The sequence below is a fragment of the Myxococcus sp. AB056 genome (genome assembly GCF_006547365.1).
Taxonomy (GTDB): domain Bacteria; phylum Myxococcota; class Myxococcia; order Myxococcales; family Myxococcaceae; genus Myxococcus; species Myxococcus virescens.
Map to the genome: position 1 here is coordinate 1 of NZ_VHLB01000005.1, position 57671 is coordinate 57671.

Sequence of the window (57671 nt, forward strand, 5' to 3'; positions counted from 1 at the left end):
ACCATCCGCTTCACCATCTGCAACTTGAATGCAGCCGTATACGACACCGCGTCCTGCCTGCTCTCGCCCCCAAGGCGTCATCGGCTCGGCATCTCGGCCGAGGCGACAACTTCCCTGACACAGGGGGCTCATAGCCCTCCCACTTCAGGGGGCCCTTGACTGCGTCGCCGTCCTGAATTTCCTTCAGCCGCCGTTTCCGGTAGGCGACGTACTCCTGCCACAGCGGAGCCCCCCTCTCGACTCCCCTGGGTGGCTCCTCCAGCTTCGGCGCCATCTCCTTCAGCAGCTTCACGTCCTTCGGGAGCCGGGGCCCCAAGGACTCCAGCTCCGCCAGGAACAGCTTCGCCTTCGCGGCCTCCGCAGCGCCCACCTTGGCGTCCTGCGCGAAGAGGTCCAGGTTGACGTACCGCTTCCCGCTTGCCCCCCGTGAAGCCGCGGGCTGCGCGGACTCGCGACTCGCGCCCCCTCGCGTCGCCGCAGCCCCGGAGGACTCGCGGCTGACCGCCCGCGCCTCCGCAGCGGACATCTCGGCGTTCTGCTCGAAGAGGTCCAGGTTGACGGGCCGCTTCCCTGCAGAGCCCCTGCTGGCCACGGACTGGGCGGACTCGCGGCTGGCCGTCTCCATCAGCACTGCCTGCGCCTTCGCGGGGTTTCCACGGGCCTCGTACAGCGCCAGCAGTCCCGCCTCCCCCCACTCGGCGGCCAGCAGGGCACCCTCGCGGCTCGCCTGGAGGTAGCGCAGCAAGTCGCGCGCGGCGGTGATGCCGAGCTGCTCCTCCAGGCGCACCATCAGCGCCTTCATGGCGCCCACGTCGAGCGCAGGCATCTGGAGTCGCCGCAGCCCTCCGCGCGGCTCCACCAGGGCCCGAGCACCCTTGCCCCCGGCGTACACCGCCACCGCCAGCGCGGCCGGCGCCAGCTCGCGCGTGGCCTGCTCGTACTTGCCCTGCGCCAGCGAGTACGCCCCGTGCCCCGTCCCCACCGCCAGGTGATAGAAGCCCACCGGGACACCGAAGGTGAGGGAGTCAAAGGCTCCCGCCGAGACACTTCCCGGCGAGTAGTGCCTCTCCATCAGGGCCTTCTCCACCTCGTCGATGGCGGCCTGGTAGGGCGGCGGCAGTTGCCCACGCATGGCCATGAGCTCCGTGTACCGGGCCTCGCCACTCACCAAGCTGCTGGAGAGCATGTCCCGGCCCGCGCGCCCCAACCCGCGCAGCACGTCGCCGGCCTTCTCTCCCCGCTCCGGGATGCCTTCCAGTTCCAGGCCCCGCCGCTTCAGCTCCTCGCGAACAGCGGCCATGGCGCCCAGCGTCTCCCCCAACTGCTTGTCACGGGCGAGCCGTTGCACCACCTCGCGTAGCTCGTCGTCGAAGGCCGAGTGGAGGACGAAGAGGGCGAACACCTCGGCATACGGCACGCCGAACTTCTCAGTGGCCGTGACGATGAATTCCGCGCGCTGGCGACTGAGGGCTTCCGAGGCGTCTTCGTCCATCGGCCCCAGGGCGCCCAGGCGGACAGCGTCCCAGGGATAGAGGGACTGCACCAGCACGCCCATGTCCCCCACCCCGCGCTGCATGGCCACGAACTCCGCGGGAGAGGCACACGCAAGGAAGGGCTCCACCTTGTCCCGGCTTTGGGTCAGGCGGGGCCAGCCCGAGGGCACGGCCTTGCCGCCACAGGCGAACGCGCCGCCCTCCCCGTCCGAGCCTCGCGTTCCCTTCTCGTTGACGGCATTGCCGATAGGCCCTCGCCGATAGCCCATCGGCGCCGGCTCTGACGTCCCATCCGCGGCACCTGACTCCGCTCCCCGATACACACCCGCCGCCGCACTCCTCGCCGCATGGGAGGGCGCGGAGAAGGGACTGAAGGCCAGGGCCGCCCCACGGCCCACCTGGCCCGGCCTCGCCGGCAACGAGGCGCACCCGGAGGCCAGAAGGGCCACTACCAACGCGAGGCCAAGCCCGCCGCGCCAAGGCCGCTCAGCGCGCATTGTCCACCCCCAGTCCCACCGAAGCGAAGGCGCCTGGCCGCAGCGTCCCTTCCGCCGTCGGGAAGAGCAGCGTGCCCCCCTGCCCCACCGCGTACAGCTTCCCACCCAGGAAGCGCCATCGCGCCTCGGCTGAGGCGAGGTAGCGCGCTCCCGGTTGACCTGCGCCCACCGCCACGCCGCCCACCCCCACCGAGAGGTTGCGGTGGAAGAGCTGCGTTTCCAGCCGGCCGTCCACGTCCACCCGGCCCCAGTTGAAAACCTCGGTGCCCATTGTCAGCCGGAAGTGGCGCTGCCCCAGCACGCTCAGGCTCTCGGCGTCCCAGCTCAGAATCACCTCGCCGTAGGCCGAGTACCCCTCCGGGAAGGGCGCGTCCGCCTGCGGCAGGGCGTCCGGGCCCGCCACCTGAAAGCGCGCCAGCTCGTAGTCCGGGCCGAAGGCGCCCTGCCGGAAGCCTCCGCGTTGGAGGCGGCCCTCCAGGCGCGCTCGCAGGTCCATCCTCGAGGTCAGGTACTCCGCGCCCAGCCCCGCCACTGCGCCCCACGCGCCACCCTCGCCGGGACGTCCGCCCCAGCCCGCATTCGCCTGCAGTTCGAAGCCCCCCTCGGGGTTGCGGCGCCGCACGAGCATGGCCGTCCCATCCACGTGGGCCAGCGTCATCGACTCGGATGTCCCTCCGGCCCTGCCCCAGTCATGCACCGCGGACAGCGCCAGCGTGTACTGCATGGGGTATGGAGGGCGTCCAAAGAGGACGTGCTGCATGTCCAGGACGACTTCTGCCCCCATCAGACGCGCGCCCAACACGTCCGAGGCGAAGGCCTCGACGTACAAGGGCCTCAGCATCCCAGTCACCACCGCGCCGGCCGGGTGGTAGTCCGGGTTGCCCCTGTTGTTGTAGCGGCGCACCAGGTGCCCGGACAGCAGCGTGTAGGACTCCAACGCGCCCACCCACACGAAGTTCGGCGCGTCGCCTCCCACCATCAGGTTCTGCACCACCTGCCCCCAGTCGGAGAGCTCGTCCCAGTCCTCCTTCCGCACCAGACTGGCGCCCTCTTCCGCGCCCCACATGCGCAGGCGCACCGGAGCGCCCAGTTCGAGCTGGAGCAGGCCTGGTTTGACGACCTCCAGCCGCGGATGCACCTGCAGGAAGCCTTCGTCCCTTCCAGCTCCTCTGCGCGGCAGCAGCGCCCACGTCGTGGTCTCCAAGCTCAGCCGGTTCGCCCAGCCAGAGCCCGAGCCGGGCGTGGCCGGCTCCTCCTCGACCAGGGCATCCCCCTCGTCAACGGATGGCTCGAGCAGCGCATCCCCGTCCGCCTCAACGGGGTCAACTTCCTCCTCGGCCACGTAGTCTTCAGGATAGGCAATCTCCTCCGCCAACCCCGCTCCGGGTAACACCAACAGCAACACGACGGCCCAGCGAGTGAACATCGACGTCTCCTGTGAAGGCCCCAACGAAGGGGCAATGGACAGAGGCTTCCCGTTCAGTCCGGCGGGGCGCCGGTCCGTGGGGTAAATGCATTGCATTGCGGGAGTCGCCGACAGGCCGACTGCGCCAAGCAATAGGCAGACGTGTCACACCACGGCGCCAGGAATCCTGGCCCCGCCTGGAGCGGCAGGCAGACGTGTCACGTCGCGGCGCCCGGACAGTCCGGCACCGCTCACGACTCCAAACGTGCGAGTGGGGGGATTGAGGAAGGGCTCCTCAGCGCCCGCCAGGCATGCGGCCCAACGAAGCGCAGACGGCTTCTCGGCGCACGATGACCGTCCGCACGTGCCTCACATGGCAGTGCGGGAGGTCCTCTGCGCAGCGCGAGAGCCCAACGCCTACTTCGATGCGGAGCTAGGAAGGTGGATCAAGCGCGTCGCCCTCCGGGCGCTCTCCGCAGCCACCAAGGAAGCGCGCAGTCACGCGCATGCACTCCAGCACAGTGGGGAACACATCGCCCTCCAGGGCACGCCAGAATGAACTAGACCAATAGGTATAGTCCATTGGACCCCAGATTGGTATTCGGCACAAGCCCCCAATGCCGGAAACCCACGAACGGGTTTGGAGGTAGTGCTCGCAGGGCTAAGGAAAGGTGACGTTGCCCAGGGTGACAGTGCGGCGCCCGTCCACATCCCAGAGCTTCAGCGTGAAGGATCCTTGAGGAGACTCGGATGCTGCCTCAGCCTCTACCACTACGCGCTGGGTATCCGCTCCCGGTGCGATGGGGCCCGACTGCCATACTTGAAGCACCTTCAGCTCCTCGTTGGCCTTGCCCCTGAGCATCGCCCCCACTGCTGTCCATGGTTGAGCATCCCCCCCATATTTGAGGGTGACCTCAACAGCTACCCTGCGAGCTGTGCGGTATGCGTAGACAACGCTTTTGCCTGCCGCCCCTCCTGGAGCGAGGGTTACCCCTTTGGACACGTCGCGGAATTCAATCCCGCGGCCGTTCAGGACTGATGTCGCGATGAGTCCCGTCACTCCATCGGGCGCACTTCGCTCCTCGCGCAGACGCTCATTCTCCTCTTTGCACAGCTCAGCCGCGAGGCGAGCCTGGCGGACTTCTTCCTGGTATGTCTCGACGCTCCTCTTGCGCCGATAGACTTCGACATGCGCTTCCGACCGTGCCGGGTGCGCGACCAGGACAAACGTTGCACTTGCCGGGGCCGCCCCATCCTGGAAACGCACCGTCAACTTGAGCCGCTCTCCCGCGGAGATCTTCTCGGACGGGACCAGGCGCAAGGTGGTGAGACCAGCGTCCACCACCGCGAAGCGCTCGCGTGCCTCAACCGTCAGCCCGTCTCGACCCACCTCCGAGTCGAAGATGAACACCGTCGAGAGCCCCGGGCTCACCGCCACTTCAACTGCTGGCTGAGCATCATCAGAGACCAGCTCGATTCGGCGAATACTCAGCCCCACGGAGGAGGATGAAGGCGACTGAGCCAGAGCCGGCCCCCCGCCTGAGAGCAGGAGGAAAAGAAGACCGGCCGACACTGAATGATGCACGCGACGTTTCTCCTGGACCAAGCCAGCGGAGACACCGCTGGCGACTCACGGGCGGCTGCCAAACAGCGACTTGTCATTCAAACTCGCTCACGGCCTTGACCCAAACGCCAGAGTACACGCGCGCCTTACCGGTATCCCCTCCGCCGCCCTCTATCTCCAGTCCGCGGTTGCGAGAGGTATCCAGCACCTCCAGGCACACGGGGAAGCTCTCTCCGCGAAATCGCGCTCGAGTCAGCCGGACATAGACGCGGTCGGCAATAATGAGCCGGCCAGACAAGGTGGCCTTGTCCGAGCCCAGGATGAGCTGCGCAGTGCCTTCCCTCACCGTTATGTACTTATCGTCCCCCCGGATGAAGCTCGCCCCCGCATCGTCCCCAATCTCCATGCCGAGCTTCTTCATGCCCTTGGTGGCGCCTGCCGGGCACGACTCAGGATCCGGAGCAGGTCGCACCTGAGGGCCCGAGCAGGCCAGCGCGCCGCACAAGGCTGTCGTCGCCAGGGCGGTGCGGACGCTCCTCGCGGCCTTCTTCGCAGGCGCTGGCGGGGAGGAAGCGGTGTCATTCTGGGGGGTCGTCACGGTTGCAGTCACCTCGGGAAGCGTCGCAGGGGGCGCGACGGCCGCAGGTGTTGCCTCCGGCCCGATGGGAGCTGCGGCCGGGGCAGCTTGAGGTTTCTTGGCATATGCCGCTACTTCTTGGCTGGGGACGGCCTGCGGCTGCGGTGAGGCCGTCCGCAGTGAGAAGTACGCCCCAGACGTGAGGGCCATAGCCAGCAGCCCCGCCCCCAGCACACGCCCCAACCTCAGTCGCGAGAGGAACGAGCGCCGCCCCACCTCGACGAAGGGGGCCACAGGCAGCGCAAGCGGCGCGGCGTCCGCCTCCATTGCGGCTTCCGCCCCCATCCCTGCCTCATGCGCCAAGCCTGGCAGCTCCGCCTCCAGGGGCCGCGTAGCAGCAGCTACCGGAGCGGCTTGGGACGGCAATGCCGCGGGCGGGCCCGCTCCCGGCAGCTCTGGCCCAGGCGCCTTGCCACGACGCATCTGGCGCAGGGGCCTCTTCGCCCACCGCTCCAACTTGTTCACCTTGCCCTCGTTCTCGGTGGTGGCCGAGTTCGGGCCATAGGCGTCAAACAGGGGCGTGTCCCACGCCTCCCCTTCCGCCCCGGACAGGAGCTCCTCCAGGGCCGCACAGACAGTGCTCGCGCCGGGACGCGCAGCAGGGTCCTTCTCCAGCAGCCGCATGCACAACATGCCCAGCCGCTCCGGGACGAAGCGATTGACGTAGTGAGGGGGTACGGGCGACTTGCCAATGACACTCTGGACGTACTCCGCGTCCGTCCCCGCGTCGAAGGGCAACCTCGCCGTGAGGAGGCGGTAGAGGACAGTGCCCAAGGCCCACATGTCGTCCGAGGGAACGGACACGTAGCGGGCGCCCGACTGTTGGTCCATGTGCTGCTTCCAGAAGAGCCAGGCCTCGGGTGGCCGGTACTCCATCGTCCCCGGCGGCAGCATCGACTGGGTGACGCCGGGCGCGCCCCTGTAGTCCCCAATCCCGTAGTCCACCAGCACCGCCAAGCCGTCCGCGTCGCGCACCATGACGTTGGCGTCCTTCACGTCCCGGTGCACCACTCCCGCCTCGTGCGAGGCCTCCAGCGCCCGCGCCATGTCGAGCGTCACCTTCGCAATTCGCCGGGCACAGGGGTTCTCATCCTTCACCCACGCGCTCAGCTTCCGGCCCTCCACGTACTCCATTGCGATGAGGGCGAAGTCGCGCTCCTCGGCATGCCAGTAGGTGAAGCCGCGAATGCCCACCACGTTCGGGTGCGTCAAGCGCAAGAGGATGGAGACTTCCTTCTCCACCCGCCCCTCCACGCGCTGCCGCTCCACGAGCTTCAGCGCGCAGGGCTGCCCGCCGTTCGTCGCGAGGTACACAGTGCCGAAGCCACCTCGGTCCAGCTGCCTCACCACCGTGTAGCCCATCACCGAGTCCCCAGGGGACAGTACGGCTGGGGGGCCGTTGTCCCTCATGGCGACTTCCTCGAGACTCTGTAGGACAGCAGGACTGCGGCCACGCGCATGCGACTCCCTCCCCGGCGCCGGTCCACGCTACCAGAAGCCCGGGGAAATCGCGCGAAGTCTTACCCTACCTCCAGCCACCAGCCGCAGAGGGTTTCAAGCCCATATCAAGGTTAATCCAACTAGACTATCAGGTACAGTTGATTGGGAATGTACATCCCCCCTGACGCCCGTGGCTTCGCCCTTCCGAAGGAGCCCTCCCGTCCCTTGCCCAGCATCGTCGGCGGCACCCTGCGCGCAGCCCGCCTTCGCGCTGGCCTGAAGCAGACAGAGGTTGCCCAACTCATCGACATCTCCCCTATCGTCTACAGCCGAATTGAGCGCGGCCGAATGCTTCCCAGCGTCCAGACACTGTACCGTCTGTGCTCCGCGCTCCGCACCACCCCCAACGAGTTACTGGACTACCCCGCCTCACTGCCACCGGACGTCGTCACCGCCGCCAAGGAGGCCCTGCTCCGCCGTGTGCGGCCAGTTGGACGCACACCAGGCGCTCGCCCTCATCCAACTCCTGCCGGACGTGCGCTGATGGATGGTACTCCCTTGACAACTAGCAATTCAGGTATACTCCCTTGCACCTATGAACGAACAGCTTGCAGCGCACCTGGGTGCCATTGCCCGTCTCGCTCGGGAGCAGATGAGTTTGACGCAGGTCCAAGTCGCGGAGCGCGTGGGGATGGCCTCAGCCGTCTACAGCCGCATCGAACGCGGGCACATGATTCCCAGCGTTGAGACGCTGAAGAAGTTGTGCATCGAGTTGATGGTCTCCCCGGAGGACATGATGGGCCTCACCGAGGCCTCCGACAGAGGGGCACGGACTCGGCCGGAGGATGACGTCACCTTGCGCCGCCTTCTCTTCCTCGCGCGGAAGCTCGACGCGTCGAAGCTGGACGCCCTCGTCCGCATCACCACGGAGTTGGCCCGCTGAAGCAGCGCCGCGAGGGCACCCACCCCTCCAGCGCCAGCCTGCTTGCGGCCGGCGCTCCTGTGTCTCCGAGCAGGGAGTCCGTTGGCAGGGACCATTGGCCCCCTCGTCGAGCAAGGTGAAGAGCGTCTGTTCCATCAGGAGTCGATGGACGGCAGGTGAGTCGACCCGTCCGACGAATATGCCCGCTCTTCGCCGGACGAGCGCCACATCCTCTAGAGGCTCTTGGTGCTTGCCAGAGGGCGGCATTCATCTCTCGTGGCACGACTCGCCGCGCTCCGGCTCGGAGCGCGGCACGTACGGCTCCTGGGCGTCCCCGGGAGGGGCCGCTCAAGCGATTGCGTCCGGCACTTCGCTGTGGTTCCTTCGGCCCCGGAAGGCAGGGAGGTCGCCACGTGCTGCAACTCCGTCCGGGCTGTGAGTGTTGTAATCGTAATCTGCCGCCCGACTCACCCGACGCGCTCATCTGTACCTTCGAGTGCACCTTCTGCGTGAGCTGCGCGACGGAGCGGTTGAAGGGGCTGTGCCCCAACTGTGGCGGTGACCTCACGCCGCGTCCGCGCCGGCCCGCCAGCAAGCTGGCTGCGTATCCGCCGTCCACGGAGCGGGTGTTCAAGCCGGGAGGCTGCGCTCCGCGCGCCGAGGGCTGAGCCGCGACTGGAGCGCATGGGCTTCCTGAGGGTCATCGCTGTCCGGCACACATGTGTGGGACGAGGTTCTGGAAATGTCCGAAGACGAGTCGGTCCACGCCCACTTCGGTGAGTACGTCCAGGACGTGGTGGCCAGTGGCTACTGGGACGAGCCGCTCGTCCTCGCGTTCCTGGGAGAGACCATCGAGTACGAGCTGGGGCCGGAGGGGGAGGCGGAGTTCCTCGCGCAGGCCCGGCGCCTGCTGCGGGAGCGCTTCGCGGAGGAGGCTCGCTGGACGACACCGACCGCCAACGACGCCCTGGACCAGGCCTTCGCGGTGTTGAAGTCGAGGGGCATCGTCGCGCTGCAGAACGCGGGGCTGAACGTGGAGCAGGGGTGGGCGCGGATCGAGGAGGAGGCGGGCCTGCTGGGCCCTTCCGTCCGGGGTGTTGCCTTCTTCTCCGAGGAGGACGTCCACCACGCCGTGCGCGGCGAGGCGCTCCGGATGACTGCGAGAGCGCCCGGGGCCCGGGCGGATTCGCCGGAGAGCTCGCGGGTGCGACAGGAGGTCCGTGCCTGCCTCGTGGACCACGGGCTGGCGTCACGTGACGAGGGCGCACCGGATTCCATCCAGCTCGCGCCGTTCGCGTGGCGCAAGCGTCGATGGACCCATGTGGAGCGCGTCGGCGCGGGAGGCGTCCTCGTGCGCCCGAACGACGCACCCTGGCGCTTCGCGCCGGTCCTGCGGGCCGCGAGCCAGGAGCTCGGCTTTCCTGCCGAGGCGGTAGTCGGCGCGCTCGAGGACTACATCGCCGCGCGTGTACGACAGCAGTATGGGGCGTGGCTCGAGCTCGACCTGGCGTATGAGCCGGCGCGCGACCGCGTAAAGGTGTGCCAGGTACTGAGCGTCGTCGAGCGGCTCGACCCTCCGCCCGCATCGAGCAACCAGCGCACGCTCGCGGAGCTCCAGGCGCAGGGCTTCGACGTCTCGGTCGAGGACGAGCTGCTCGTCGAACTCTTCTACCAGCTCGCGGACGCCGAGGCCGCCCGACGGCAAGACAAGAAGTGGGGCGTGTTGCAACGGCTGCTCACCTTCGGCTTTAGCATTCCCGCCCCGTCGGATGAGCTGCTCCGCGCGGAGCTCCTCGCGCGCCTTCGCTCGTGAGGACCGCCACGGCCCCGGTTTTGGGTTCCTGCGCCAACGTGACGTCGGTTTCCATCGCTCGACCATCAGGTCAATGAGGCGCCGCACCTTGGCTGGCAGGTGGTTCTTGCTCGGGTAGAGCGCGGTGATTCGCACGACGCCCGTCTCGCACGACGGCAGCAGCACCTGGAAGCGTCCACGCGCCAGGTCTTCGTCGACGAGGAAGCCGGGGAGCAGCGAGATGCCCAGCCCGGCGACCGCCGCGTCACGCAGTGCCTCGCCGCTGTCAAACCGGAGGCGGCTTCGCTTCGCCCCTTCACCATGCCCCAGGGGCCGCCCCGCTCTCGCAGGCGCCAGCGCGGTCTGCGCGAGCGGCTGCTGGAGAGCAGGCAGTCATGGGTCGCGAGTTCCTCCAGCGCCTCGGGCTCGCCGCGTGCCTCGAGATACGCGGGCGCTGCGCAGAGGATGGCCGGATATTCCGCCACGAGCCTGGAGACCAGTCGAGTATCCGTGTTGGAGCCTGGATGCGCACGGCGAGGCCGTAGCCCTCCTCCATGACATCCGCGACGCGGTCGCTGAAGCTCACCTCCGCCTGCACCTCGGGCCGGTGAGGCTCAGCTGTCGCGTCGTGCGATGGAGCAGGCGCCCCCCAGACGCGACTCCAGCCGGGCCAGGGCCTTGCCCGCAGCCGAGCGAGTCAGACCGATGGCCCGACCTCCCGCCACGAAGCTGCCCGCGTCCACGGCGGACATGAAGGCGAGGATTTCATCGAGGTTGGCGCGCTTCATGGGGACTCGCGATTGTAGCGGCCGCATCGCTGGAGTGGGAAACGCGGTTCGTCAATCGCGCCGGTATAGGGGTACGGACGTCGCCACTCTCGTGCGTGGCGACACATTCATCCCACCCCTTCATGAGCGGGCCCAGGCGATGACGGAGCGCCTCGCCACCCGAAGGAGGAGGCACCCCGCTACGCCGCGCCGCGCTCCCGCAGCTCCGCATCCACCTCAGCGAGCAGCTTCTCCAGGCGCGTCTTCTGCAACTGAAGGCGGGAAACGTCGTCCAGCCCCGCCTCTGGGTCGCTGCGGCGCTCCTTCGGTGGGTCGGCTTCCAAATCCTCACGCACCTCCACGATGAGGACATCGCCCGCGCGGATGTTCGCGTCACACCACGTCAGGTGCTCGCGATACTCCCTACCTTCAGAGCCGCCCACGTGGAGTGTGAATTCAGGGATGGCGCTGGTCTCGTCGTCAGGGCGGCGCACCCACGACAGGATGGTGTGGAGGACTCCGAAGTCCGGCAGCCCCGCGGTGGTGAGGTGCTCGCCATTGCGAAGGACGCGAAAGCAGAGCATCGGCGGCCTACTCCTTCTTCGGGAGACCCAACTCGTGCTTCTCCAGCCCATCCGGGTAGATGCCGGCCTCGCCGAACTCCACCTGGTCACGCAGCACCCCGCCCTCGGACACGACATGGGCGGCCTCCTTGGCGGCTTCCGCTCGCCCATAGGGCTCGCGGAGCTCGGCGTGGGCGACACCACGCAGCGCATCCCTCATGTCCGCCGCCGTCGCGAAGCGCTCCTCGGGGTTGCGGCGCAGCGCGGTGTGCAACACCGCCTTGATGTCCTGGCTGAGGTGGCCCACCGCCTTCTCGACGACGTCCGGGCCAAACGCCTCCATGAGGGCCTGCATCTGCTGCAGCGGCAACGAGGGCTGCGACTCCGCGACAAACCGGCTCTCTTTCGCCACCACTGGGACGTCGCGCACCTCGAAGAGGTGTTTGCTCGTCAAGACTTCCACGAGCAACACCCCCAGGCTGAAGACGTCGGAGCGCGGCGTCAGCCCTTCCTTGCGCAGGTACTCCGGAGAGGCGTAGGCCACGTCCCCTCGCAGCAGATTCTCGGGCGACTCCTCCCGCCCCACCAGCAGCGAGAATGCCGAGCCGAAGTCCAGCACCTTCACCTCTCCATGGAGTCCCAAGGCGATGTGCCGGGGACTCACGTCACGGTGGACGATGCCCAGGGGCACACCCTTCTCTGACGTCAGCGTGTGCGCGTAGTGCAGCGCGTCCGCCACCTCCGCCCCCACATACAAGCCAAAGCCCTCCGAGAGGGGCTGCCCTCGCACCAACGCCGCGCACACCAGCGTCTCCAACGAGGGCCCACCCACGTACTCCATGATGGCGTAGGGGGCGTCCTCCTCCTCATCCACCTGCATATGGAAGACTTGAGCGATGTTGGGATGGTTGAGGCGAAAGGCCAGCTGCACCTCTTCAATCATCCGCTTGCGCATCATGTACGTGGATGGGCTGGCAATTCGGCGAACCAGGGAGAGGCCAGCCAAGACTCCATCCGCCACTCGCCGCTCCACCTTCAGGAGCTTCTCGCCATTCGGCCGCACCTCGACCTCCCGCACCGCCTCGTAACGCACGCCCTCCACTTCGAAGAGGAAGTGCGGCGCGCTGGGGCTAGGCGGGGTGGAGAGTCTGGACGGAAACTCCTCCGTCGACACTTCATCTTCCGAACGCTTCGTCATGGCTGTGAATCCTCCTGAAAGAGGGGGGCGCGGCCCCACAAACACCGAGATTCGCCATCGCGGCAACTCTCCCGGAGCTTTCTAGGTCTAGTTGACTAGACCGTCGAATTAACATGACCCTTGGAATCTGTGAAGCCCTCTACCACTCGTAGCGGACAGGCCGCCCCAAGAGCGCCTATCCCTATCCAGGGTGAAAGACACCCCAGCCTTGGCCTCAAACGCTGGGCTGGGCAGCCCACAAAGGAAACATGCATCGTGAGTGAAGCCGTTGACTGGGGTCCGCTTCGCACACTGGAACGCCGCGTCTTCGCCAAAGGAGAGCGCCTGACCCTCACGACTGAGGTGAAGGCCCTGCTGAAGCGCACGGCCTCCGAGGTGGGCATCGGCGACGACGAAGCCCAGAGTACGCTCACCACGGAGGAGGCCGCGCTGGGCCTCTTGCGTGAGGAGTCTCGGCGCATCCGCGAGGGCTCCGACAGACTCATGGACGCGCTACACCGAATGTACCAGTACAAACGGGCGGGGGACTTCGTCAGCGCCCGCCAGGAGGTGCGGAACGTGCTCGCCGTGGAAGTCGTGCCCCACCACCGCGCCATCGCCCAGGGGCAACTCGAGTGTCTGCTGGAGATGAATGGCTTCTGCGCCGGCCCGGAGTGCGGCTCATGAGCTACCCGTCAGCGTCCCTCACCTCCCGCTCTGCCCCCGCCCGCTACGCCCAATAGGGCTCATGCTCCTCCCGCCCGCTACGCCCAATAGGGCTCCTGTCCTTCCTATGCTCTTCCAAGTCGAAGGCGGTGTGAGTCCCCGACGGTACACCGAGCTCGGCGACATCTCCTCGTTCGCGGAGGTCACGCGAGGCTGGCGGGAGGATTCCGCCCTCGACCTCGTGCTAGGCGAGTGGACGGGGTGGCCTTCTCGATGAAGGAGCGCGGCAGGGCCTGGTTCGGTACTTCGAGCCAATTCCTCCCGAGGAGCTCGAGGGCCAGGATTGACGCGTCACGGCCGTGACGCTGACGCGTCAGCGAGGGCGCCTGACCGACGGCGGTGTCGATGCCTCCTCGCGGGCCCCCCCCCTCTCCCGTGTTCGAGAGGGTGGCATACGAAGTGCAAAGGTTCCGGCCGTCCAACGACTCCACCGAGGATGGCCATCATGAGCGACACTTCAGACGGGCTGCGGTCGCAGCTCTGAGTCAAGGAGCACTCCAACACCCTGACCTTCCGTGGGATGATTGTTGTCCGGAAGATAGGTATTACATACTGTGCAGTGCCACGACTTCCCTCAGCCTCCTGGCTTTTTGATCAGATGGGTTGCGGAGAAAAAAGTCTCAGCGGGAGCCGCAGCAGGTCAATATGGCACCGTGACCCGGTGAAGCCTGATTACAGTGCACACCGTTGTTGAGCGTGTAGCGGTGTCTCCATTGCAGAGTGAATTTGCGGAAAAGCCGGTGTAGTTGTCACCTGATAACGGGGGTTTCGATTGGCAGATGCCAGCCAGACTATCCAGGCATTTTGATTTGACAAAACAAAGCCCGTGCTAACAGTGAAGACTTCATAAAGGAATACTCTTTTTCCATCGACGCTTTGCCGGTTTTGACCGGCGTATATCAGGAGGCAAAATGAAATCACCCTTCAAGAAGAACGTCCTCAAAGTGGCGGTCATTGCTTTGACCACCATGGGCGCGAGCGCAACAGCCGTTGCTGAAGTGAGTGTGCCACCGTTTTATGCAGCCGTGATGCGCATGAAAGCGCAGGGCAAGCTCGGCCAGGTCATCAGCAAGGAGGAAATCTCTACGCCGATCAAAGGCGCTCGGGCATGGCGAATTGCCTATATTTCCTCGGACCTCAATGAGCTTAAAACGATTTCTACCGGCCTTCTGATCGCACCCACCGGTAAAGTGCCGAAGGAAGGTCGGCCGGTGGTTTCCTGGGCTCATGGCACGACGGGTACGGCGCAGAATTGCGGCCCGTCGCAAGTGAGCAATCCGGCGGTCCCGTTGAACCAGTATTTCGTCGTGGGGGGTAACTCATCGACGGATTATGGCATTCCTGCGGTTGAGGAGTTCATTAATGCGGGCTACGTCGTTGTTGCAACGGATTATCAGGGCCTGGGTGGCGGTGGTAAGCACCAATATGCTGTTTCAGCAACCAACGCCCGGGACGCCATCAACGCTATTCGTGCTGCTGGTTACATGAAGGAAGTTGGCGCTGGAAAGAAAGCCATTATATACGGCTGGTCGCAAGGGGGCGGAACGACCATTGCTGCGGCCAACTCTGGCGATTACATCAATAAAACAGGTACGGCTTTCGACGGCATTGAGTTGGTCGGATTTGTCGCTATGGCACCCCAGGATATGGCGGCACTGGCTCCTGAAGGCGAGACAACGGAGGCACAAAGCGAAGTCCTACTGAAGAACCTGGAGAGAACCTTCTCCGACAATGTGTTCAATTTCACGCACATGGCAGAAAACCTCTGGGCTACACAGGCGGCGTTTCCTGAAAAGCTTCAGCTCACAGATATCTTTACGTATGACGGTGCCCGGGTTGTCGATGACATCATGTCGAATAAATGTGTGCATGCGGCTTCAGATACGTTGAACTACACGTACGAAGATAAGTTTGGCTCTCTGATGAAAGCCAGGCCGACTAATGCCAAGGCATGGGTAGATGCCATAAAGGCGGGTAGCGTTCCGAATACCAGGCCGGTTGCCCCCGTTATCATTTACTGGGGCACGAAGGACACGGTCGTCCCCCCGGTCATGGGCGAGCTCTACCGGGAGCAGATGTGCAAAAAGGGTGGTAACGTCGCGCGTGTGCAACTGGTGGGCAAGCAGGACCACTTCAGTACACCTGCCGCTTCACAGCCGCTGTATGTACCCTGGATTGCCAGTCGGTTTGCAGGTAAACCTGCTGCTAATGGCTGTGCCGCTGACGCATCCCGCTGACGCATCCCCTCATTTTGGGGATGCAAGTCCTTGATTGTGCTGGACTCCCGAGGGCAGGGGCCAGCACTTGAGGCCCTGCCTGGAGCGAGAAGGCCGCCGGCGCCCATGGCATGGGCTCTAAGTCGCTGAAATTACCTTGGTTTTCGGCTCAGGAATGAGGGGATGCGTCAGGGCCGGAGGGGCAGGCGCCCTTGAGCTGATTGCCGCAGGAGCGCCCTCCGGAGAGGCCGCTTCGCGGCGCAGACTCAGACGGGCGTCACCTTGTCGAAGGGGCGCACCACCTCTTTGCCATCGGAGACGCGTGTCACCACCACCGTCTTCGCCTTCGCGTCGACGGCCTTCACCTTCGCCGAGAAAGTGCCCCGCCCCTGCTTGTAGCGTACCTCCTGTCCCACCTCGTACGAGGTGGACATCTCGGAGCTCGGACTGGACCTGAGGGCTGCGTCCGTCGCGGTGCGCCCTGCTGCGCGCGGGCGCCCGCGGCTCTTCTTGGGCGCGGGCCCAGCCCGCGTCGGCTTCGCCTCGGCCTGCGGCCTCATCCACTTCCGCACAGGCACCGTGGGCGTGCGCTTCGGCGCGGGCGCAGGTGTGCGCTTCGGCGCGGACGCCGCCGGAGCCGGGCCAAGCTCAATACCCAGGAACCGAGCAATCCTCTCCAGCAGCTCCAACTGCCGGCCCATCACCTTCCCCACCTCCTCCGCCACCGCAGCCTGAATGGTGCTCTTCATGTCGTTCTGCATGTGCTCTCGCTCGCTTTCCTCGCGGGCTGGCTGGCCCGCGCAGTGTCCAACACGACAACCGTCAACGCTTCGCACTCACGCTACAACTAGGAATCCGAGTATTCCGACTACCTTCTCAGAATGACGCCTTCATCTCACTCCAGCGCTCGCGCTGCACCTCCCACGTCCCCGCTTGTGCAACCGCCCGAAGGTTTCGCTCGCTGAGGGGTTCCTTCCCGTCGACGGATTCGGGAAACAGCACCTCCTCCTGGATGTCAGGAGCCAGCAGTTGCAAGTCCAACAGGTGCGTCACGCGCGCCCAGGTGAAGCCCAGTTGGCGTGCGACGTCCGCTGCGCTCGCCACCAGCCCCCGCTCAATGGCGGCTTCCACATGGTTCGCCAGGGCCAGCATCCGCGCGACGTGCGCTGGCCGGCGCGACACCTCCCGCGGCGGGGGTGTCGCCCCCTCTCGGAAGCGCACCTCCGCCCGACGACGCACGCGGTGGAAGTGCGCACTAACGAGACTTGCCTCCGCTGCCTGGGACTCGGGGCTCGCGCTCACGCGGCCACCTCCTCGCGCCCGGGAGCCGCGACCTCACCGGCATGGGCAAGGTGCACGTCGACGCGGCCCGTCGCATCGTTCATCACCACCTGGCTGACGAGGGCCCGCAGCAGATAATTGATAGAGATGGTCGAGTCATTCAGGTACTTGGCTCAGATGCACGGCTAGATAGCGCTATCGCCCAGCTTCGCGCCTCAGAGTGGGGCGCGTCGCTATGGGGGGGATCTTGAGAGGTCCCACGTCGTCTATCTGGTGTATCCAGACAAGCTCGGAATGAAGCGCGGCGAACCGCTACAGGGGCTATGTGGTGGCCCTGGATATGAGCAATGTTTCTCCGGAGCTTGTGCCATTCACATCCGTGTTGACTGGGACAATCAGGACTGGGCGACGCGAATTGCGGAGAGGCGTGGCGAGAAGCCGGATAGTGACCTATTCTTGATAGCAGATGAATTACCCCACGGACTTGACTGGGTAACTGGCAAAGTCGAATATGGAGGTTTGGCCTTTGCTGACCATGTCGCAACACTGGTTGAGAGCTATCGGTAACACTCCTCGCCAACGTGCCGCAGTTCTCGCACTCACCTGCATATACGGATGCACGGCGCCCTCTGAGAGAGCCCCTGCCCCCATCGACATTCAGAACGAGGAGGACAGCATCGAATGCCAGAGGGCTCGCACCATCTTCAAAACCGATGCCGAGCGACATAACAACTGCGTAGAAGACGACGACTGCTACATAGAAGACCTCCGCGTGGTCCCCCAAGGATGTTGCTTTTCAACGTCATGGACTTGGCGCCAACGCAGGGAAACCCGTGCTCTTCTCAATACGACCTACATCCAATGCGGCGGTGTGGCGGACTATTACTGCCCCAGGTCATGTACTGCCGCATGCATCGAAGGGAGATGCGTTGGCAGGATTAAACCTCCAGGCGAAGCACCACCCGCCCCGTAGAGACTGCTCGCAGCTCGTTTGTTCATGAGATGCGCCCACGAAAATTGACCATGTAATTTCTGGGCGCGCCTCCCGACACAGCCACTTCCACCCAGTTCGGAAACCACCGGGCTCTATTGAGCACCTCTTTCACCGGCTGAAAAGTCCGGTTGTCCGCTACACCCACCCAAACCTGGTCGCCGCGTCACGCGCGTGGCAAGGCCAGCCCGCCAGTGCGTCAAGACGAGTGAGCGAGGCACACACTCACCCTCTTTCGCCCGGTCAAACCCAGTATTCTTCGGACCCATCCGTAGGCCTGTGCATGCAATGACGCGTTCGCCGACGCACGCTTCTCGCCGGCCTCGAATATCCGGTAGTCACAGCCAGGTCCTTCTTCCACAGCAGGCTGGAGAGGTGCTCGTTATATATTGAAATCAATCTGCAGGATGGGTGTGTCCGCTTCGATGTCGCGCCGGAACCGCCCCCACCGGTCGAGCGTGCTCTCGTCGAGCACGGCCGGGTCGCGATACTGGTGGAACAGCGCGTAATTCATCGAGCGCTGGAGCGCGAGCAGGTCCGGCACGGCCGCGAGCCACTCGCGCTCCATCCGTCGGAGCTCCCGATACCCTTCGAGAAACGGCCCCAGGAACGAAGCGGCCGCTTCGTCGCGCGCCTCTCGAGCCTCGCCTCGCGCGATGTAGAAGAGGAGTACCGCGATGTCCTTGACGAACCACGAGTACTCGCAGTTGTCGAAGTCGAACGCGGTGATCTTCCCTTCGGCGAAACAGAAATTGTGCATGTGGAGATCGGCGTGGATCAGCCCGTAACTCTCCGGTGTTCGCGGTAGCCGATTCAATCGCGCGATGATCGCCGCGGTGCGCTCGCGAACGAGCTTCTCCTCGGGAGGCGCGAACCGGTCGATGTCGACCACGTCGTACTCATGCCATTCCTGGCGCTTGAGCCTGGGGCTCGAAGGCGCGTAGGTCTCGGCGCGGTTGTGGAGCCGCGCGAACAGCCGGCCCAGCTCGCGGAACAGGGGGGGCTTCCAGTAGCGCTCCTTGAGCGGAGGCGCGTCGTCGAAGACGATGCCCGGCGCGCGCTCGAACGCGGTGGCGACGAAGTAGCTGCCGGGCTCGCGGTCTTCGATCCGCTCCACGAACTGCCCCGCCTCGGAGAGGAGCGGCGAGGCGATTGGAATGCGCGCGGCGGCCAGATAGCGAACGAACTCGACCTCACCCAGCGTGTAGTCGATCGTTCGCCGCGTACTGTGCGAGATGCGCAAGATAAGGCCTTCGCCGTCGTCGTTCTCCGCCTCGTAGACAAAGTTCTCGAAGGCCGTGAGCTCGGTGAGCTGCTCGGGCGACAGGCCATACCGGCGCGCAGCCTCATCGCGAATCGGCTCGTGGAAGCGGCGGACAAGCTCTGGATGCATCGAACCCTCTATTCCTTCAACGTGAGGCTGCTCTCACCGTAGCCCAGCACGGTCGAGGCAGAGTCGCTGGTGACCGAGACGCCCAGGCCGCGCGCGAGGGTCTCCGCCAACGGGGGGCCATTGCGCGGCCGCGTGAACACAGCCAGGTCTGTGCCGGTCAGGGGGTGATCCGGGCGCCGGAGCCGCTGGTTCAGCATCGCTTGCTCGCGCTCGACGACGCGCAGGCACCGGCGCTCGAGGGCGAACGCGCTGGCAGCGACTCCAGCGAGCTCACCGCAGATGGGCTCCGCCACGACCTTGTCTCCCGGCAGCCCATGCGCGAAGAGCTCGGCTAGTCGCCGCTGGCTCGTGGCCTGCTCGGCGGGATCCAGCTTCGCCAGCTCATCCAGCGAGGTGCCCTGTGGCGTGCCGGGGAACGCCTCGCCGATGCGCGCGAACAACCAGCGGCTGAGCTTGATCTCGCGCTGGTATGTCTCGGCGAGTGGGAAATCGTCCCGGAGCAACGGGTAATGCGCGACATCGATGGGCGCCTCCACGCACTCTTGCAGCGCGGTGCGCGGGAGGTGTCCGGCGAACGCCGCCCGGAGCCGTTCGTGGAGCAGCCCCTGGGTCGCACCGAGGAAGCGGACCACCGATTCGACGCGCTGCCCGAGCAGGCCGTAATCGAGCGCGGCGTCGAGATCGCCGAGGCGCGCTGCGATGTCGGGCTGGGCCTCGATGGGTGCCGGGGCCGCGCCGGTCAACACCTGCAGATATTCGTTGATCAGCGCCGGCGGCCCGGCGCACACGCCGTGCGGACCATGGAAGACCGCGTGACGCTCGGCATAGTCCACGATCGATTGCGCGGTGACGGGCTGCTCGGGGGCATCGCGCACCAGGTCGTTGGTGACCAGGCGAACTCCGTCGATCAGCCGGAACATGGCCGCGAGCCCGCTGTCGAGCTCTCCGTTCGGCACCGGATGGTTGCCCCGCACCAGCACGTACCCGACCGACGCGAGCGTGCAGACGACCATCATGTGGAGCTCGCCCGCGGTGAGCACGCCCGGAGTCCGGGGCGGCATGCGCGCGAGGAAGGCCTTGCGGAGCTGCTCGGTCAGCGAGAGCAGGTCCGGCCACTGACGCGCCATGCCCTTCATCGCGGTCACGTTCATCGGGCGTTCGCTCTGGTACCGGCTCCCCGCGTAGTGGCACTGCTTACGCACGGTAGGGAGGTCGAGGAACAAGGTGCGCGGTGCGACGTTGTTCTCGCCCACTTGCCGGCCGTCACCGTCGAGCGCCGGATGCGCCACGCGGTAGACCGGCACGACCACCTCGAGGTTCGAGAGCTCGAACGCCCGTCCGAACGCCTGTTCGGTCAGCACGGGGCAACGATTGTCGCGGGCGCTGAACGTGAGCGGCTCACGCCCGGCGGGCACCTCACCCAACCGCTCAGGGAAGGACACCGCGGTGCGGCCCGTGGGCGCATCCGAGACCCGCCTCAACACCCGCTGTTCGATCAATGCTTCGAGCAGGTCCCGGATCTTGTCCCAGGAATGGGGCGCGCCGTCCGACCACGCCATGGCGTCGGAGGCTTGAAATTGCTCGACCTGGAGCAGCTTCTCGCCCAGGGGCGCGATGTCCGGCTCGTCGAAGATGAGCTCCACCTCGCCATAGAAGAGGTGCAGGACCTGCTGGCCATTTCCCGCGTCGAGCCGGTCGTGCGTGAGGCGCCTTCGATTGGGAATGTAGAGCATCTCATCCGCTTGCAGCTGTGCCATGGCTTCTCACTCCCGCTTCAGTGTGACGTCGCGCGACCAGGTGCCGCCGAGCGAGCGATAGACCTCGACGCGATGGTTGAGCAGCAGCCGTTGCGCTTGCAGACTTGCGCGCTCGAGCCCGACCAGATTCGTCAGGGCGGTGAGCACCGTCAGATAGTCCGAATGCCCCTGCTCGAAGCGCCGCCTCGCCTCGTCCAGGAGCTGCTGCCCGAGCTGGACCTGCGCACGCAGGCTGCGCAGGCTCGTCGCCTCGTTCTCCTCCCGAACCACGGCATCCTGCACCCGTCCGATCGCGGTGTGCAGCGCGAGCTGGTATTGGATTTCGCGACGCTGGAGCTGGATCGGCAGTCGCCTGTACTCGGTGACTCGCCTTCCATCGAACAGGGCCCAGGTCAGGTTCACCCCGACGACGGACTCGGCCAGGGCCGGCTCCGAGAGGCCGACCTTCAAAGCGCCCACGTTGCCCACCAGTTGGATCGTCGGAAGCCAGCTCGCCAGGTTCGCGTTGATGCGGTGCTCGACCTCGGCGACGCGCAGCTCCGCGAGCCGCATCTCGGGCGTGTTCACGTTCAGGTCGCCCGGCGTTCCGAGTTTCGGTGGGGGTGGGAGATCGGGAAGCTGTCGATCGAGTGGAATGACGTCGTCGGCGGGGGTGGGTACCCGGCCCAGCAGCGCCTTCAGCTCCGAATTCAAGAGCGCGTTCCGGGTGGCGATCAGCGGCACCTGCGATTCGAGGTTCACCAGCAACTGCTCCTGCTGCAGCACCACGAGCCGGGGCGTGAGGTGCTGCTCGAACCGCGCACGAAGCAGCCGGAGCAGTTCCTTGTTGTAGTCGATCTGCCGCAGCGTGAGGTCCCGGAGCGCGCGGGCCTCGAGGATGTCGAACCAGACCTGGGTGATCCGCACCGCGAGGTCCTGGATGCGGCCCTCGGTGAGCTGCCGCTGCTGCTCGGCGAAGTTCAATCCCGCGCGCCGCTGCGCACCGAGGGCTCCAAACAGGTCGACCTGGTAGGTCACGCCGAAACCGACGGTGGCGACGTTGTACTCGGCCCGGGTTGGCGGCGCAGGCGGAAGGTTGGCGTTGGCAACGACATGACTCAGCCCCGCCGGGTTCAGGATGCCGACCTGGAGCGGGTACCACCAACCTTGCGGCACGTTGGGGTCGAGCTGGTTCTCGTAGATCAGCTCCCGCACTTCGCGCAGGACCAGGTTGTCGCCGAAGCACTCCTGGATGGCCGTGTCGAGAGCCGGATCGGCGAACGCCGTCCACCAGACTGCGTCCTGGGTGATGCGCTCGGCTGGCTGCGCGGGCACCCCCTCCTTCGACGGCCGCGGGCTTGGAAGCCCGCCCTCGGGTGCGCTGGACGGTGGGGTCGGCTCGGTGCGCAGTTCGCTGGCGGTCGAGTAGCTGCTCGGCGTCGGAGGCGGTTTGACGACGACGGGACGGATCAGCTCGCAACCGGAGCAGGTCATCGCGAGGAGGGCGAGCGTCAATCGAAGTCTCATGGGTGGCTGACGACCACGAGGGCTTTCGCGTGGTTGAGGACGCAGCGCTGCGCGACCCGCATGGTCTCGGGATCGAGGGAGGCGAAGCTCTCGTCGAGGATGACCAGCTCGACTCCCTGCAGCAGCGTGCGCGCGATGTAGAGCCGGCTCTTCTCGCCGTGAGAGAGTTGCCAGCCGGTCTCGCCGATCATCTCCTCGAGGCCAGCGGGCATCTTGGCGACCAGCTCGTCCAGCCCGAGTTCCTTGCACAGCGCGGCGGCCTTGGTCCGCAGTTCGGGCGAGGTCGGCCACTCGCGCCCGAGCAGGAGATTGTACGCGAAGCTGCCGGACAGGACGTGGTTCTCGTGGAATTGCGGCGCGGCGGTGATGCGCTTGCGCCAGCCCGAGGAGCCGAACGTCGCGCGGTCCAACGCGTGCAGCAGCATCACACCGCCCTGCGGCGTCCTCAGGCCCGTCAACAGCGACACCAGCGTCGACTTGCCACCGCCCGATGGGCCCTCCAGCAGGATGCGGTCGCCCTGCGCGATCTGGAACGAGCAGTTCTCGAGCACCGGCCGGGTGCGCGCGTCGTGCCGGAAGGTCACGCCCCGCGCCTCGATGAGGGTTCCGTCGGCGGCGTCGGTGGGCTTGCCTCCCTCCATTTCGAGAGGGACTTTCGATTCGAGCTCGGGGCGGCCCACCGCGAGCAACAAGTCGCGGATCTGCTCGAACGACACCGCCGCCTGGGAGACCTGCTGGAAGTAGACGGCGACCTCGTCGAAGGCTCGCAGCGCGAGCAAGATTCCGCCCACGGACACCGCCAGCGCGCTGGCATTGGCCGTACCGCTGCTGAACGCCGGCAGCAAGGTCAGCAGGGCGAGCACCAACCAGCCGTCGCGCAGGAGCGCGGTCAGCTGCATGGTCCGGCGATCCATGACCTTCGAAATTTCGGAGTAGGAGCTCAAGCGGACGTCTTCGCCATCATGCCAGCGCTCGAGAGGAAGCTGCGCCAGCCGCGTTCGATGGCCGAGCATGCGCTCAAGCAGGTCGTGGGTGATCTCGACGCGCGCGCTCGACCACGCCCGCTGGACGCCGTAGTGGCGGCGCGCGAGGACGAACGCGACCACGACCCACAGGACGAGCACCATCGTTTGGGGCCACCCTCCCGCACCGAGCACGAGGATGACACCCGCCAGGATCAAGTCGACGAGCGACAACACCGCGAGCAGGGCGCCGCCGACCGCAAGCTGCTCGACGACCTCGGCCTCGGCGACGCGGCCGAAATGGCGGCCGATGCCGTCGAGCCGCACCTCGTCGGGGGTCAGCTTGAGGGTTCCCGCAAGGAGCTGCTGCTTCAGCAGCGTTCCGAGCCGGATCGAGAACACGCCCTGCCACCACACCTCGAGCATGCGGAGCGGAATCGCGCACGCGATCACGGCGATCCACCCCAGGAACCAGCCGGTCTCGAGGTGGGCCTGGAGCGCGGCGCGACCGAGCAACCAGAACGAGCCAGCCAGCACCAGCGAGAGGAGCGTGTGGCTCACGAGGATGCCGGCGACGAGCGAAGGGATGTCGCCGAGCAGCGTCCGCCGGCTCGCGGTGCGCCTGGGGCGCATGATCCAGCCGGTGCGCAGCTGCGCCTGGCCGAGCCGCTGCAGCAGCATCTGTGAGCGGGCGTGCTCGCGCGCACGGGGCGACATCTCCACGCCGCCGAGCAGCTGGTCCACCTCGGCGACGGTGGCTTCCTGCTCTTCGCGCAGGAGCGCGATCGCGCTCTTCGTCGGGACCGAAACCGCCGTGGCGTCGCGCGCGAGCAGGCGCAGCTTCCCACGCCGCGTACCCAGCAGCACCAGATAGGACGGGACGCCGTCTCGCCGGACCTGGAGGATGCAGGGCGCGGCGCGTGCAAGGACGTCGGGCAGCTCGTGGTAGAGCGGCGTGATCGGCTCGAGCTCCACGCCGAGTCGATCTCCGAGCGCGAACATCCAGACCCGGCTCGGCTCGACGGCCGCCGCGGGCGGAGCGATTTCGCCCGCGGCCCTGCCATAGCCTTGCCTCTGCGCCAGCTGCTCCAGCGCGTCGGGCAGTCGCTCGACCGGCCACAACAGGTCGGAGTGCGAGCGCGTCATCCCACCAGCTCCAAACCGCCTGCGGCGGTCTCCGCGACCGGCGTCTCCACCGGCTTCGGCGCCGGCCTCTCCACCAGCTGGCCGTCCGAAAGCCACCAATGGCGCCAGCGCCCACCGCCCCAGAGCAGCGTGCGATTCTCCTGGTCGGCGCGAAGGAGCACGGCGTACCGAGACTCTTTGTTCGCGAGCAGCTCCTTCGGCGGCCCGTTCTCGAGGATCCGACCGTTCTCGATCACGAGCACGCGATCGAACTCCTGGGTGTGCTCGACGTCGTGGGTGACACAGAGGAGCGTGATGTCTGCCCAGAGCCGCCGGGACTCGGCGAGGAGCCGCGCGCGCCGGTCGCGATCGAGACCGCGAAAGGGCTCGTCGAGGATGGCCAGACGCACGCCGGAGCGAAGCATCGCGCGCGCCAGGCGCACGCGCTGACCTTGGCCGCCCGAGACCAGCCCTCCGCCTTCGCCCAACGACGTCTGTAGCCCGTCTGGAAGCGCCTCGAGGATGTCGAGCATCTCGGCGCCCTTGAGCGCCCCCGACAGTGACCAGCCGTGCGCGCCGTCGTTGCCATACCGGAGGTTGTCGATGAGGCTCTGGTTCCAGAGACTGATCGCCGGGTCCACCCAGGCCGTGGTGCGCCGCAGCCGCTCGACAGCGGCCTGATCGAGCACCTGCCCGTCGACCTTGATCTCGCCGCGCGCCGGCCGGAGCCAGCCGAGCAAAAGGCCGACCAGCGTCGACTTGCCTGCTCCGGAGACACCGACCACGGCCACGTGCTCGCCGGGGGCGATGTTCAAGGAAACCTTGTCGAGGATGGTGTGACCGCCGCCTTTCACGCGGACCTTCTCCATCACGATCGAAACGCCGCTCGCGGTGGCCGCGGGCGTGACAGGCGCCTGCACTGGCGCCTCGGGCCGGGCCGGCGGCTCCTTGATGTCGCCGATGACGTCGAGGAGCCGGCGAACCCGGTTCATCGCATTCGGGAACGCGCGGCTCAGCATCATCAGCCGCTGGCCGAGGATGGGGAACCGCAGCGCCCAATAGACGACCAACAACACCAGCGAAGCCCGATCCGTGCCCGCGAGGTACGAATAGACGAGCAGCATGACGAGGCCGTAGCTCCCCAGCATCAGCCCGCCTTCGAACCCGACCGACAGCGTCTGGAGCCAATAGCGCGCCTTGCTCCAGCTGACGAGCAAGGTCTCCTGCGCGCGGCGCAGCGACCGCTCGGCACCGTGGATCCGGATCGGCGTGAGCCCGACGAGCGCGTTCAGGGTGAATCCGCTGAGCGCGCCTGCGTGCATCTGCACGCGCAGGTCAGGCTCGAAGAGCAGCTTCTGCGCGACCAGGGGCACGAGCAGCGTGACCGCCGCGAGCGCGAGCACGATGCGCCATGCGTGCGGTGCGGCCCAGATGAGCGCGGCAGTGATGCTCGCGACTTCGAGCGACAGGACCAGGGCCTGCGCGAGCAGGGGCGGCAACGACCGCATCGCCTGGATGTTGTGCGTGCGAGACGCCATGTCGGAGGCGAGCCGGCTCTGGAAATAGCGGTCCTCCATCTCGGGGAGCTTCTCGAAATACGCCTTCCGCAGCCGCACCTCGAGCCGGCGGCCGATGCCGAGCAATCCCAATGAAATGGGGATTTGGATGAGCATGAAGCAGAGCGCGACGCCCGCGAGAACGGCCATGCCCGTCGCACGCTGCGCGAACGTGCCGAGGTCGCGCCCCAGGTCGAGCACGCCACGGAGCATCAGCGCTTGCAGGATCCGCCCGAAGGTGGCGAACACCAGTCCCACCGCAATCAGGCCCGGAACGACCCACGAATCTTCGCCTCGCAGGCGGAGCAGCGTTCGCGCCGGGCTCACCTGCTTGGCGACGAGCTCCGTCGCCAGGTCGCTCGCGAGCACGGCTCTCGGCGCGTCTTCGCCTTCGCGCGGAGCCTCGCGCCAACCGCGAACCCGCATCAGCACCGCGCCGGACATCGACAGCTCGCCCTCCACCTCGGGGTTGGGGCGAACGGACCAATAGGCAGCGGGAATGGGCACTTCGCCGGAATCGTCCTTCGCCATCATGGATTGCAGCAGACCCGCCGCCGTCCGGCCTCGCCGGACGGCGCCCGCGCGGATCATCGCTTCGGACGCCCGGCACGCGGCGTCGAGCCTGGCGATCGACAGATACCCGGGGTCCTCGAGCGCCCGGGCAACCAGCGCCCGCGCCTGCGTCGCCCCCAGGTTCAGCAGGCGGCGCTCGAACGTCGCGACCGCCTCTTCGGACCCGGCCCATTCGCGCCAGCCCTCCGCCGGAACGGACGTGGTGTGCTGGTACAGGTGGCTCAGCAGCGTCGAAATCCGGGTCCAGTGACGGCCCGCCGCCGGGTCCATGACCTGGATGAACGGGCCGACGCGATTCCACAGCACCACGAAGTGCGGCCGTCCTCCCGCGCTGAGTGTGACGATGATGGCGGGAAGCGCCTTGGCTTCAGGGACCACCACGTGATCGAGCGGAAGCATCACCTGCTCGGCGTCGAGCCCGAGCTGGTTCGCGACTTCATCCAAGGTGACGATCGAGGTGCCATCGACGTCCGTCTGACACACTTCGCGAAGGACGCGATAGTTGAGCTCGGCGCCCATCCCCGCGAACAGGCTCTTGAGTGAAGCGGGGCCGCAATCCGTCGCCGAGATCTGGATCACCTCGGGAATGATTGAGCGCCGGCGCCTGGGAGGAGTCATGGTCAGCGGGCCTCGGCTTCGGGCCGGAACACGGTCACGGGCCGTTCTTCAGGCTGCGGATTCCATTCACCGACCGCCCGCATCAACAGCGCGACAGGCGACGCCCGCGCGACCTCGACCTCCACCGACAGGGTCATGCCGTGGCGCAGCTGGATGCGCGGATCGTCCGGCGGTGCGAACTTGAGCTCGACGCGCACCGTACCGGGGATGGCCTCGGGCGTGGCGGTCTGGCCGGGCTCGGTCCCGACGGCCGTCACCCGGGCGGGGACCGTCCCGTAGATGGTCATCGGGTAGCCGTCGAGCTTGAGGCGCGCCGTTTGACCGGGATGTATCAATCCGACGACCTCCTTCGGGAAACGGGCGCGCACCCGCACCTCGGCATTGCTCGCGACGATGGTGCCGACCCGCTGCCCGTCGGCGATGAACGCTCCCGAGCCGAGCTCCGCCACGTCGACCAGGTGGCCCGTGGCCGGCGCCCGATACAGCTTCCGCTCGATCTGGTACTCGAGGCGGTCGATGGTCCCCTGGAGCTCCCGGATTCGCCCCTCCGCGCCCAGCGCCTCGCGCTCGAGTTCCAGCAGTTGCGCGGCGAGGGCTTGACGGCGCACGTTCTGCTCGCGCCGCAGCCGGATGAGCGCCAGGCCCTGCGCCGTCTGCGCGAAGCGGAGCGCGTCGACATCGGTCGTGCGCTCCAGCTTCTCCATCTCCGAGACCGCGCCCGCCGGGCTCTTGAAGGCCAGCTCCGCGCGTTCCACCGCGAGCCGGTGCCTGGGCGCGAGCTCCAGTTCCCTCCCCAGCGCCTCCTTGACTGCGACCTCGTCCACCCGTGCCGTCAAAGCCGCCTCTTCGTGCTTGTTGGTGATCTGCTGGCGGATGATGGCGAGTTCCTTCTCGGTCGCGGCGAGCGTCGCCTTGCTCCGCTCGAGCTCGAGGCGCTCGGCCCGTGCGTCGAACTCGATGAGAAGGTCGCCTTCCTTGACCTCCTGGTCGAGTTTGAGCAGCGAGAGCACGACCCTGCCCGCGCTGGGCGGCTCGATGCGATGGACGGCGTTATGTGGCTCGATCCGGGCCTGTGAGCTGGCCTTGACGAGCGGGACCTTGGCGAACAGCGACCATGCGATGAGCCCGCCGGCACACAACACCATCAGAGCGACGAACACGAGGCGCGTGTCCGACTCGTAGTTCAGGGAACGAAGGGTCCGCTCGAAGGGATATGCCATGGTCCGCCAACCAAAGTCGCCTTAATGGTCTTGCCCTGTCAACACCTCGGCCACTGCTTTGTGATTCACGCTCCCATTGAATGAATACAAGCACCTCGATGCGACGCGGGACTTCGTCCGCATCGCCGCAATGCGCCACACATTGTTTTTTGGTTCGATTTGACATCCAACTTCGATTTCACTTAGCGTTTAACTCGAAAGGAGGCACGACATGAAGATCAAGATCCACGTTCGCGGCGGCCCGAAGGCGCGTTAGTAGTCAGGCGTTTTGACGCCAGCTGTTAAGGCTGGTCGTTCCTCGTTTTCGATCACCAGAGGGGGGTTGATGAGGATTCTCCATCAGCCCCTCCTCTTATTTCTGGTTCTGGCAACGTCTTGATCTTGCAGGTGCTCGTTCCTGCCAGGTTGCTCCAGAACCTCTCATGCGCTTGAACCGAATATGCGCTGCATGCGGGCGCCTCCCCTCCTGCGAAGGTAGGCAGGATGGCGCGGCAGCGACAGGTCTCTGAGGCCGTTGCTGGAGGGGCCGAGATTCTATGCCGCTCGGCGCTCGTACCGGCGGTGGAGCCCGAAGACTTCCCGCAGCTCTATCACCTTGGCTCCGCGCTCCGGGCCCTGCACCTCACGCCTCTCGGGCGTATCCTTGCCGAGCGACAGGTGCGTCCGGCTCGCGTTGTAGTAGCGCTGGTACTCACGAAGCAGGCGCCGAGCGTGGGCTTCGTTCAGGACGACGACATGGTCCAGCGACTTCACTCGATTGGGTGACGGACATCACGTACGTGCCCACACGCGAGGGCTGATTGTACCTGGCTGCCGTGCTGGACCTCTTCAGTCGGCGCGTCATCGGCTGGGCCACGCCCCCTGCATCGACCGACACCTGGTGTTCTCGGCCCTCGACATGGCGCTGAAAGGTCACGATCCCCCTGTTGTCCCTACCCGAACTTCGGCCTCTGCGTCATGGGTGCGTCGAGGCACGTTTGGAAGCGCGTCAATGCGAGTGAGCGAGGCGCGCGGCTGTCGAACTCCTGTAACGGTAGGTTGTCGCATCGACTGACGTGCCGAGCAGCTACTCCAACTTGACCTCGACACCACCCCCGAGGCGCAATGCGAGGTTCGCGAGGATTCCACTGACGATGCCAACAGCAAACCCGGCGAGGCCGTACAAGATGCAGACTCCCGCCACCAGCAGGAGCATACCTCCCATGTCAAACTCACCGAGGTGCATGCTCTTGCCGAGAATGGAATTGGCGCCACGCGGTCCGAGCAGAAGCATCACCGTGCTCGTCAGCGCCCCCAGCACGACGCCGACCAACGCATAGAAGGTCCCCAAGCACTTGCCGAGCGAGATGACGCCGACGCCGCGAATTACCGTCATTCCCAATCCTCCCCTCCGCCACAAGCGGGCGGGCCTTTCACCGATTCATCCCTCTAAGCAGCGGACTGAGCGGGCGAAAATCGGAGGCTGCGCCTACTACCCATCATTCAGTCACTGCGTCATGAGGGCATCAAGGTCACCACCGACATTGCGTCAATGCGAGTGAGCGAGGCGCGCACGGCAGAGGCAACATTTTTCCTGACGCAGGGGGCTACACCAGGGGCCTTGCTATTCTTGGAGAACCTCACGACTTCTGGTCTCGACTCACCCTCTTCGCACCGGGGGCTGCTCGGCGGCGATGGGCCTCGGTGGACATGTCCACGAGTGGCCCCGTTTCGCGTGTGAGCGCGAGCAGTAGCTCTCGTTCTTCGTCGAGCTCGCGCTGACCGAGTTGTCGCTGGAAGAGCGAGGCCATCGTCGCGCCGTCGCAAGCTCGAGAGATAAGCACGACACGTTGAGCGTCGAGGCCATCGTGCGCAAGGCGCTGGCTCCAGCGCTCGCCCGCTTCGCGGATTCGGCGCACCACCTCCGGGACTGTGCCGAGAATACCCACGAGGGTGGCGCGCTCGTGCGCGAGCGTACCGTCGGAGAGGTCCTCGAAAGTCGAGCGGATCCACGCGCGCGCAAAACTGCCGGGAGCCGTGTCCGCCGGGTCCAGCGCCCGGTCAACCGCAGCGTCGACTTCCTCCACCAGGTGCTCGACGAGGCCGAGCAGGAGCGCCTCACGCGTGGAGAAGTGGTGCAGCAGTCCGCCCTTGGAGACACCTGCCTCGCGCGCAACGAGGTCCAAGCTCACACCTGCGCCGCGCTCGGAGATGACACGCGCTGCGGTGCTCAGGAGCATGCGCCGGGTACGGGCCGCATCACGTTGTGGTCCAGGCATGCGACTTTCTACCCTCTGAGAGCAACCTACCGTCCAGCCGGTTGATAGCCCACCGTAAGAGACGTTGCTAACGAACCGTCTAGACGGTACGTTATATCATGGAGATTCGCGGTGCCCATGAAGTACCGCCCAAGGAGTGGGATGGGCCACGCCCCTTCCTGCCTGACACGGAGCGGCGAACGCCCTCCGAACCGAGGAGCGCGACAATGGGTTGGTTCTATCTCGTCCTTGCGGGACTGCTTGAGATTGGCTGGCCGTTCGGCCTGAAGGTGGCGCAGCATGCCGAAACCCGTTGGAGCGGGGTTGCCATCGCCGTCGCGTTCATGGGCTTCAGCGGTTTCATGCTCTGGCTCGCCCAGCGCCACATTCCCATCGGGACGGCGTACGCCGTTTGGACTGGCATCGGTGCCGCCGGAACGTTCCTGATCGGGGTGCTGTATTTTGGGGACCCTACGTCCTTCGCCCGATATCTCGGCATCGCGCTGATCGTCGCAGGGGTCGCGACGCTCAAGCTGGCGCACTAAGATCGGCCCCCGATTGAAGGGGGCCCCAGCCCTCTCCTCCGCTGAGCCACCTGAGGACCTCTCGGGCACGACGCAGGTCCGACTCGTGCTCCAGTGGAGTGAGCGCCCCGGCGCGAGCCTCACCTGTTGGAGCAACCTCCAGCGGTGCTCGCGACGCGACCACGCCCCACGGGGGGCTGACGCGGGGCCTGGGGGAGGCAGTGAGCGCCAGGAGGGCTGCGCTCGGGCATCGCCAGGCGAAGCTCCCGTTCCGCGACTCCGCGCTGGCGAAGGGATTCACGGCGGCGATGGAGTTCGTCGTCCCGGTGCCCCATCTGGCACCGCCACACGCACGACAGTGCCGTGGCCGGGCTCGTCGCGAAATGGGTTGATGAGGCGCTCGCGCGCAATCCGGACCTGGAGGCGCGACTGCTGCCGCTGGCGGCCGTGCGCGCATCCAGGGCAACGCCGTCATCATGACGTCCACGACTTCGGCGCCGACCGAGCCGTCGTTCATGCGGGGAGAATGCGTCTGGAGGCCCGCACCTCGTGGCCCTGGAGCCGCGTTTTCGCCGCCGTGGGGCCGTGAGAAAGGGCCCCCAATGGGGACAGCCACGGCATGCCGTCTGCAATCTCGCAAGGCATGAAGCTGAACCGAATGAATGCCCCACGCCGCGCGCCCCTTTCGCCGGGCCCACGAACGCTCCCGATGTCCAGACGTCGCGGCGTACTCGCCCTGGCGCTCTGTCTGGGACTCGGGAGCACCGCGGCCCTGGCGGCCTCTGACGAGCCCCCCGTCGCGAAGGGCACGGTCCTCGTCGAGGGCCCCATCGACACCGTGAACTGGTCGAGTACGGCGAAGCGAATCAACTGCCAAGGCCCCTTCTGTGTGTGGCTCGTGGTCGACGAGCTCGGGCCGTGTTTCTACGGGATCTGCACGAACAAGTTCATGGTGCTGTCGGACCTCAAGGGGAAGTTCCTGGGGGCGTCGCGTTCGCTCGATTCCTGGTCAGCGAGCACCCCGCGACTCATCGACGCGGAGCATGTCGAGATCGTCACCCGGAGCAACCACGAGCCCTTCACTGTCGTCGACAATGGCCTGGATTCGACCCACGTGTCTCGGACTCTCCTGAAGGTCTCTCGGGATGGCACGCGTTTCAGCGAGGTTCCCAGCCAGACGCCGCAGTGGACGAAGACTGGTGTTCAGCACGTGGCCCCGTCCTCCGCCCCGAAGCCCCCCGAGCCACAAGTCGTGAGTGACGAGCTCCTCGCTCGGGCCCGTGCCCTGTGTCCCACGGGCGTGGACTTCAAGCCGGTGGACTACGCCTGTGGGGACGGAACGTGCATTCTCCTGCTCACGGGGTCCGAGTCTGAGCCCGACGCCGGGCACGAGGAGTCCACCGCGAAGCCGGCGTCCGAAATCGAGGGGCCGTTCTGTGGCGTCATGGTGAAGGGAGAGGATGTCCAGTTGGCCTCTCTGGCCGGAGACGCGACCTCGGTCAGGTTGACGCCCAGGAGTTATGTGTTCTCTGGGCCCGTGGGCATGCGCGGCTCGACGGAAGAAATGGAATGGCTCTCCCGGACTCGGCCGGGATACATGTCCTTCACCGACACCGTGGGCGTGGTCGTCAATGGGAGCAATCCCTATCCCGTGAGGTTCGCGGAGTCCGCCGACGCCGCGCTCGCCCTGGCTCCCACGGTCCAGGCTTTCACCCTCGCTCACGTCACCTGGGGACTTGCTGACTGGAAGGGCTCAACCGACCTGGCGTTCGCGTGGCGACTGGCCCGGGCGGGAGAGGCGTTCGCCCTCTTCGCCGAGGTACACGATGACAAGGTGGTTCCCCTCGGGAAAGGCACAGGCCTGCATTCGGACCACCTGGAGCTCACCGTGCCGCGGTATGCCGGCGCTACCTTCAAGGTGAGCGTCCTGCTCGCGGCGGGAGGAAAAATCGAGGCGCGTGACTGGACGGGAGAGGCGAACACGGTGATTCCTTCCATCCAGGGCACCTGGCGCAAGCGTCCGCGTGGCTACGAGGTGACGCTCACCATTCCTGTGGCGGACCTCGGCATCAAGGAATCATTCGTGCCCTCCAACTTCTCGCTCGCGATCTCGGACTCGGATGCACGAGGCAAGCAGGAGACGTTGATGGGGCACGCCGGGACGCTGCGCTTCTGGGCCGAGTACCCGCCGAGCATCGCCGAGTACCGCAGCGCCCCCTGGAACTGACGCGAGTTTCCTTCTTCGAGGGTGGGCTGGGACGCGTCCCGACAGTGGGTTCCGCGATCCCTGGCGTCGCGCGAAGCCCTGGCGCCAAGCGAGGATGACGCCAGGTGTGCCTACCCAAAATCATGGCCGATACCGCTCCGCATCCTTGAAGAACTGCGTGAGCGAGGAGTCCAGCAGCGACTGGCGGGACTGCATGTACCGGCGGGCACGGAGGAAGGGCAGCCAGACGCGTTTGCCAACACGCACCTGGGACTCTTCCATCTTCTCCCGCAGCACCGCCAGAAATAGTAGTCCAGGTCCGTGAGGGACTCGGCCGTCTCCTCCATGATGGATGGCACCTGGGTGTGCAGTGCTGCCACGAGTCCTTCGATCTACCCCCGACTGCATTGGAGTCTCAGCACGCTTGGGGCCCATTCGAAGTACCGTGCATGAAATGACGCGTTCGCTGATACGCGCGTGGCACGGCCCCCAATTTCCGGTAGCCACAGCTCTCACGAGAAGCTTGTTCCTGTCACGACGGGGCACGGCTAAGACTTACCCGGAACACGCACACGTCTGGATTGGCGTGGAAGCGGAAGCATCTGGCGCCCGCGAGGAAGCCCCACGCCGGGTGGAAGTGTAGACACGCTGCGACTGTCCTGGACCGCTGGCCCGTGTCTGCTCACGGCGCCAGGGATACTCCGTTCCACTCGAGGTTCTCCATGCGTTCATTGCGCCGTCTCACTGCCCTGCTGCTCCTGCCGCTCGCCTTTGGCTGTGGTCAGGAAGGTCTCCCCGAAAACGAAGCCGAGTCGCTCTCCGCGCGAGCTGACCCGTTCACCACCAGCCGGGGGACGATCCAGAATGTGTGCGGCAACGCGGACACCACTCCGCAGATCTTCAGCAATACGCTGATGAGCCCCGCGGCCCTCAATGTCGGCGGCGGCGCACCCGCGAATTGGAATCCCGAGAGTGGCCGCATGAGCCGCGGTGGCATCGAATACGTCTCCGCCAATGGCCTCCGCTTCGAGCTCGTTACCGACAAGTGCACGTACATCAGAGAGGTCAAAGTCGGCTCGCGCGTCGTGACGCCGACGTATACCGATGGCTATTGGTATTCCGCCCAGGACGCCTCGTACCAACCCGCGGACCCCAGCCGTTATGGCTACAACTTGTGGATATTCTTCCCCTATCTGGGAGATGGCTCCACGAACCAGGTCACCATCACCGTGGGGCGCACCTTCGGCAGCGGCACCGCGACGTACAGCTTCCCGATGGTGCAAGTCGATAGCGTCGAGGCGAGCTTCGTCCCCGCCCCCATCGGTTTCTCTCGTGCCGATCTATGGAACATGTTCGGCAAGGCGCTCTACACGAAGTTCAATGGCGCTACGAATTCGACCGTCATCAGGTCGTCGGACGGCTCCATGCGCCGCATTTACGGCTACGACCCGAATAGCCTCCAGCTCTCCGTCACCTCGAATGGCGTGGGCTTCTCGTTCAAATTCAAGACGGACCTCAACAATTGGTGCGACCCGACGATTCGCGCCTATGGCACCTTCAAGCTGAATGCGAACTCCTCCGGCATTTCGGTGCAATGGGTGAATGCGCCCCAGGCGAGCCTCGAATGGCCGCTCCGGTGTGTGGCGGTTCAGGTCGTTCCCATTCTCGGCCTCGTTCCTACCCTCATCTACGACATCATCGAGAGCGAGGCGGCGAACAGCATTACTTCCACCATCGAAAGTTCCATCATCGATTCGCTGCCGGAGACGACAAACGTGCAGCTGTTCCTCGATGGCTCGACGACGCGCAGCAACGAGCTGCTCGTCAATCTCAAGCTGCCGGCGCCCTCTATCAAGATCAACGTCCCGTACGACGCGTTCGACATGAACCGGAGCGCGACGCTCTTCCCCTCGGGCGAAAACCTGACGCTGCTCGCGAGCGGCTTGGGCGTGAATGACTACGTCGCCGGTGTGTCGCCCCAGACGACGCTCTACTCGGGCCCCAATGGCGTTCCGCGCTACGGCTCCACCACGTGGCCGAATGCACAGACGTTGAGCCGTGCGACCAACCCCGTTTGGAATGGCCTTCCCATCGCCCGCTTGCTGGCGCGCATGTCGCCGACGGTCCTCTCCACGTCGACGTACCAGTACACGCCGGGCTGCACGTTCAAGGCGAACAACATGTTCGGCCGAGCGTCCGTGCGCTTCGGTGTGAATGACACGGTCACGGATGCGCAGCGCCTTCGCGGCATCTTCGGCGCCGCCCCAGGCTACTCGCTGCGGGTCGTCTTCCTGAACGACCTCAGCACCTCGATCGCGGATAACGCTTCCCGCTGCGGTGTCACGACGTACGGCCCCATCAATGGCTCGGCTTTGCCCGTCCTGGCGAATCCGTAGTTTCCCTGTTGGATGGGAATGCCTGCTCGCGTGACGGCAGGTATTACCGTGCACCTTTGTTGATGGTCGTGTGAGACGCATGAGAGGGAGGGGTGCCCTGTTGAGGCTGAGGGCTCCCTTCATCTAAACCACCGCTCGTGATTCTCGATCGCGGTTGGTGAGCGGGCGGGCGCGTGGGGCGCGAGGAAGAGGCAGGGGCACATCCCGTTCGGCTCTGTGTGCGCAGAAGACCAGGAAGCGGAAAGGCCCCGCCCAGGGACAAAGGTACGCCCCGTCTGTCGCGGCTGCAGCGCCGCTCTCTCATCCTCTGGGGTGAAAGGAGCGGCTGCCCGCTCACCCTGCGGCGGTGCATGGCAGTGGTGGGAGTGTCGCGCGGCCACTCGTGCAGCGAGGTCGCACGTGCGCTGGCGTGCGCCACCTCCACAGTCGTCTCCGCAGTCAATCGCTACCGGACGGGACGGCGTAAAGCCCTGTTGGACCGCAGGGCAGCCAATGGCGAGGCGAAGGTGGATGAGCGCTTCCTCGCCATTCTCTCGCGTGTGCTGGCGGGTACTCCCGAAGAGGTGGGCTGGTGCCGCCCGACGTGGACGCGGGAGTTGCTCGCGCTGGAGATGGAGCGCCGGGGCCTGGCGCGGGTGTCGGTGGCCACCATGGGCCGTGCGCTTGCCACCCTCGGTGCGAGCCTGAAGGCGGCCAAACCCGTCGTGGGCTGTCCTTGGCCGGGCTGGAAGCGGCGCCGGCGTCTATTCGAGCTGCGGTGCCTGGAAGCATATGCCCGGTCCGAGGAGCCGGTCCTCTACGTGGACGAGGTGGACATCCATCTCAACCCGAAGGTGGGGCGCGACTGGTGCCTGCCCGGCCAGCGCCGAGTGGTACTCACGCCAGGCAACAACAAGAAGCGATACCTGGCTGGCGCCCTGGACTCGAAGACGGGCCGCCTCACCTGGGTGGAAGGCAAGTCGAAGGCCAGCTCACTCTTCATCCAACTCCTTTGGCGCATCTGCGGTGAGTACCGTGGCGCCCCACGAATCCACCTCATCTTGGACAACGCCTCCATCCACAGCAGCAAGAAGACGAAGAAGGCGCTCGAGCAACTCGACGGCCGGATTGTCCTCCACTTCCTGCCGCCTTACTGCCCGGACGCCAATCGCATTGAGCGCGTCTGGCTGGACCTCCACGCCAACGTCACCCGCAACCATCGCTGCCGCACCCTCCAGAAGCTGATGCGGCGCGTCCATGCCTACCTGCACGCTCGCAACGCCCAGCGTCGTGCCAGTCCTATCCTCCGCAAGGTTCATCTGCGGCGCGCCGCCTGAGTGCGTGCGAGATTCGTGATCGGGCGTTTAGGGGCTGTCCCTGGTTTCGTGTTCGCAAATCGACCTGGCGGGCCGGTTATCCGGCCCGTCGGGGATGGGTCCCCATCGGAGTTGCTGGCTGGCGCCAGGTATGAGCAACGCGGGCTGTGCGCCGATATGAACTGAGCGATGCCGAGTGGAGCCGCATCGAGCCCCTGCAGTGCTCCAGGAGCGGCCCCCGCTCGAAGCGAGGGGACCGTGACTTCATCAACGGCGACCAGCGACCTCGCCGTCCTGTACGTCACATCCATGCTTCTTTCGCTGCCGTCATCAGGGACAGCCCCTAGTCCTTCTCCTCCTGCAGCTCGTTGAGGAACGCGACGATGGCGTCCACCTGCGCATCGCCGAGCATCTCATCGGTGAAGGCAGGCATGGCGCCCACCCCATGGCGTATCTGCGTACGCATGGCCACCGACGGCAGGGGCTTGTTGTTGATGGCCGGCCCCAGCCCGGCCGCGCCGCCGGGGTGACACTGGTTGCAGTGGCGCATGAAGAGGACTCGGCCCTCCTGCTCCTGCTCGGTGAACTGCCGGGGCGCGCCGAAGGGCGGGGCCCGGCGCGCGGGGCCACAGGCCAGGGTGGTGAAGGCGAGCACGGCGAGCATGGTTGTCCTCATGGCTTCGCCTCCGGGGTTGCGCGAGTCACGCGCCACAGCACGCCCGTCTGCTGGAAGGGACGGATATCTCCCTTGCCCTTCACCAGCATGACGCCGAAGTCGACGATGTAGAGCGCCCTGCCGCTGGGATCGAAGCGCGCGTCGATGGGGCGCTCCAGGCCCGCCTTCCGCAGCCGCGAGGCCGGCCCTCCGCTGCCCTTGTCCTTGTTGGCGACGAAGTCCTCGATGACGCCATTGGACACGTCCACCCGAACGACCTTGAAGCCCACGGGCGCTATCGTTTCGCCCGTGTCCGGGGCCTGGTCTCCGAACTGCGCGACAAAGGCCTCGCCCACGTGGCCGAAGTCCGGGTTGCGGGAGAAGTCGAAGCGGTTGGATGACGAGTGCACGCCGAAGGCGGCCACCGGCTGGGGCGGCGTCCCTGGGGGCTCTTGCAACACGCGCTTGGGCACCTCGCCACCCGGCACCTTGAACCACTCCTGATCCACGGGCTTGCCACCGGCGAAGTCCGGAAAGCCATACCAGCCGCCCGGCTCCACCTCCCACATCCAGTCCGCAACTCCGAAGAGCGGTCGGCTGCCGCGCACGTCGTAGCCGTTCTCGGTGACGTACAGCCGGCCGTTGGGCGCGAACGCCAGGCCGAACGGGTTGCGGAACCCCCAGGCCACCAGCTCCGGTGTGGTGGACCCGGAAGCGAGCCGGAACACCGCGCCACTGCACGGCATACCGCCCTTGATTACCTCCCCCGGCTTCGTCTCCGTGCCAAATGGGACGAAGGCACCCGTGAGCACCTGGCTCGACTGCGAGGCGAGCGGGTTGGCGCTGGGGTAGTTGACGCCGGCCAGCGTGATGTCGCGGCAGGGCACGTCGTGGAAGGCCGGGTTGCGTTTCAGCCACCCCATGCTCGCGTTGTCCGGGCCCACGACGCCGGAGTTCGTCGCCGTGCCCACCCCGAAGTAGAGCGCGCCGTCTGGTCCCACGGCGGGGCCGTTGGTGTGGTGGTCCCCCAGGCCGGGCAGGCTGGAGACGAGCGGCGTCATCAGGCCATCCGGGGTGACGCGGACGATGCGGCCACCGCCCTGTTCACCGCCCTGGGCGACATAGAACGCGCCCTGGTGCCAGGTGACGCCGGTCCACGGCTGATGCTCGCCCTTCGCCACCTCGGTGAGGCGGCCGTCCTTCTCCACCCGAAGCAGCCTGCCCGAGGCGAAGTCCTCGCCGTAGCTGTAGCCGGACTCGGTGACGTAGGGCGTGCCCTCTCCGTCGAAGGCGACGCCGGTGGGGTACGTCAGACCGGTGGCCACGACCTCGATGCGGTAGCCCTCCGGCACGGCCACGTCGAGCGGGTCCACGCGGCGGGGCGGCTTGAAGTCCGCCTTGCCGCCACCCCCGCCTCCGAAGAGGTGGAAGCAGCCGGAGAGCAGCAGCGGTGCGCACGCCACCAGCAGGGGACGCGCAAGGAGCGGGATTCGCATACGCGGCGAGGTGCCTCGGGTGGAGAACGGCGAGGCGCTCGACGCTACGAGCCACCTGCCCCGGCGACAACGCGGGGGCGTGGCAACGGTTGCTTTCGCGACGGCCTCGCGGAGCGGAGTGTCCGCGGTCCGCCATTCTCCCGGCGCGACGAGCCACTGCGGGCCAGCGCGGGGCCTGGAGCGACGTCTTCGCGAAGAGGCGCATCGCCACCAAGGCGGACCAGAAGCGGATTGAACTGCTCGCCACCACCATCGCCGTCTCCAAGGACGACGCCCTGAAGATGATTGACGGCGACCTCCTCGGCTTCGAGGAGGCGCTGGCCGAAGGCCGCGTGCGCGTCGACAACCCCATCGACTTTGGAGGTGGCTTTGGCCGCCCTGCGGGCATTCCATGCGGGGGCATCCACGGCGGAGGAGGCCTCCAAGGACGCCTCCCCCAACTATCGCATGGGAGCCAGCCGAAGATCTGCCTCCCGTCTCCGCTTCAACTCTTGCCTAGCGCCTTGACGAGCTGCTGAGCCGACTTGGGGTCGTCGCAGGAGTTGCCCAGCGGGAACCACCCGCACCCAGCCGGCGGCTGGCCCTGCGGGAACCATTCCTTGTCGCCATTGAACGCGCTGACGTAGGCATTGAGGTGCTGGTAGCCGAGCTGCGCCAGGAACGACGAATCGGCGGTCCACGCCACACCGGTGTTCTTGCTGTCGGTGTAGAGCGCCAGCGGGCCGTCGAACGCGGCGGTCTGCTCGAACTGCACGTAGTGTTGGTTCGCGGCGCTCGCCTGCCGAGCGCCAATCATCTTCCCGACAGGGTCATCGGCCAGGACGTTGAGGCCGTAGATGTTCGTCGGTTTCGTCAGCGCATTCATCGTGCCCGCGTTCCAGGCGTGTGGCACCACGTCCTTGGCATTCCAGATGAAGGTGGCATTGGCTTTGCCAGCCCCGAAAACGCTCTTGAAGTGGTCGAGGAACGCCTGGTTGCCGATCGACGGCCCCGCTGTCGCCAGCAGGTTCACGTGCTGCCAGTTGCTCAGGTTCGTGTCCTGCGTATTCAGCGCCGAATCTGGGTCCATGAGCGCGAGCATCAGCATCGGGGCGAGGGCTCCGCCGAGACTGTGCCCGGTGAACCAGAGCGTGACGGCCTGCTTATTCGGGATGTTCCCCAGGAACGTCCGGATGTCATTGAGAGGCCACTGCATGTTGATGCTGAAGAGGAGTCTCATGAGGCCCTCCCAATCACCCTTCGTCACCTGCATTGGCGAGGAATTGCCGCCCCCCTGCTTGAGCTTCCAGTCCGTCGGATTGATGTCGAGGTCCTCGATCACAAGATCGAAGAGCGACTCCGAGTTCGTCCCAGCCGTGGCCACCACGTAGACCGGGAGAGGATTGTTGCTAGCGTCCAGCTGCTGCGCGACGAACATCCCGTTACTCACCTGAGGGGGGGAGCAGGTCATCCCACGTATAGCACGGGCCCCAGACCACCTTCCATTTCGAGTAGGGAGCATTCAGGCTGTTGATTTGACTCTGCAGGTCCTTCGTGGTCCAGGGACCAACCTTGTTGCCCACAGTGGCCTGGCTCGCCAGCCACGAGAGGGCAAAAACCTGCTTCTGCATAGACGAGGGATTGAACATGCGGTCTCCGGATGAGAAACGGTTTGAGGGCCAAAGCCAACCCTGTGGAGGAACTCCAAGAGATGGCGCCCACGAGACAGCCATGCATGCACTGTGCCTCTACCGTGGATGAGTGTTCTCTGGGAGGGCGCTACTCTGCGCAGCCCTGTCAGAACTCAAGCCTGCGCCGTCGCCCGACGTGTCAGTCCTCTTGTCTGACATGCCAATTCGCCCCACTGACACGTCAGTCCTGAGCAGAAGGGAGGGTGGCCGTGGATGAGAACGAGCACCCACGCGAACGACGGATTCAACTGTCCGTCCGGGTCGCCGCAGTGTCTGCGATGGCTGCCTGGGTTGGGCAAGGGCTCCTGTCCGTCCTAACAGGTTGTTGAAACATCCCCTACCCCCTTTGGGCCGGGCTCTCCTCCTCCAGTCACGGCTCCGCCCCGCTTGAGGGAACTACCGTCCTGCCGTCAGCACTCCATGGCCGCCAGCAGACAGTCACTCCCGCCGCGCCCCCAAGGGGCACACCTCTTCCGCCCCTCACAGCCCTCCGTGCCCCCTGCCCTGCACTCGCCGCACAGCGGGCCTTCTCTCCAGGGTTTCGCGCTGGGCCCATGGTGCCCGTCAGTGCAGCCACGACCCGATGGGTAGCCCTCGCACTGGGACCAGCGGCAAGGCCTCGGCGGGCAGCCCAAGATGCCCAAGCACGTCCTTCACCCCAGTGCCCTTCGACACCACAATCACGCGCCGGAGCCCCCGCAGCCCGGACAGCGGAAGACGTCAAAGTCGAAGGCCCTCTTGAGAAGACCTGCTCAGTCCAACCGGGGCACGCGCTGCTTCCTTGGCGCCGCGCCACGACGGAGCGCAGCGGGAGGGCACTCCCCTTCAGCGAGGACGCTGCGCCTCGAGAAGCCGCTCACGGAAGGACGCGATGTGCTTCCTGGGGCCGCCCAGCTGCTCGGCCCGCTCCAGGAACGAGAGGGCGCGTGTGGGGTTGGGCGGCTCTCCCACCGCCTCGGCAATGCCGCCGTAGAAATACGGATGCCACGTCGTCGCCCCCAGCGCGATGGCCCTCTGTGCAGCGCGGCGGGTCGAGGGGATATCGTCCAGGTGGAAGGCGACGTCGGTGAGGTTCGACCAGATGTCCACGCGATCGCCGCCATAGCGCTTCAGCTCGCCATAGAGGCGCTGCATTTCGGCACGGCGGGGCGCGTCCAGCGTGCGTTCCTGGCGGACGAGGGCCTGCAGCAGCGCGAGTTGGTTGGTGGTGGTGACCTCCAGGGCGAGGGCCTTGCGGAAGTCCCCCTTCTCGAAGAAGACCAGACCCATGCGCCGCTGGACGATGGGGACGGCCGGAGCGCAGCGGGAGAGGGCCGCCACTCCCAGGTGTGTGCCGGGCCCTGGCTGCCCGTCAGTGCACCCACCCCTCTTCAGGCGGGCCTCGCGCCGGGGGCATGTTCTCGCCAACCCTTACAAGGACAAGGTGAAGGTCACTTTCTTCCACGGAGCCAGGCTCCCAGACACCAAGGGGCTCTTCAACGCGGGGCTCGGAGGGGGCAAGTGGTGGGCGTTCGACCTTCGAGAGGGCTGGCATGGGGCCGTCTCGAATGAGGGTGTTCTGTCAGGGCGCGCCTCGAGGTTCATCGGGCTCCCTGGGGAACTGCTTGGCGCCATGCGGAAGAATGACGCCAGGAAGCATGCGGGAGGTCCAGATGTGGATGGCCTGGCCAAGATCGAGCGGTTCGTCGAGCGAGCCGCCCTTGATGTTGAGCGTACCGATGGCACCGCGGCGCTGATGCCAGAGCCTGGAGCCGCACTCGGGACAGAAGGCGCAGTCCAGCGTGTTCCCCGTATCTGTAACCCGGGACCAGAACCTGGGCGTTCCCCGCGTGAGATGCAATGCCGTTCGCGGCACCACGCAGGAGATGCCAAAGGCCGACGCGGACTGTTTGCGGCACTCGGCGCAATGGCAGACGTAGCACCGCAGCGGGCCATGCGACAGCTCATAACGGATTGCACCGCACTGGCAGCCGCCGCGAAGGGGGTTCATTTCTGTCGACATGGTTTGCACGCCCGCGCACTCGACGACGTCTGCTGCCGCGTCCAGGCGGCGGCGACATGGTAGGGCCGCTCCACGCTATCCATGGCGCCGCCTCACCTCCGCGACCGAACCCGCCACCAGTTTCTCGAGCACCCGCCTATCGAGGTCGGCGAGCCGCTTGAAGTACAGACAGGACTTGCCGATCTTGTGCGGCCCGAGTCGGGCCAGCAGGGACTGCTGCCGGTCCTGCTCTGCCGTCACGTAGATCACCAGCTCTCGGCCACGGATCGCGAAACCCACCAGGGGCGCCTCGCCGGAACGTCCGCTTTCGTAGGTGTACCGGTAAGCGCCGAAGCCCACGATGCTGGGGCCCCACATCCTTGGTGGCTCCTGCGTGACCTCCTCAAGCAGGGCGATCAACGCCCGGCCGTCGGCCCGTTGCTGCTCGCTGCCCCGTTCGGCGAGGTATTCGTCCACACTGGCGCCAGTGAACTTCGTCTTGTTCTCGGTCATCAGAGCAGTCCGTGTTCGTGAGCCGTGGCTTCGCTCAACATAGGTCGACGTACTCGGTAGCGGGAAGTCCGGATCCGCGAACGCGCCAATAGGAATCGCGACCTGGGGTGGCCCTCGTGCCGGGGCCCACCTCGCACACGCCGTGGGGGCAAGCCCAGGTGCTCCAGAATCGCCCGCACCCCGGGGAGCCCCTTCATGTTGCCCGCTGCCTCAGGCCCCGCGCTCGCCTCCTCCGCACCGCTTGAGGGAGCGGCGACCGTGTTCGCAGGGTGGTGACGCTGGACTCGATGCACAGCGACGACTTCACGAAGATGCAGCAGAAAGGCTTCACGAGCCAGCTCACGAAGCTGGACTCTCGCTTCGCGTGAATCGAATGCCGCGGCGAGCGAGCATCGCTCGCCGTCAGGCACTCGCGCGAACGAGCGGTGTGCAGCGGGCGAGCCCGTTCGTGAACGCTGGCCGAAGCAGCGCGAGCGCCGGTAGCACGGGAGAACACGAGCCTGGCGGGCAAGAACCATCCCAACACCACCTCATCTACCGCCTCGGCCTGAGCTTCCGCAGGTGTCCTCGCCCAACCTGTGCGTCCCTGATTCCCCCTCGCATCACAGAGCCCCACGTCGAGCCCCCTCGAAGCGTGGGCTCAATAGGAGTCAGAAAAGCGGTCCTTCGATGTCCACCTTCAGCTCACCGCGGTTGGCGGCGACGATGAGTTGCCTGACGAGGGCCTCTCGCTCGGCGGGCCTGAGCTGGGACATGAGCGCCTGGAGCCGACTCCGGTCCTCCGCCGACCACGAGCGCCGCGCGAGACCACTCAGGATGACGTGCTCCGCCTCGCCATACTCAGGGCTGGGATTCGCGGTTGCCGCCTCGTCGGAGGGCTCCTCCTCCTTCTGAGAGGCGGGCTCCTCGGTCGCAGCAGGAACGAGCCCCACCGGAGGAGGGGGGGCCATCGATGCAGCACGCAGTTCCTCGCGCACAACGGCGCGGATGGCATCGACGTCGATGGCTGCCCTCGACGACTCCGTGAGGGGAGCACCGGCTGATGGTATCTGGGCCCGCACAACGGGAGCAGCGGGAGGCGCGAGCGCAAGCCACATCCCGCCTGCGCCCACGAGGATTCCCGCCGAGGCGGCCAGGACCAGACGGAGGCTCATGTGGATTCCTACGGGAGGTTGTAGGTGAAGTTGCCCCGGTTTCGTGGCTCTCCCGCACTTCGTGTGGTTCCCCTCGAAGGCGAAAGGGAGACACGGCGAGCTGCCGACCAGACTCATCCAGCAGGGAAGTCTGGTCGTGGGTCTGTCGTCATCCACGCCCCACTGACGCGCCCCTCGGTGAGCGAGCGGCAGAACGGCCATTCGCGCAGCTTCCTCCTCCGGACACCCGCCACACAAAGTGCGGGAGAGCCGCGGAACCGGGGCAACTTCAGCGGGCTGGAGAGCGTCTCTCCCTGCAGCTCCCGGCCGCCCAGACAGCGCGATGCCGAAGGCTGGTTTCGGAGCTACGGTCACTGAGTTCCATGCAACCGAGCCACGCGAGAATGGCGCCCTCCATGGGCTCAACGAAACTGAAGTAACCCCACTGCGCGCTTCCTTCGCCGCCATTGAGCCCCCCGGCACCATCAACCTGCCGAAGAACCACGACTGCCCGCTGGCCGTCTGGTGCGCACTGGCCTGGTCAGCGATGCGCCGACTGGGGGCGCGGCGAGCTCTTACGAGCAGCCCGGAAGAAGTGTTCGACGGAGCCATTCGTTCCGCAGCATCATCGGGCATGCCCCTCATCCCATCGTCCGCTTCCTATGCATTACCCCGTCTGGCCTTGTTTCGCCGCGGCTGCAGCCTTGCCACCCTGCTCGTGTTGACTGCTTGTGGCTCCGAGAAGCCTTCGCCGCCCAGGTGCGCGGGGGCCAACCCGGACGCCTCTCCTTCCTCCTCCGAGTCGGGTGCTTCGCCGCTCTGCGAAAGCCCGCGCTGGGAGACCGTCGAGCAACAGGGAGACCTCCCGCCCGCGCGCTGGGAGGCCAGTGCCTCGTTCGCTCGCACGAGCGATGCATCGGCCATCATCTACCGCTTCGGCGGCCAGAGCGGGAACTTCCCGAACGACTTCACCGTCAACGACTTCCATGCCTTCGACATCGCTACGGCCACCTGGAGGAAACTGGCCTCGCCGCCGCCCCCCTCCGCACGCGCCGAGACCCTGATGATTCCCGGTCCGTGCGACGGCTGCGTGAGCATCGTGGGAGGGCGGGGCCGGTTCCGGACTGGCTCGGACTTGATGTTCCCCGAGATGTGGACCTACCACGTCCAGCGCCAGCACTGGGAGCAGGTCTCCTCCGAGAGCCTGGGAGACCCGTTCGCAGTGCGCCGCTCCTCCGCCCTGGTAGTGGAAGTGCCGCGGGCGGGCCAGCCCGGCAAGAAGACCTATTATGCGTTTGGCGGCTTGGGCAACACGCTTCCACGGTTCGCCACGACGTCCACCGGTCTTCGCAACGATGTCGCCATCCATGACGAGGACACGGGCTGGAGGCTCGTCACAACAGCCGGTGAGAAGCCCGCGCCTCGCGCCTGGGCCGCCGGCGGGTACGATCCGGACAACCACTCGCTGCTCGTCTTCGGTGGCTACCGCCTCGGAGTGGATCAAGGCCCCGAGACGCCGGCCGAGGAACTCTTCGGTCCGACGAACTACGAGAACGACCTCTGGTCGCTGAGCCTCGAGACGCTCACGTGGACCCGGCTCCAGCCGGCGGGCCCCCTGCCTTCGCCGCGAGACAACGCGGTGGCATTCTTCGACACCGCCCATGGCGGGCTGGCAGTCATCGGTGGGCAGCGCTTCGACGGCCTCTCCAGCGAGCTGTGGTTCTACTCAGTGAAGGACAACCGATGGACTGAGGTGGCCCTCCACTCCGGCTCTCCCATCCCCCCGGGCCGCGTCGGAGGCATCTCCTTCGTGCGGGAGACGCCCACCGCCTACGAGCTGTACCTGAACGGAGGGGCCACGTCCGACGGCGGCGCGAGCGAGTTCCTCGACGATCTCTGGAAGCTGATCTGGCCGAAGAGCTGAGTGAGTGTCACCCTGTGCCTACCCAAAATTCGGTCGCTGCGTCATGAGTGCGTCAAGGCTGCGTCAAAACGCGCGTCATGACGGTGAGCGATGCGCACGACGAGCCGCCAGGCTCTCTCTCCTGCTTGATAGAGGTCGGAATTACGCCCGGACGAGACGTCGCAACGCCTCTCGGCCTGCCTGTGGGATAACACACCCTGCCGTGCACCTCACACCTCTCGGGCGCATCCTTACCGAGCGACAGGTGCGTCCGGCTCGCATTTCTGCCACGGACACTGTGCCGCATTCGGCGCCTCGCGAATCCCCAAATGGGTAAGCGTGGCGCGAACGCCCTCGGAGTAGAGCTTGTCCCTATCTCGGTGCAAGTACCTCGGAGCGCCGGCCCAGGGAGAGGCCTCTCGCAACTGCTGCTTCGTCCATTCCTCCGTCGGGTGCGCTGCCACATTGAGGTGGAGGATTCGCCTGCTCCGGTGACTCACAACAACAAATCCCAACAGCATTCCAAACGTCGCAATCGGAATGACAAAGAAGTCCACCCCTGCGGACTCCGCCAGATGCAAGCGCAAGAAGTTCCGCCATGTTGGTGATGGCTTCGGCGCTCCCCTCCCTGACCTGGGCGTGTAACGAGCGACCGTTGTCTGGCCTACCTCCCTCCCCAGCTTCAGCAACTCTTCGTGAATGCGTGGGGCCCCCCCTTGTCGGGTTGGCTTCGGCCATGCGCCGAATCAACGCGCGCAGTTCCGGAGTTACCCGAGGCCGCCCCGCCCGACTCCGGGACTTCCAGCGCCAGAAGAGCCGAAAGCCCATCCGATGCCACTTCACGACTGTCGCCGGCTGCACCAGGCACATTGGCCTCCGCCCCCCGGCCAGAGGCGTTGGAGAACAACCCAGAAGAGGCGGTCGCCCCGGGCAAGCCGCGGGGATGGACGCTTCTCACGGAAGACCGCGAGCTGCTGGCAAAGAGAGCCAGGTTCTCCAGCACCAACTCCGAACGGCTCCGCAGGGGCGAGCGTATCGCCTCAACAAGCGCCTTTTCTGTCAGTGAGCGAGGCGCGCACGGCCAATGCGACAACTTCCCTGACACAGAGGGCGAGGCTGCACAGTCCTCAGATGAACGCCACGCGTGTCGGACGGGTGAACGCACGGCTTCGCGTTGTTGGACCCACGCAGCGAGTGTGAGAAACCTTGCCCCATGGCGGACCTGCGCAAGTCAGACGCGACCGTTTCCGAGGGGCTGGACCGCCGTCGATTCCTGACGTGGGTCATGGCCTCTCCCACGTTGATGATTGCCGCCCGGCTGGGGCTCGACGTGCCCGAGGCCGATGCGGCGGACCGCCCGGAAGAGGCGACAACGGCGCTGAGCCTCTATCTCGCTGTCCAGGCGGATGGGCGCGTCGTCACCACCCTGCCTCGCACGGAGATGGGCCAGGGCATCACCACCGCCGTGGCCATGCTCGTCGCCGAGGAACTCGACATGGCGCTCGACCGGGTCGACGTGCGCAGCGCCGACGCGGACCCCCGCTGGGTCATCCAGCTCACCGGCCTGTCGTCGACGATGCGCTTCCTCACGGGCCCCCTTCGCGCCGCAGCGGCGGAGGCCCGGGCACGGCTGGTCACTGCCGCGGCGCTGCGCTGGCGCGTCCTGGCCCACACCCTCGCCACCTCGCACGGCGTGGTGAGCGCACCCGACGGGCGGCGGGCCGGCTATGGTGAGCTGGCGGAGGACGCCACTCGCGTGCTGCTCCCCGCGGTCTCCAGCCAGCCCAGGCCCGTGAGCCGGTTCAAGCTGGTGGGCCAGCCCACCGGACGCATCGACGCGAGGGACATCGTCACGGGCGCCACGCGCTATGCCCTGGACCTGGACATCCCCGAGGCGCTGCCGACGGTGGTGGCCCGGCCCCCAACGCTGCGCGGCACCGTCCAGTCCGTCGACGATGCCTCGGCGCGGACGATGCCCGGCGTGGTGGAAGTGGTGCCACTGGGCACTGGCGTGGCGGTGGTGGCCCGGACCTTCGGACAGGCGCTCGCGGCGCGCGCGGCGCTGCGCATCACCTGGACGCCCGGCCCTGCCAGCGCGCTGTCGGACGCGGACATCCGGACCCGCCTGCGCGACGGCATCGGCCCAAGGCCCCTGCCGCCGCTGTTCACCGCACGGACGATTGAGGGACGCTTCGACTTCCCCTACCTGGCGCACGCGACCATGGAGACGCAGAGCTGCCTGGCCCGCGTGCAAGGTGGGCAGGCGGAGGTCTGGCTGGGGGCGCAGGACCCCAAATACGCGCAGCGCGAGGTGGCCCGGGCGCTCGGCTGGGAGCTCACGCCGTGGCGAGTGACGGTGCACATCGTTCGGGCCGGTGGCGGCTTCGGCCGCAGGTTCTTCACCGAGGCCGCGGTGGAGGCCGCGCTCGTCTCACGGGCCATCGGCAGACCGGTGAAGTTGATGTGGAGCCGCGACGATGACATGCGCCACGGCCACTTCCGCCCCGCCAGCCACCACCGCATCCTCGCCTACCTGGGCCCGGGCGGGCGCGTCCTGGGCTGGCATCACCGCGCCGCCATTCCCACCGTGGAGTTCCCCCACGGCTTCGGTGACGCCCTCACCGCGCTGGCCGGCGAGGTCCTGCCCGAGGTGACCAGCGCGGTCTTCTTCGCGCTCTCCCAGAAGCTCCCATACGGATTCGGATGGGTGAGTCAGGAGCTGCGCGACGTGGCGATTCCGATTCCCACCGCGTCGTTCCGCTCGGTGTTCACCAGCCAGGTGGGCGTGTCCAACGAGGTCTTCGTCGACGAACTGGCCCGCGAGCTCCAGGTGGACCCCGTCACGCTGCGACGCGAGCGGCTCACTTCGAATCGCCTCAAGGCGGTGCTGGACAAGGTCGCCACGGAGGGACAGTGGGGCCGAAGCCTGCCACCCGGTGTCGCCCAGGGGGTCGCCGTCCTCGAGGAGTGGGACAGCGCCATCGCCCACCTCATCGAAGTCGACGTCACCGGAGGGACGCCTCGAGTGCTGCGCATCGTCATCGCCGCGGATGTCGGCCTGCCCATCAACCCCAAGGGCATCGAGGCCCAACTCCAGGGCGCGGCGGTGGACGCGATGTCCACCACGCTGAGCGCGGGAATCCACATCGACGCGGGCACCGTGCGCGAGGGCAGCTTCGCGGACTATCGCTGGATGCGCATGAAGCACGTCCCGTCCGACATCCAGGTGCACCTGGTCCGCTCGGATGACCGGGTGGGCGGCGTGGGCGAGCTCGGCTATCCCAGCGCAGCGGCGGCCCTGACCAACGCCATTGCCCGGGCGCGAGGCTCGATGCCCACCCGCTTTCCCATCCTCGACGAGGGAGTCTGAGCATGGCGGCACATCAGTTCATCCTCAATGGCCAGACGGTGTCAGTGGAGGCGCCCGAGGACCTGTCGCTGCTGTGGGTGCTGCGCGACGTGCTGGGCGTGACGGGCCCGAAGTACGGCTGCGGCGTGGGCGTGTGCGGCGCGTGCACCAGCCACCTGGACGGCGAGGCCTTCCGCCCCTGCATCCACCCGGTGGGTGGGCTGTCTGGCCGCGAGGTGGTCACCATCGAGGGCCTGGGCGCCCAGGGCCTGCATCCCGTGCAACAGGCGTGGATGGACGAGGACGTGGCCCAGTGCGGCTTCTGCCAGCCGGGGCAGATCATGGCCGCCGTGGCGCTGCTCAAGAAGAACGCCCAGCCCTCTGACGCGGACATCGACGCGGCGATGAGCGACAACATCTGCCGCTGTGGAACCTATGTCCGCATCCGGGCCGCCATCAAGCGCGCCGCCCTGCTGCTGCGAAGCGGCGCGGGCGGCAGGTGATACCGAGAAGGCCAGGGCGCCCACACGGATGTGCCCCGCCGAAAAGCCATGCGAGAGGCGCTCTCGACCCTGCAGCCGCAGGGCGCAGCGGCTGGGTTCGCGCACTGCGGCGCCCTGCCTCAATCGCGATGCACGCCGTGTCAGATATTGATGCGGGAGCTGACGGTGCGGATGTCCATCCCCAACGCGGAGAACTCGGCGGCGTGGGCGCGCAGGCACTCCACGAAGCGGGGATGCACGTCCGCCTCCTCGTTCGCCAGCAGGAAGCCGTAGCTCGTCTTCGAGAGCATCCACGAAATCCACAGCATCTCCGTGGCCTCCTCCGGAGGCGGCGCGACGTCATGGTCCGCCTCCGTCGACAGCGCGCCCGCCTTGCCCCAGCGCAGGCCCAGGCACGCATAGAGCACCTCGCCCGCGTCGTCCCATTGGAGGTTGTTGGCCCAGGCATGGCGGAACGTCGCGAAGTAGATGACGTACCGGCACAACTGCTTGAGCGCCTCCATCTCTCCGGGCTGGGGCGTGTCCGTCTGGGTCACCGCGCTGACGGCCTTGGCGTGGGTCGCGGCGACCTTCGCGTCCAGGTCCATGCGCTCGGAGCGCACGAACCACGGCGCCGCCTTTCCCGGCACCGTCGCGCGCAGGTAGCGGCATACGAAGGCGGGCGCCGAGTGCGCCACCAGGTCGTCCGAGAAGCGCCGCACCTCGCTCCACTGCGCCTCCAACGCCGCGCCGTGCTCCGCGAAGAAGGCATCCACGTGCTCCCCGACCAGCCGCCAGAACAGGCCCGCCGCGCGTGCGTAGCGGTGCGACTCGCAGATGGGCGGCGCGGGCGCGAAGCCCTTCCAGTCGTAGCTGCCCATCAGGTGCAACAGCCGCGTCTCCACGCTGCGCTCGGTGAGCGCGCTGGCGCGGGTGATGTAGCCGGTGGGTCCCACGAGGAAGCCGTTGGCGGAGTGGTTGATGAGGACCACCTCCCGCAGGTGCGGCATGAGCAGCCAGCGCAGCGGACTGCGGCGCAGATTGCGGTGCGCGGCGATGGCGTACTGCTCCACGTTGAAGTGGCACTGCCCCAGGTGGTTGCCCAGCTCCGTCTCCAGCGTCGCGCTCACCCGCGCCATCCGCTTGGCGGCCTCCCAGTCCTCGCCGTCCGCGGGCGTGTAGCTCCGCCGCGTCACAGGAGAGCCCGGCGCCGTCGCGCCCGGCTCGCGCATGCCCAGGATGATGCGCACCGGCAACAGCCGCCCCTCCACCAGCCGCAGCCGCACGTCCACGTCCGGCAGGCAGTGGACGCCGTCCTGCTCGTAGGCGTTCCACGGGAAGTAGAGCCGGAACGCCTCCGGGTCGCCGGGGGCCTCCGGGTCTCCATCCATGAGGGTGGAGAACATGCCGTTGAGCAGCCGCTCTCCGAAGAAGGCGTCGGTGCGCGTGGAGCCCGGCGACTCGCGCTCCATCCGCACCGTCATCGCCTCCGGATAGTCCGCCTGAATCCTGTCCAGGCTCGGCGCCTGTCCCAGCCGTCCCTGGAGCAGGTGGCGGCGCTTGACGAGCTCGATGGGCGCCACCGACTTCAGCATCGCCAGCGCGCGTCCCGGCGCGTAGGCCGTGGGCGGAGTCCCCTCCTCCGTGACAAGCAACCGGGCCAGCGGCGTCGTGGGGTCGTACTCCCAGTAAGGCAGCCGCAGCGTGCCGAAGTCGTAGTGGAGCCCACCATGGTCATCCGGCCCCTTCTCAGAGCCGATGCGGCGCCATGCCTCCACCACCCGCCCATCCGGGCGGAAGCTGTGCTGGGGCTCGAAGAAGCGAACCTCCAGGTCGGGCAGGTCATTCACGCCCGCGTCGGCCGGGTCATAGCGAATGGAAAAACATCCATCCGAGTCCGTGAACCCCTCCCCCAGGAAGTCATCCGGCGTGCCGAAGTCCCGGTCCCACAGCTCCACCTTGATGTGATGCAGGGGAATGGGGCCCTGGGGCCCGTCCTGCTCGAAGACCAGCCGCCCGACCGCGACGGCTGGCAGCGTGCTGGGCTCCCTCGCGGGACGGACAGCCCGGACGCGCGGTGCGAGCTCGCGGCTGATGGCCAGACGCTCCTCGAGCGCGAGCCCCGAGTACCACCGGGACAGCTCCTCCACGTCGAGCACCTCGTTGCTTCTGCTCTCGCGTCCTTTGCCCCCGAGAGCGCCCATCCATCGGCGCAGCCCTGCGAACATCATCCCCGTCCCCATGCCGCGGGCGCGCCCGTCCCAACGTCTGTCATCAGCTCCACCTCTCCGGGTCACACTCGCGCTCACGTCAGACGCTAGTTCAATGCGTTCCTGCGCTGAGCGACGCCGGCGTCATTCCCTGGGGAGGATACCATGGCTTGAGGTCCTACTTTTCTCGTTCTACGGTCTGCGCCCGCTACACAGAGGGTTCCATGACTGTCGAGTACAAACTCACGATTCGAACGGGCACGAAGCTCGGCGCGGGGACGGATGCGAACATCTCCATCGTCCTCGTGGGCACGCGAGGACAGAGCGCCCCCTGCGTGCTGGACAAGCACTTCCACAACGACTTCGAGGCGGGTGCGGAGGACGAATACGCCCTCTCCGCCGAGGACCTCGGTGACCTGGTCCTGTTGCGCTTCAGCAACGCGGGCGGCGTGGCTTCCGACTGGCTGCTCGACTGGGCAACCGTCACGGCCGGAGAGAAGCAGTGGCGCTTCCCTCTCTACCGGTGGGTGCTGGGTGGCACCACGGTCGACGTGCTGGAGGGGAGCGCGAAGCTCGCTTGCCAGGCAGGCAGCGAGCGCGAGTCCACGGCGCGGCGCGAGCTGCTCGAAGCCCGCCAGCGGATGTACCCGTGGCGCGCGCCTGAGATGACCGAGGGGCTTCCCGGCGCGCTCGACCTCAGCGAGGGGAGGCCCCTGCCGAAGGACGAGCTCTACCGGGGCCTGACGGAGGGCAGCTACGAAGTGGTCATCGCCAAGACGCTGGCGGCCATCAAGCTGAACCTGCCCATGCTGACCCGCGCCTGGAACGGGCTGGTGGACATCTTCGACTTCTTCAAGCACCTGGAGGTGCCCCAGCTCGCCCAGCGCTGGAAGGACGACCTCGAGTTCGCGCGACAGGCCATCCAGGGCATCGCCCCCCTCCACATCACGCTCATCCCCAGTCTGCCGGAGGGCATGCCGCTCACCGACGACGACGTCCGGGGCCTCTTGTCGCCCGGCACCACGCTGGCCAGGGCGCTCGACACCAAGCGCATCTTCCTGCTCGACTTCGAAATCCTCGACGACATCAGGATGTACCGGAAGGTCGGCGAGGACGGCGTCGAGGAGCGGCGCTGGGCCCCCGCGGCGCGCTGCCTGCTGTACCTGGATGACCAGCATCAACTGCGGCCCCTGGCCATCCAGCTCGGACGCGACGCCCAGAAGGACCCCGTCTTCACGCCGAACGACGACGCGTACGACTGGCTCGCCGCGAAAATCTACCTCCGGTGCAGCGAGGGCAACGCGCACCAGATGGTGACGCACGCGCTGCGCACACACTTCGTGGCGGAGCCGTTCGTCGTGGCGACGATGCGCAACCTGCCGGACCCGCACCCCGTCTACAAGCTGCTGCGGCGGCACTTCCGCTACACGCTCGCCATCAACGAGGGCGCACGCAAGGGCCTGCTCGACGCGGGCGGGGTGTTCGACGACTTCATCGCGACGGGCGGCCCCGACAAGGGCCACCTCCAACTGGGCAAGAAGGGCTTCCAGCGCTGGACGCTGGCGGACAACAAGCCCCGTCAGGACCTCGAGCGCCGGGGGGTGCTGGACCCGGCCGTGCTCCCCAACTACCCGTACCGCGACGACGCCCTGCCCTTGTGGGACGCGCTCGAGGAGTACGTCGGCGGCGTCCTCAGGCACTTCTACCGGACCGATGCCGACCTCGAGGCCGACACCGAGATGCAGCAATGGTGGAAGGACCTCACCGAGCGCGGGCTGCCCGTGGACAAGCTGCCCTGCCGGGAGCTGCGCCGCGTCGACGACCTGGTCGACATCCTCACCACCGTCGTCTTCACGGTCAGCGTGCAGCATGCGGCGGTGAACTACCTGCAATACGAGCACTACGCCTTCGTACCGAATGCGCCCCTGAGCATGCGCCGGGAGCCCCCCCGGCAGAAGGGGACGCTGCGTGCCGAGGACATCCCCGAGATGATTCCCACCAAGTCCCAGATGCTCTGGCAGGTCGCCATCGGCCGGGCGCTCTCCAGCTTCGGAGACGACGAGGAGTACCTGCTGCACGAGGGCGGCTGGCGCGAGGAGTACTTCCACGAGCCGGAGCTGGTGGCCATCCGCCAGCGGTTCCAGGAGCGCCTGCGTGCCCAGCGCGAGGCGGTGGAGGCGCGCAACGCGGGCGCCGAGGTGCCCTACACCGTCCTGCGTCCCGACCGGATTCCCTGCGGCATCACCGTCTGAGCCCCTGGAGACACACGCTCATGCCCAACCTGCTCTCTCGAGGTCTCTTCAGCCTGTTCTTCGGTGGCCGGCGCAAGCCCCTGGCCAGCCTGCCGGGCCCCCCGCCGGGGATTCTGGGCAACATCGGAGACTTCCTCGGCGCCCAGCCGTGGGACGTCTGCGCCCGCTACGCGCGCACCTACGGCCCCGTCGCCGTCACCTGGCTGGGGCCCAGCCCGGCGCTGGTGCTCAATGACCCCACCCTCATCCACGAGGTGCTGGAGACGCGCCGACTGGAGTTCGAGAAGGGCAACATCGGCGACCAGATTCGCCACTCCGTCACGGACGACACGCCCTTCATCGCCCAGCAGGGCGAGGACTGGGCTCGCAAGCACGCCATGGATCCGCTGGCCCAGCCGTGGACTCCCGCCTGGCAAGCGGCCCAGGTGGAGCCCCTGCGCGCGGCCATCCTCGAGTCGGTGGAGGCGCTGCTCCAGCAGCCCTCCATCGACCTGACGCCCACGCTGCGCCAGCTGACGTTCGACGCGTTCTGCGTGGCCACGGTGGGCGAGAAGCTGCCCACGTCCGTGTACGACGACTTCATGCTCCTGGCGGCGGCGGCCGACGCGCGCATCCAGGCGAAGCTGCCGTTGAAGTTCGTCTCACCGCCCAAGGGTTTCGCAGATGCGAAGGAGCGCTTCTACGGCCTGTTCCTGGAGAAGGTTCGCGCGGCGCGGAAGGACCCGGCGCCGCACCGCGTGGACCTGATGTCGTGGACGCTGCGCGAGATGCCCCAGCTCGATGATGTGGTGCACGCGAACCTGCTCGGCGGGTTCTTCTTCGGCGGCGTGTTCTCCTCGAGCACCACCCTGGTGGGCGCCTTCCATCAGCTGAACAAGTACCCCGCCACCGAGGAGCGGCTGGCGCTGGAGTCCGCCGCGCTGGCGCAGGGGCCGCTCACCCTGGAGCGCCTGAAGGACGCGCCCTGGGGCGAGGCCGTGGCCTACGAGGCGCTGAGAATCCTGCCCGCAGTGCGCATCTTCCTGCGCCGCACGCCGCCCACGCCGACGCGGCTGGCGGAAGTCACGCTGCCGCCGGGTACGACGCTCATGATTTCCAACCAGCACCTGCACCGGGACCCGAGCCACTGGACGGACCCGGAGACGTTCGCCCCGGAGCGCTGGCTCGACGGGGGCGCGGCCCGGAATCCGCACGGCAGCGGCCACTTCTTCCCCTTCGGCCGGGGTCCTCGCGCCTGCGTGGCCGGGGACTTCGCCCTGGTGTACCTGCGCACGGCCCTGGCCACCGTCTCCGCCCGCGCGCGCATCCACGTCGACTCGACGGAGCCCTTCGAGGAGGGCTTCTTCTTCGGCGTGGTGCGGCCCCAGGGTGTCACGGGCAAGCTCGTCCCGCGCCAGGGGCAGACCCTTCACCCTCCCACGGGAGCCCCTCCTCCCCCTGCAGTGGAATCCGCATGACCTTGTTCCGACATCCCCGAGACCGCATCCCCGTCCTGCTGTTCACCCTGGTGTTCGCCCTGGACCTGACGGTCTTCTTCACGGCGCGAAGCTGGTGGTTCCCCATCCTCTGGCTCGCCCTGGGAGTGATTCCCAAGGGGTGGATCAGCGCGTGGAACCACCACCACCAGCACGTGCCCATGTTCCGTCATGCGCTGCCCAACCGACTCCTGGAGGTCATCTTCGGCTTCCAGACGGGCGTGACGTCCCATGCGTGGTTCCTGCACCACGTGCTGGGCCACCACCGCAACTACCTGGACCAGACCCAGGACGAATCGGCATGGAAGCGCCGCGACGGGTCCACCATGGGCGAGGTGGAGTACTCCGTCTTCAACGCGCTCGTCGCCTATCCCCGCGCCTTCCGCGTGGGCCGCTCATATCCCAAGGTGATGCGCGTCTTCCTGGCCATGGGCGCGCTCCAGGTGGCACTGCTCGGCGTGCTGTTCTGGCACGACTGGTACAACGCCCTCTGGGTGTTCCTGCTGCCCATGGTGGCGTCGCTCTACGTCACCGTCTGGGCCACCTACTTCCACCACGTGGGGCTGGAGGCGACGGAGCACACCCACGCCTCGTACAACATCCTGCACAAGGGCTACAACCTGATGACCGGCAACCTGGGCTACCACACCGCGCACCACGCGAAGCACGGGCTGCACTGGTCTCAACTGCCCGAGCTTCACGCGCAGCTCGCCCAGGACATTCCGGCCACGCACTACCGGCAGCCGGGCATCCCCTTCGTGTGGACCAACCCGGAGGCGAAAATCGAACCGGCCGAGGCGGAGTTCGGCGCCATCACCCAGTAATAGGCGGACGCAGGACGTCGTGTACGGGGTGCGAGCGAGCGACAAACTGTCGCAGCTCCCACTGGAAAGGCACCGCGCCAGCAAAGAAATCCAAGGGCTTCTCCACGGCACGACACTTGCCATGGGCTTTCACACCAAAGGAGCCCTGCCATGTCCATGAGGCAATCTGGGATTCGTGCCGCCACTCTGTTGACTGTCTTTCTTTCCGGGGGGACTGCCTGGAGCGAGGAAGTCCGACTCACGATCAACGACTCGCCCCAGCCGCTCGCCACCGCCGCGAAGCGGCTGGAGACGCGAGAGGGTTGGGGCATCACCTACGAAGAACCGCTGGAGGCGCTTCCGGCAGCGAGCCCCCTCGACCTGACCTACACCGTGACGGAGGCGACCCGAGCGGACTTGAAGCTTCAGGAGGAGGTGCTGACGCGACTCCTTGCCCAACAGGCGGGAAAGAATGCCCCACGCTTCCGCCTGGTGCGTGCCGGGGGGCTCTGGCACATCACGCCCGTGCAGGGCTCTCCCCTGGACACTCCCATCACAATGTCTCGTCAGGAGCGTTCCCTGGGAGAGGTCCTCCGGGCCCTCTGCGCCGAGGTCACCCGACAGAGCGGGACACGCGTCGAACTGGGGAGCACGCCCGGACTCCAGTTGGAGACCCCCATTGCCGTGGATGCTGTCACCCAGGAGCCCGCGCGCACCGTCCTGGCACGGGTGCTCAACAGCACCAACCGGCGCACCGTGTGGACCCTGAGTGGGCAGGGGGCGAAAGCCGGATACCTGCTCTCACTCCACCGGGTCTTTCGCATCGCTGGCGGCACGCTACCGCCCCCTACACCTGCGCCCAGCGAGAATGTCCCCGCTCCGAAACGAAGCGCTTCGGGCGGGTGACCGC

The 57671-nt window shown here is 66.7% G+C and carries 42 protein-coding genes and 5 pseudogenes; 18 read left to right on the forward strand and 29 right to left on the reverse strand.

The window, feature by feature from the left end; genetic code table 11:
• Positions 1-127: 127 nt before the first annotated feature.
• The 4 genes and pseudogenes from FMP39_RS03625 to FMP39_RS03640 all read right to left on the reverse strand — a co-directional run.
• Positions 128-1990, reverse strand: a pseudogene (locus tag FMP39_RS03625) (hypothetical protein); the annotation flags it as partial.
• Positions 1980-3416 carry a hypothetical protein gene (locus tag FMP39_RS03630; protein ID WP_141588618.1) on the reverse strand — a complete coding sequence of 479 codons (1437 nt, stop codon included), beginning with the start codon at positions 3414-3416 and terminating at the stop codon, positions 1980-1982. The pseudogene FMP39_RS03625 and the gene FMP39_RS03630, both read right to left, overlap by 11 nt.
• Positions 3417-4056: 640 nt before the next feature.
• Positions 4057-4980, reverse strand: coding sequence for a DUF2381 family protein (locus FMP39_RS03635; protein WP_141588619.1), 924 nt, complete (start codon positions 4978-4980; stop codon positions 4057-4059).
• A gap of 73 nt (positions 4981-5053) precedes the next feature.
• Positions 5054-7006 carry a serine/threonine-protein kinase gene (locus tag FMP39_RS03640; protein ID WP_141588620.1) on the reverse strand — a complete coding sequence of 651 codons (1953 nt, stop codon included), beginning with the start codon at positions 7004-7006 and terminating at the stop codon, positions 5054-5056.
• A gap of 198 nt (positions 7007-7204) precedes the next feature.
• On the opposite strand from FMP39_RS03640, the gene FMP39_RS37740 reads away from it, so the two are divergent.
• From FMP39_RS37740 to FMP39_RS37745, 4 genes are all read left to right on the forward strand, one after another.
• The gene (locus tag FMP39_RS37740) at positions 7205-7783 is read left to right on the forward strand and encodes a helix-turn-helix domain-containing protein (RefSeq protein WP_228557623.1); all 579 of its coding nucleotides are present in this window, start codon (positions 7205-7207) and stop codon (positions 7781-7783) included.
• Positions 7665-7979: a helix-turn-helix domain-containing protein gene (locus FMP39_RS03650; RefSeq protein WP_228557658.1), complete on the forward strand. Its 315-nt coding sequence runs from the start codon at positions 7665-7667 to the stop codon at positions 7977-7979. Before FMP39_RS37740 ends, FMP39_RS03650 begins: the two co-directional genes overlap by 119 nt.
• A 392-nt stretch (positions 7980-8371) precedes the next feature.
• The gene (locus FMP39_RS03655) at positions 8372-8626 is read left to right on the forward strand and encodes a DUF1272 domain-containing protein (RefSeq protein WP_141588622.1); all 255 of its coding nucleotides are present in this window, start codon (positions 8372-8374) and stop codon (positions 8624-8626) included.
• A gap of 74 nt (positions 8627-8700) precedes the next feature.
• Positions 8701-9771, forward strand: coding sequence for a hypothetical protein (locus FMP39_RS37745; protein WP_228557624.1), 1071 nt, complete (start codon positions 8701-8703; stop codon positions 9769-9771).
• 111 nt (positions 9772-9882) lie between these two features.
• Here the strand turns inward: FMP39_RS37745 and FMP39_RS38645 are convergent.
• The 5 genes and pseudogenes from FMP39_RS38645 to FMP39_RS03670 form a co-directional block, all read right to left on the reverse strand.
• Positions 9883-10143, reverse strand: a pseudogene (locus tag FMP39_RS38645) (LysR substrate-binding domain-containing protein); the annotation flags it as partial.
• Positions 10131-10235, reverse strand: a pseudogene (locus FMP39_RS38390) (LysR family transcriptional regulator); the annotation flags it as partial. The pseudogenes FMP39_RS38645 and FMP39_RS38390, both read right to left, overlap by 13 nt.
• Before the next feature lie 129 nt (positions 10236-10364).
• Complete coding sequence (locus FMP39_RS37755) at positions 10365-10538, reverse strand: LysR family transcriptional regulator (RefSeq protein WP_228557625.1); 174 nt, start codon at positions 10536-10538, stop codon at positions 10365-10367.
• Between the two features lie 179 nt (positions 10539-10717).
• On the reverse strand, positions 10718-11101 hold the full coding sequence (locus FMP39_RS03665) for a hypothetical protein (protein WP_141255347.1): 384 nt from the start codon (positions 11099-11101) through the stop codon (positions 10718-10720).
• Positions 11102-11108: 7 nt separating this feature from the next.
• Positions 11109-12278, reverse strand: coding sequence for a serine/threonine-protein kinase (locus tag FMP39_RS03670; protein WP_141588623.1), 1170 nt, complete (start codon positions 12276-12278; stop codon positions 11109-11111).
• Between the two features lie 255 nt (positions 12279-12533).
• On the opposite strand from FMP39_RS03670, the gene FMP39_RS03675 reads away from it, so the two are divergent.
• Both FMP39_RS03675 and FMP39_RS03680 read left to right on the forward strand, forming a co-directional pair.
• Entirely contained in the window at positions 12534-12944 is a 411-nt protein-coding gene (locus tag FMP39_RS03675) for a DUSAM domain-containing protein (protein ID WP_141588624.1), read from the forward strand.
• 950 nt (positions 12945-13894) lie between these two features.
• The gene (locus tag FMP39_RS03680; RefSeq protein WP_141588625.1) at positions 13895-15220 is read left to right on the forward strand and encodes an alpha/beta fold hydrolase; all 1326 of its coding nucleotides are present in this window, start codon (positions 13895-13897) and stop codon (positions 15218-15220) included.
• 245 nt (positions 15221-15465) lie between these two features.
• Here the strand turns inward: FMP39_RS03680 and FMP39_RS03685 are convergent, their stop codons facing one another.
• The 9 genes from FMP39_RS03685 to FMP39_RS03725 form a co-directional block, all read right to left on the reverse strand.
• Positions 15466-15960, reverse strand: a complete 495-nt coding sequence (locus tag FMP39_RS03685) for a PspA (protein WP_141588626.1) — start codon at positions 15958-15960, stop codon at positions 15466-15468.
• A gap of 115 nt (positions 15961-16075) precedes the next feature.
• Positions 16076-16501, reverse strand: a complete 426-nt coding sequence (locus tag FMP39_RS03690) for a hypothetical protein (RefSeq protein WP_141588627.1) — start codon at positions 16499-16501, stop codon at positions 16076-16078.
• A 1352-nt stretch (positions 16502-17853) separates the two neighbouring features.
• Positions 17854-18864: a phosphotransferase enzyme family protein gene (locus FMP39_RS03695; protein WP_141588628.1), complete on the reverse strand. Its 1011-nt coding sequence runs from the start codon at positions 18862-18864 to the stop codon at positions 17854-17856.
• A gap of 8 nt (positions 18865-18872) precedes the next feature.
• The gene (locus FMP39_RS03700) at positions 18873-20621 is read right to left on the reverse strand and encodes a hypothetical protein (protein ID WP_141588629.1); all 1749 of its coding nucleotides are present in this window, start codon (positions 20619-20621) and stop codon (positions 18873-18875) included.
• 6 nt (positions 20622-20627) lie between these two features.
• A complete protein-coding gene (locus FMP39_RS03705) occupies positions 20628-22127 on the reverse strand; it encodes a TolC family protein (protein ID WP_141588630.1) in 1500 nt (499 codons plus the stop codon).
• Positions 22124-24235, reverse strand: coding sequence for an ABC transporter ATP-binding protein (locus FMP39_RS03710; protein ID WP_141588631.1), 2112 nt, complete (start codon positions 24233-24235; stop codon positions 22124-22126). The genes FMP39_RS03705 and FMP39_RS03710 overlap by 4 nt, the downstream gene beginning before the upstream one ends.
• Entirely contained in the window at positions 24232-26961 is a 2730-nt protein-coding gene (locus FMP39_RS03715; protein ID WP_141588632.1) for an ATP-binding cassette domain-containing protein, read from the reverse strand. Before FMP39_RS03715 ends, FMP39_RS03710 begins: the two co-directional genes overlap by 4 nt.
• Positions 26962-26963: 2 nt before the next feature.
• On the reverse strand, positions 26964-28181 hold the full coding sequence (locus FMP39_RS03720) for an HlyD family secretion protein (protein ID WP_141588633.1): 1218 nt from the start codon (positions 28179-28181) through the stop codon (positions 26964-26966).
• Between the two features lie 534 nt (positions 28182-28715).
• On the reverse strand, positions 28716-28934 hold the full coding sequence (locus tag FMP39_RS03725; protein ID WP_228557661.1) for a transposase: 219 nt from the start codon (positions 28932-28934) through the stop codon (positions 28716-28718).
• Positions 28935-28939: 5 nt separating this feature from the next.
• Between FMP39_RS03725 and FMP39_RS37760 the strand changes: the two are divergent.
• Positions 28940-29088: pseudogene (locus FMP39_RS37760) on the forward strand (DDE-type integrase/transposase/recombinase); the annotation flags it as partial.
• Between the two features lie 159 nt (positions 29089-29247).
• Here FMP39_RS37760 and FMP39_RS03730 read toward each other — a convergent pair.
• Together FMP39_RS03730 and FMP39_RS03735 are read right to left on the reverse strand one after the other, a co-directional pair.
• Complete coding sequence (locus FMP39_RS03730) at positions 29248-29556, reverse strand: hypothetical protein (RefSeq protein WP_141588634.1); 309 nt, start codon at positions 29554-29556, stop codon at positions 29248-29250.
• A 244-nt stretch (positions 29557-29800) separates the two neighbouring features.
• A complete protein-coding gene (locus tag FMP39_RS03735) occupies positions 29801-30439 on the reverse strand; it encodes a TetR/AcrR family transcriptional regulator (RefSeq protein WP_141588635.1) in 639 nt (212 codons plus the stop codon).
• A 206-nt stretch (positions 30440-30645) separates the two neighbouring features.
• Here FMP39_RS03735 and FMP39_RS03740 point away from each other — a divergent pair, with 206 nt between their 5' ends.
• Positions 30646-30963: a multidrug efflux SMR transporter gene (locus FMP39_RS03740; protein ID WP_141588636.1), complete on the forward strand. Its 318-nt coding sequence runs from the start codon at positions 30646-30648 to the stop codon at positions 30961-30963.
• A gap of 688 nt (positions 30964-31651) precedes the next feature.
• The gene (locus FMP39_RS03745) at positions 31652-33169 is read left to right on the forward strand and encodes a hypothetical protein (RefSeq protein WP_141588637.1); all 1518 of its coding nucleotides are present in this window, start codon (positions 31652-31654) and stop codon (positions 33167-33169) included.
• 120 nt (positions 33170-33289) lie between these two features.
• On the opposite strand, the pseudogene FMP39_RS37320 reads toward FMP39_RS03745, so the two are convergent.
• Positions 33290-33564: pseudogene (locus FMP39_RS37320) on the reverse strand (hypothetical protein); the annotation flags it as partial.
• 306 nt (positions 33565-33870) lie between these two features.
• Between FMP39_RS37320 and FMP39_RS03750 the strand changes: the two are divergent.
• Entirely contained in the window at positions 33871-35544 is a 1674-nt protein-coding gene (locus tag FMP39_RS03750) for a hypothetical protein (RefSeq protein WP_141588638.1), read from the forward strand.
• Positions 35545-35894: 350 nt separating this feature from the next.
• The gene (locus FMP39_RS03755; protein ID WP_141588639.1) at positions 35895-36860 is read left to right on the forward strand and encodes an IS630 family transposase; all 966 of its coding nucleotides are present in this window, start codon (positions 35895-35897) and stop codon (positions 36858-36860) included.
• 322 nt (positions 36861-37182) lie between these two features.
• On the opposite strand, the gene FMP39_RS03760 is transcribed toward FMP39_RS03755, so the two are convergent.
• The 7 genes from FMP39_RS03760 to FMP39_RS37325 all read right to left on the reverse strand — a co-directional run bounded on the left by FMP39_RS03760 (position 37183) and on the right by FMP39_RS37325 (position 44308).
• A complete protein-coding gene (locus FMP39_RS03760) occupies positions 37183-37515 on the reverse strand; it encodes a cytochrome c (RefSeq protein ID WP_141588640.1) in 333 nt (110 codons plus the stop codon).
• The gene (locus FMP39_RS03765; RefSeq protein WP_141588641.1) at positions 37512-38990 is read right to left on the reverse strand and encodes a sorbosone dehydrogenase family protein; all 1479 of its coding nucleotides are present in this window, start codon (positions 38988-38990) and stop codon (positions 37512-37514) included. The genes FMP39_RS03760 and FMP39_RS03765 overlap by 4 nt, the downstream gene beginning before the upstream one ends.
• 484 nt (positions 38991-39474) lie before the next feature.
• On the reverse strand, positions 39475-40407 hold the full coding sequence (locus tag FMP39_RS03775) for a hypothetical protein (RefSeq protein WP_194858223.1): 933 nt from the start codon (positions 40405-40407) through the stop codon (positions 39475-39477).
• A gap of 1078 nt (positions 40408-41485) precedes the next feature.
• On the reverse strand, positions 41486-41929 hold the full coding sequence (locus FMP39_RS03780) for a hypothetical protein (protein WP_141588644.1): 444 nt from the start codon (positions 41927-41929) through the stop codon (positions 41486-41488).
• A 292-nt stretch (positions 41930-42221) separates the two neighbouring features.
• The gene (locus FMP39_RS03785) at positions 42222-42662 is read right to left on the reverse strand and encodes a GFA family protein (RefSeq protein WP_228557659.1); all 441 of its coding nucleotides are present in this window, start codon (positions 42660-42662) and stop codon (positions 42222-42224) included.
• Between the two features lie 75 nt (positions 42663-42737).
• Positions 42738-43154, reverse strand: coding sequence for a DUF1801 domain-containing protein (locus FMP39_RS03790; RefSeq protein ID WP_194858224.1), 417 nt, complete (start codon positions 43152-43154; stop codon positions 42738-42740).
• Between the two features lie 650 nt (positions 43155-43804).
• Positions 43805-44308 carry a hypothetical protein gene (locus tag FMP39_RS37325; RefSeq protein ID WP_194858225.1) on the reverse strand — a complete coding sequence of 168 codons (504 nt, stop codon included), beginning with the start codon at positions 44306-44308 and terminating at the stop codon, positions 43805-43807.
• Positions 44309-45005: 697 nt separating this feature from the next.
• On the opposite strand from FMP39_RS37325, the gene FMP39_RS03805 reads away from it, so the two are divergent.
• The 3 genes from FMP39_RS03805 (at position 45006) to FMP39_RS03815 (ending at position 50042) form a co-directional block, all read left to right on the forward strand.
• Entirely contained in the window at positions 45006-46211 is a 1206-nt protein-coding gene (locus FMP39_RS03805) for a kelch repeat-containing protein (protein WP_194858226.1), read from the forward strand.
• Positions 46212-47403: 1192 nt separating this feature from the next.
• Positions 47404-49560 (forward strand): xanthine dehydrogenase family protein molybdopterin-binding subunit, encoded by a 2157-nt coding sequence (locus tag FMP39_RS03810; protein WP_141588649.1) that lies wholly within the window; start codon positions 47404-47406, stop codon positions 49558-49560.
• A gap of 2 nt (positions 49561-49562) precedes the next feature.
• Entirely contained in the window at positions 49563-50042 is a 480-nt protein-coding gene (locus FMP39_RS03815) for a (2Fe-2S)-binding protein (protein ID WP_141588650.1), read from the forward strand.
• Between the two features lie 140 nt (positions 50043-50182).
• Here the strand turns inward: FMP39_RS03815 and FMP39_RS03820 are convergent, their stop codons facing one another.
• Positions 50183-52180 (reverse strand): lipoxygenase family protein, encoded by a 1998-nt coding sequence (locus tag FMP39_RS03820; protein WP_228557628.1) that lies wholly within the window; start codon positions 52178-52180, stop codon positions 50183-50185.
• Between the two features lie 275 nt (positions 52181-52455).
• Here FMP39_RS03820 and FMP39_RS03825 point away from each other — a divergent pair, with 275 nt between their 5' ends.
• The 4 genes from FMP39_RS03825 (at position 52456) to FMP39_RS03840 (ending at position 57667) form a co-directional block, all read left to right on the forward strand.
• Complete coding sequence (locus FMP39_RS03825) at positions 52456-54483, forward strand: lipoxygenase family protein (protein WP_141588652.1); 2028 nt, start codon at positions 52456-52458, stop codon at positions 54481-54483.
• A 20-nt stretch (positions 54484-54503) separates the two neighbouring features.
• On the forward strand, positions 54504-55940 hold the full coding sequence (locus FMP39_RS03830; protein WP_141588653.1) for a cytochrome P450: 1437 nt from the start codon (positions 54504-54506) through the stop codon (positions 55938-55940).
• Positions 55937-56782 carry a fatty acid desaturase gene (locus FMP39_RS03835; protein WP_141588654.1) on the forward strand — a complete coding sequence of 282 codons (846 nt, stop codon included), beginning with the start codon at positions 55937-55939 and terminating at the stop codon, positions 56780-56782. Before FMP39_RS03830 ends, FMP39_RS03835 begins: the two co-directional genes overlap by 4 nt.
• Positions 56783-56971: 189 nt before the next feature.
• On the forward strand, positions 56972-57667 hold the full coding sequence (locus tag FMP39_RS03840; RefSeq protein ID WP_194858227.1) for a hypothetical protein: 696 nt from the start codon (positions 56972-56974) through the stop codon (positions 57665-57667).
• The last annotated feature ends 4 nt before the right edge of the window (positions 57668-57671 follow it).

What these genes read in the sequence shown, in the direction of transcription:
- FMP39_RS03740 (WP_141588636.1), top strand. Translation starts at nt 30,646, where the DNA reads ATGGGTTGGTTCTATCTCGTCCTTGCGGGACTGCTTGAGATTGGCTGG.
- FMP39_RS03745 (WP_141588637.1), top strand. Translation starts at nt 31,652, where the DNA reads ATGTCCAGACGTCGCGGCGTACTCGCCCTGGCGCTCTGTCTGGGACTC.
- FMP39_RS37755 (WP_228557625.1), bottom strand. Translation starts at nt 10,538, where the DNA reads ATGAAGCGCGCCAACCTCGATGAAATCCTCGCCTTCATGTCCGCCGTG.
- FMP39_RS03815 (WP_141588650.1), top strand. Translation starts at nt 49,563, where the DNA reads ATGGCGGCACATCAGTTCATCCTCAATGGCCAGACGGTGTCAGTGGAG.
- FMP39_RS03835 (WP_141588654.1), top strand. Translation starts at nt 55,937, where the DNA reads ATGACCTTGTTCCGACATCCCCGAGACCGCATCCCCGTCCTGCTGTTC.
- FMP39_RS03720 (WP_141588633.1), bottom strand. Translation starts at nt 28,181, where the DNA reads ATGGCATATCCCTTCGAGCGGACCCTTCGTTCCCTGAACTACGAGTCG.
- FMP39_RS03700 (WP_141588629.1), bottom strand. Translation starts at nt 20,621, where the DNA reads ATGGCACAGCTGCAAGCGGATGAGATGCTCTACATTCCCAATCGAAGG.
- FMP39_RS03760 (WP_141588640.1), bottom strand. Translation starts at nt 37,515, where the DNA reads ATGAGGACAACCATGCTCGCCGTGCTCGCCTTCACCACCCTGGCCTGT.
- FMP39_RS03705 (WP_141588630.1), bottom strand. Translation starts at nt 22,127, where the DNA reads ATGAGACTTCGATTGACGCTCGCCCTCCTCGCGATGACCTGCTCCGGT.
- FMP39_RS03730 (WP_141588634.1), bottom strand. Translation starts at nt 29,556, where the DNA reads ATGACGGTAATTCGCGGCGTCGGCGTCATCTCGCTCGGCAAGTGCTTG.
- FMP39_RS03755 (WP_141588639.1), top strand. Translation starts at nt 35,895, where the DNA reads ATGGCAGTGGTGGGAGTGTCGCGCGGCCACTCGTGCAGCGAGGTCGCA.
- FMP39_RS03750 (WP_141588638.1), top strand. Translation starts at nt 33,871, where the DNA reads ATGCGTTCATTGCGCCGTCTCACTGCCCTGCTGCTCCTGCCGCTCGCC.
- FMP39_RS03780 (WP_141588644.1), bottom strand. Translation starts at nt 41,929, where the DNA reads ATGGGTCTGGTCTTCTTCGAGAAGGGGGACTTCCGCAAGGCCCTCGCC.
- FMP39_RS37325 (WP_194858225.1), bottom strand. Translation starts at nt 44,308, where the DNA reads ATGAGCCTCCGTCTGGTCCTGGCCGCCTCGGCGGGAATCCTCGTGGGC.
- FMP39_RS03735 (WP_141588635.1), bottom strand. Translation starts at nt 30,439, where the DNA reads ATGCCTGGACCACAACGTGATGCGGCCCGTACCCGGCGCATGCTCCTG.
- FMP39_RS03765 (WP_141588641.1), bottom strand. Translation starts at nt 38,990, where the DNA reads ATGCGAATCCCGCTCCTTGCGCGTCCCCTGCTGGTGGCGTGCGCACCG.
- FMP39_RS03665 (WP_141255347.1), bottom strand. Translation starts at nt 11,101, where the DNA reads ATGCTCTGCTTTCGCGTCCTTCGCAATGGCGAGCACCTCACCACCGCG.
- FMP39_RS37740 (WP_228557623.1), top strand. Translation starts at nt 7,205, where the DNA reads ATGTACATCCCCCCTGACGCCCGTGGCTTCGCCCTTCCGAAGGAGCCC.
- FMP39_RS03785 (WP_228557659.1), bottom strand. Translation starts at nt 42,662, where the DNA reads ATGTCGACAGAAATGAACCCCCTTCGCGGCGGCTGCCAGTGCGGTGCA.
- FMP39_RS03640 (WP_141588620.1), bottom strand. Translation starts at nt 7,006, where the DNA reads ATGAGGGACAACGGCCCCCCAGCCGTACTGTCCCCTGGGGACTCGGTG.
- FMP39_RS03775 (WP_194858223.1), bottom strand. Translation starts at nt 40,407, where the DNA reads ATGTTCGTCGCGCAGCAGCTGGACGCTAGCAACAATCCTCTCCCGGTC.
- FMP39_RS03715 (WP_141588632.1), bottom strand. Translation starts at nt 26,961, where the DNA reads ATGACTCCTCCCAGGCGCCGGCGCTCAATCATTCCCGAGGTGATCCAG.
- FMP39_RS03710 (WP_141588631.1), bottom strand. Translation starts at nt 24,235, where the DNA reads ATGACGCGCTCGCACTCCGACCTGTTGTGGCCGGTCGAGCGACTGCCC.
- FMP39_RS03670 (WP_141588623.1), bottom strand. Translation starts at nt 12,278, where the DNA reads ATGACGAAGCGTTCGGAAGATGAAGTGTCGACGGAGGAGTTTCCGTCC.
- FMP39_RS03790 (WP_194858224.1), bottom strand. Translation starts at nt 43,154, where the DNA reads ATGACCGAGAACAAGACGAAGTTCACTGGCGCCAGTGTGGACGAATAC.
- FMP39_RS03810 (WP_141588649.1), top strand. Translation starts at nt 47,404, where the DNA reads ATGGCGGACCTGCGCAAGTCAGACGCGACCGTTTCCGAGGGGCTGGAC.
- FMP39_RS03830 (WP_141588653.1), top strand. Translation starts at nt 54,504, where the DNA reads ATGCCCAACCTGCTCTCTCGAGGTCTCTTCAGCCTGTTCTTCGGTGGC.
- FMP39_RS37745 (WP_228557624.1), top strand. Translation starts at nt 8,701, where the DNA reads ATGTCCGAAGACGAGTCGGTCCACGCCCACTTCGGTGAGTACGTCCAG.
- FMP39_RS03680 (WP_141588625.1), top strand. Translation starts at nt 13,895, where the DNA reads ATGAAATCACCCTTCAAGAAGAACGTCCTCAAAGTGGCGGTCATTGCT.
- FMP39_RS03685 (WP_141588626.1), bottom strand. Translation starts at nt 15,960, where the DNA reads ATGCAGAACGACATGAAGAGCACCATTCAGGCTGCGGTGGCGGAGGAG.
- FMP39_RS03630 (WP_141588618.1), bottom strand. Translation starts at nt 3,416, where the DNA reads ATGTTCACTCGCTGGGCCGTCGTGTTGCTGTTGGTGTTACCCGGAGCG.
- FMP39_RS03695 (WP_141588628.1), bottom strand. Translation starts at nt 18,864, where the DNA reads ATGCATCCAGAGCTTGTCCGCCGCTTCCACGAGCCGATTCGCGATGAG.
- FMP39_RS03825 (WP_141588652.1), top strand. Translation starts at nt 52,456, where the DNA reads ATGACTGTCGAGTACAAACTCACGATTCGAACGGGCACGAAGCTCGGC.